General features: G+C 55.5%; 57 protein-coding genes, 2 tRNA genes and 1 other RNA gene (2 of these 60 running past the window's edge). 31 read left to right on the top strand and 29 right to left on the bottom strand.

What is annotated here, in order from left to right:
* On the bottom strand, nucleotides 1–377 hold the 5' portion of the coding sequence (rutA, locus tag MXM41_RS08540) for a pyrimidine utilization protein A (RefSeq protein ID WP_325931203.1). 715 nt of this gene lie to the left of the window's left edge; the window shows 377 of its 1,092 coding nt (coding positions 1–377); its start codon is at nucleotides 375–377; the stop codon falls past the left edge of the window.
* Nucleotides 378–666: 289 nt separating this feature from the next.
* On the opposite strand from rutA, the gene rutR reads away from it, so the two are divergent.
* A complete protein-coding gene (rutR, locus tag MXM41_RS08535) occupies nucleotides 667–1,305 on the top strand; it encodes an HTH-type transcriptional regulator RutR (RefSeq protein ID WP_325931200.1) in 639 nt (212 codons plus the stop codon).
* On the opposite strand, the gene MXM41_RS08530 is transcribed toward rutR, so the two are convergent.
* The gene (locus tag MXM41_RS08530; RefSeq protein ID WP_325931198.1) at nucleotides 1,302–1,697 is read right to left on the bottom strand and encodes a lysozyme inhibitor LprI family protein; all 396 of its coding nucleotides are present in this window, start codon (nucleotides 1,695–1,697) and stop codon (nucleotides 1,302–1,304) included. The genes rutR and MXM41_RS08530 overlap by 4 nt on opposite strands.
* A gap of 111 nt (nucleotides 1,698–1,808) precedes the next feature.
* Nucleotides 1,809–5,771, bottom strand: coding sequence for a trifunctional transcriptional regulator/proline dehydrogenase/L-glutamate gamma-semialdehyde dehydrogenase (gene putA / locus MXM41_RS08525; RefSeq protein ID WP_325931196.1), 3,963 nt, complete (start codon nucleotides 5,769–5,771; stop codon nucleotides 1,809–1,811).
* Nucleotides 5,772–6,191: 420 nt separating this feature from the next.
* On the opposite strand from putA, the gene putP reads away from it, so the two are divergent.
* Together putP and MXM41_RS08515 are read left to right on the top strand one after the other, a co-directional pair.
* Nucleotides 6,192–7,700, top strand: a complete 1,509-nt coding sequence (putP, locus tag MXM41_RS08520) for a sodium/proline symporter PutP (protein WP_325931195.1) — start codon at nucleotides 6,192–6,194, stop codon at nucleotides 7,698–7,700.
* 151 nt (nucleotides 7,701–7,851) lie between these two features.
* Nucleotides 7,852–8,271: a DUF3574 domain-containing protein gene (locus tag MXM41_RS08515; RefSeq protein ID WP_325931194.1), complete on the top strand. Its 420-nt coding sequence runs from the start codon at nucleotides 7,852–7,854 to the stop codon at nucleotides 8,269–8,271.
* Nucleotides 8,272–8,408: 137 nt separating this feature from the next.
* Here the strand turns inward: MXM41_RS08515 and MXM41_RS08510 are convergent, their stop codons facing one another.
* On the bottom strand, nucleotides 8,409–9,593 hold the full coding sequence (locus MXM41_RS08510) for a NupC/NupG family nucleoside CNT transporter (protein ID WP_325931193.1): 1,185 nt from the start codon (nucleotides 9,591–9,593) through the stop codon (nucleotides 8,409–8,411).
* A 250-nt stretch (nucleotides 9,594–9,843) separates the two neighbouring features.
* Here MXM41_RS08510 and efeU point away from each other — a divergent pair, with 250 nt between their 5' ends.
* From efeU to MXM41_RS08485, 5 genes are all read left to right on the top strand, one after another.
* Nucleotides 9,844–10,677 carry an iron uptake transporter permease EfeU gene (gene efeU / locus MXM41_RS08505; protein ID WP_325931192.1) on the top strand — a complete coding sequence of 278 codons (834 nt, stop codon included), beginning with the start codon at nucleotides 9,844–9,846 and terminating at the stop codon, nucleotides 10,675–10,677.
* Nucleotides 10,678–10,720: 43 nt separating this feature from the next.
* Nucleotides 10,721–11,848 carry an iron uptake system protein EfeO gene (efeO, locus tag MXM41_RS08500; protein WP_325931190.1) on the top strand — a complete coding sequence of 376 codons (1,128 nt, stop codon included), beginning with the start codon at nucleotides 10,721–10,723 and terminating at the stop codon, nucleotides 11,846–11,848.
* A 4-nt stretch (nucleotides 11,849–11,852) separates the two neighbouring features.
* The gene (gene efeB, locus MXM41_RS08495; RefSeq protein ID WP_325931187.1) at nucleotides 11,853–13,136 is read left to right on the top strand and encodes an iron uptake transporter deferrochelatase/peroxidase subunit; all 1,284 of its coding nucleotides are present in this window, start codon (nucleotides 11,853–11,855) and stop codon (nucleotides 13,134–13,136) included.
* A gap of 500 nt (nucleotides 13,137–13,636) precedes the next feature.
* Nucleotides 13,637–14,431: a phosphate starvation-inducible protein PhoH gene (gene phoH, locus MXM41_RS08490; RefSeq protein ID WP_250588833.1), complete on the top strand. Its 795-nt coding sequence runs from the start codon at nucleotides 13,637–13,639 to the stop codon at nucleotides 14,429–14,431.
* A gap of 458 nt (nucleotides 14,432–14,889) precedes the next feature.
* Complete coding sequence (locus MXM41_RS08485; RefSeq protein WP_325931185.1) at nucleotides 14,890–16,383, top strand: alanine/glycine:cation symporter family protein; 1,494 nt, start codon at nucleotides 14,890–14,892, stop codon at nucleotides 16,381–16,383.
* A gap of 455 nt (nucleotides 16,384–16,838) precedes the next feature.
* On the opposite strand, the gene MXM41_RS08480 is transcribed toward MXM41_RS08485, so the two are convergent.
* From MXM41_RS08480 to MXM41_RS08470, 3 genes are all read right to left on the bottom strand, one after another.
* Nucleotides 16,839–16,926, bottom strand: a tRNA-Ser gene (locus MXM41_RS08480).
* Between the two features lie 145 nt (nucleotides 16,927–17,071).
* Entirely contained in the window at nucleotides 17,072–17,749 is a 678-nt protein-coding gene (locus tag MXM41_RS08475) for an isochorismatase family protein (protein ID WP_138368607.1), read from the bottom strand.
* Nucleotides 17,750–17,769: 20 nt separating this feature from the next.
* Entirely contained in the window at nucleotides 17,770–18,630 is an 861-nt protein-coding gene (locus MXM41_RS08470; protein WP_325931181.1) for a pirin family protein, read from the bottom strand.
* A gap of 110 nt (nucleotides 18,631–18,740) precedes the next feature.
* Here MXM41_RS08470 and MXM41_RS08465 point away from each other — a divergent pair, with 110 nt between their 5' ends.
* Nucleotides 18,741–19,646: a LysR family transcriptional regulator gene (locus MXM41_RS08465; RefSeq protein ID WP_325931180.1), complete on the top strand. Its 906-nt coding sequence runs from the start codon at nucleotides 18,741–18,743 to the stop codon at nucleotides 19,644–19,646.
* A gap of 198 nt (nucleotides 19,647–19,844) precedes the next feature.
* Here the strand turns inward: MXM41_RS08465 and MXM41_RS08460 are convergent.
* Together MXM41_RS08460 and MXM41_RS08455 are read right to left on the bottom strand one after the other, a co-directional pair.
* Nucleotides 19,845–19,981: non-coding RNA, RtT sRNA (locus MXM41_RS08460), on the bottom strand.
* A 45-nt stretch (nucleotides 19,982–20,026) separates the two neighbouring features.
* Nucleotides 20,027–20,114: transfer RNA gene (locus MXM41_RS08455), tRNA-Ser, on the bottom strand.
* 227 nt (nucleotides 20,115–20,341) lie between these two features.
* Here MXM41_RS08455 and ghrA point away from each other — a divergent pair.
* The 4 genes from ghrA to MXM41_RS08435 all read left to right on the top strand — a co-directional run bounded on the left by ghrA (nucleotide 20,342) and on the right by MXM41_RS08435 (nucleotide 23,255).
* Nucleotides 20,342–21,280 carry a glyoxylate/hydroxypyruvate reductase GhrA gene (gene ghrA, locus MXM41_RS08450; RefSeq protein ID WP_325931179.1) on the top strand — a complete coding sequence of 313 codons (939 nt, stop codon included), beginning with the start codon at nucleotides 20,342–20,344 and terminating at the stop codon, nucleotides 21,278–21,280.
* 83 nt (nucleotides 21,281–21,363) lie between these two features.
* Nucleotides 21,364–22,101: a phosphatase gene (locus MXM41_RS08445; protein ID WP_325931178.1), complete on the top strand. Its 738-nt coding sequence runs from the start codon at nucleotides 21,364–21,366 to the stop codon at nucleotides 22,099–22,101.
* A gap of 20 nt (nucleotides 22,102–22,121) precedes the next feature.
* Entirely contained in the window at nucleotides 22,122–22,676 is a 555-nt protein-coding gene (locus tag MXM41_RS08440; RefSeq protein WP_325931177.1) for a molecular chaperone, read from the top strand.
* Nucleotides 22,677–22,772: 96 nt separating this feature from the next.
* Complete coding sequence (locus tag MXM41_RS08435; protein WP_325931174.1) at nucleotides 22,773–23,255, top strand: DUF1097 domain-containing protein; 483 nt, start codon at nucleotides 22,773–22,775, stop codon at nucleotides 23,253–23,255.
* 42 nt (nucleotides 23,256–23,297) lie between these two features.
* Here MXM41_RS08435 and csgG read toward each other — a convergent pair whose 3' ends face one another.
* The 4 genes from csgG to csgD are packed head-to-tail and all read right to left on the bottom strand — an operon-like array spanning nucleotide 23,298 to nucleotide 25,629.
* Entirely contained in the window at nucleotides 23,298–24,131 is an 834-nt protein-coding gene (gene csgG / locus MXM41_RS08430) for a curli production assembly/transport protein CsgG (protein WP_250588842.1), read from the bottom strand.
* 26 nt (nucleotides 24,132–24,157) lie between these two features.
* Nucleotides 24,158–24,571: a curli production assembly/transport protein CsgF gene (csgF, locus tag MXM41_RS08425; RefSeq protein ID WP_039032324.1), complete on the bottom strand. Its 414-nt coding sequence runs from the start codon at nucleotides 24,569–24,571 to the stop codon at nucleotides 24,158–24,160.
* A gap of 13 nt (nucleotides 24,572–24,584) precedes the next feature.
* Nucleotides 24,585–24,974 carry a curli production assembly/transport protein CsgE gene (csgE, locus tag MXM41_RS08420; protein ID WP_325931164.1) on the bottom strand — a complete coding sequence of 130 codons (390 nt, stop codon included), beginning with the start codon at nucleotides 24,972–24,974 and terminating at the stop codon, nucleotides 24,585–24,587.
* Nucleotides 24,975–24,978: 4 nt separating this feature from the next.
* Nucleotides 24,979–25,629 carry a biofilm master transcriptional regulator CsgD gene (gene csgD / locus MXM41_RS08415; protein WP_325931161.1) on the bottom strand — a complete coding sequence of 217 codons (651 nt, stop codon included), beginning with the start codon at nucleotides 25,627–25,629 and terminating at the stop codon, nucleotides 24,979–24,981.
* Nucleotides 25,630–26,375: 746 nt separating this feature from the next.
* On the opposite strand from csgD, the gene csgB reads away from it, so the two are divergent.
* The 6 genes from csgB to MXM41_RS08385 all read left to right on the top strand — a co-directional run bounded on the left by csgB (nucleotide 26,376) and on the right by MXM41_RS08385 (nucleotide 30,207).
* The gene (gene csgB / locus MXM41_RS08410) at nucleotides 26,376–26,825 is read left to right on the top strand and encodes a curli minor subunit CsgB (protein ID WP_325931159.1); all 450 of its coding nucleotides are present in this window, start codon (nucleotides 26,376–26,378) and stop codon (nucleotides 26,823–26,825) included.
* Between the two features lie 40 nt (nucleotides 26,826–26,865).
* A complete protein-coding gene (csgA, locus tag MXM41_RS08405) occupies nucleotides 26,866–27,315 on the top strand; it encodes a curli major subunit CsgA (protein WP_325931156.1) in 450 nt (149 codons plus the stop codon).
* 60 nt (nucleotides 27,316–27,375) lie between these two features.
* Nucleotides 27,376–27,702, top strand: coding sequence for a curli assembly chaperone CsgC (csgC, locus tag MXM41_RS08400; protein ID WP_325931154.1), 327 nt, complete (start codon nucleotides 27,376–27,378; stop codon nucleotides 27,700–27,702).
* A 158-nt stretch (nucleotides 27,703–27,860) separates the two neighbouring features.
* A complete protein-coding gene (locus MXM41_RS08395) occupies nucleotides 27,861–28,160 on the top strand; it encodes a type 1 fimbrial protein (RefSeq protein ID WP_325931153.1) in 300 nt (99 codons plus the stop codon).
* A gap of 84 nt (nucleotides 28,161–28,244) precedes the next feature.
* Entirely contained in the window at nucleotides 28,245–28,787 is a 543-nt protein-coding gene (gene ymdB, locus MXM41_RS08390) for an O-acetyl-ADP-ribose deacetylase (protein ID WP_325931908.1), read from the top strand.
* A complete protein-coding gene (locus MXM41_RS08385; protein ID WP_325931907.1) occupies nucleotides 28,723–30,207 on the top strand; it encodes a phospholipase D family protein in 1,485 nt (494 codons plus the stop codon). The genes ymdB and MXM41_RS08385 overlap by 65 nt, the downstream gene beginning before the upstream one ends.
* A 34-nt stretch (nucleotides 30,208–30,241) precedes the next feature.
* Here MXM41_RS08385 and mdoC read toward each other — a convergent pair whose 3' ends face one another.
* The gene (mdoC, locus tag MXM41_RS08380) at nucleotides 30,242–31,402 is read right to left on the bottom strand and encodes a glucans biosynthesis protein MdoC (RefSeq protein ID WP_325931151.1); all 1,161 of its coding nucleotides are present in this window, start codon (nucleotides 31,400–31,402) and stop codon (nucleotides 30,242–30,244) included.
* A gap of 255 nt (nucleotides 31,403–31,657) precedes the next feature.
* Between mdoC and mdoG the strand changes: the two genes are divergently transcribed.
* From mdoG to MXM41_RS08365, 3 genes are all read left to right on the top strand, one after another.
* Nucleotides 31,658–33,211 (top strand): glucans biosynthesis protein MdoG, encoded by a 1,554-nt coding sequence (gene mdoG, locus MXM41_RS08375; protein ID WP_325931149.1) that lies wholly within the window; start codon nucleotides 31,658–31,660, stop codon nucleotides 33,209–33,211.
* Complete coding sequence (mdoH, locus tag MXM41_RS08370) at nucleotides 33,204–35,732, top strand: glucans biosynthesis glucosyltransferase MdoH (protein ID WP_325931147.1); 2,529 nt, start codon at nucleotides 33,204–33,206, stop codon at nucleotides 35,730–35,732. Before mdoG ends, mdoH begins: the two co-directional genes overlap by 8 nt.
* Before the next feature lie 117 nt (nucleotides 35,733–35,849).
* Nucleotides 35,850–36,077, top strand: a complete 228-nt coding sequence (locus MXM41_RS08365) for a YceK/YidQ family lipoprotein (RefSeq protein ID WP_325931145.1) — start codon at nucleotides 35,850–35,852, stop codon at nucleotides 36,075–36,077.
* On the opposite strand, the gene MXM41_RS08360 is transcribed toward MXM41_RS08365, so the two are convergent.
* The 3 genes from MXM41_RS08360 to MXM41_RS08350 form a co-directional block, all read right to left on the bottom strand.
* On the bottom strand, nucleotides 36,078–36,452 hold the full coding sequence (locus MXM41_RS08360; RefSeq protein ID WP_039032335.1) for a MysB family protein: 375 nt from the start codon (nucleotides 36,450–36,452) through the stop codon (nucleotides 36,078–36,080).
* A 98-nt stretch (nucleotides 36,453–36,550) separates the two neighbouring features.
* The gene (mdtG, locus tag MXM41_RS08355; protein ID WP_325931140.1) at nucleotides 36,551–37,801 is read right to left on the bottom strand and encodes a multidrug efflux MFS transporter MdtG; all 1,251 of its coding nucleotides are present in this window, start codon (nucleotides 37,799–37,801) and stop codon (nucleotides 36,551–36,553) included.
* A gap of 146 nt (nucleotides 37,802–37,947) precedes the next feature.
* On the bottom strand, nucleotides 37,948–38,874 hold the full coding sequence (locus tag MXM41_RS08350; protein ID WP_325931138.1) for a Kdo(2)-lipid IV(A) acyltransferase: 927 nt from the start codon (nucleotides 38,872–38,874) through the stop codon (nucleotides 37,948–37,950).
* A gap of 220 nt (nucleotides 38,875–39,094) precedes the next feature.
* Between MXM41_RS08350 and MXM41_RS08345 the strand changes: the two genes are divergently transcribed.
* A complete protein-coding gene (locus MXM41_RS08345; protein ID WP_325931136.1) occupies nucleotides 39,095–40,144 on the top strand; it encodes a rhodanese-related sulfurtransferase in 1,050 nt (349 codons plus the stop codon).
* Nucleotides 40,145–40,183: 39 nt separating this feature from the next.
* Here MXM41_RS08345 and MXM41_RS08340 read toward each other — a convergent pair whose 3' ends face one another.
* From MXM41_RS08340 to mdtH, 9 genes are all read right to left on the bottom strand, one after another.
* Nucleotides 40,184–40,759, bottom strand: coding sequence for a YceI family protein (locus MXM41_RS08340; RefSeq protein WP_325931134.1), 576 nt, complete (start codon nucleotides 40,757–40,759; stop codon nucleotides 40,184–40,186).
* A 1-nt stretch (nucleotide 40,760) separates the two neighbouring features.
* The gene (locus MXM41_RS08335) at nucleotides 40,761–41,327 is read right to left on the bottom strand and encodes a cytochrome b (protein WP_325931132.1); all 567 of its coding nucleotides are present in this window, start codon (nucleotides 41,325–41,327) and stop codon (nucleotides 40,761–40,763) included.
* Between the two features lie 260 nt (nucleotides 41,328–41,587).
* Nucleotides 41,588–41,701, bottom strand: a complete 114-nt coding sequence (locus MXM41_RS08330) for a YceO family protein (protein ID WP_325931130.1) — start codon at nucleotides 41,699–41,701, stop codon at nucleotides 41,588–41,590.
* A gap of 56 nt (nucleotides 41,702–41,757) precedes the next feature.
* Nucleotides 41,758–42,876: an N-methyl-L-tryptophan oxidase gene (solA, locus tag MXM41_RS08325; protein ID WP_325931128.1), complete on the bottom strand. Its 1,119-nt coding sequence runs from the start codon at nucleotides 42,874–42,876 to the stop codon at nucleotides 41,758–41,760.
* 116 nt (nucleotides 42,877–42,992) lie between these two features.
* Nucleotides 42,993–43,247 (bottom strand): biofilm formation regulator BssS, encoded by a 255-nt coding sequence (gene bssS, locus MXM41_RS08320; protein ID WP_325931126.1) that lies wholly within the window; start codon nucleotides 43,245–43,247, stop codon nucleotides 42,993–42,995.
* Nucleotides 43,248–43,517: 270 nt separating this feature from the next.
* Complete coding sequence (gene dinI / locus MXM41_RS08315; protein WP_325931124.1) at nucleotides 43,518–43,763, bottom strand: DNA damage-inducible protein I; 246 nt, start codon at nucleotides 43,761–43,763, stop codon at nucleotides 43,518–43,520.
* Between the two features lie 74 nt (nucleotides 43,764–43,837).
* A complete protein-coding gene (gene pyrC, locus MXM41_RS08310) occupies nucleotides 43,838–44,884 on the bottom strand; it encodes a dihydroorotase (protein ID WP_325931121.1) in 1,047 nt (348 codons plus the stop codon).
* 110 nt (nucleotides 44,885–44,994) lie between these two features.
* Nucleotides 44,995–45,555 carry a lipoprotein gene (locus MXM41_RS08305; protein WP_325931119.1) on the bottom strand — a complete coding sequence of 187 codons (561 nt, stop codon included), beginning with the start codon at nucleotides 45,553–45,555 and terminating at the stop codon, nucleotides 44,995–44,997.
* Nucleotides 45,556–45,677: 122 nt separating this feature from the next.
* Nucleotides 45,678–46,886 (bottom strand): multidrug efflux MFS transporter MdtH, encoded by a 1,209-nt coding sequence (gene mdtH / locus MXM41_RS08300; RefSeq protein ID WP_325931117.1) that lies wholly within the window; start codon nucleotides 46,884–46,886, stop codon nucleotides 45,678–45,680.
* Nucleotides 46,887–47,244: 358 nt separating this feature from the next.
* Between mdtH and rimJ the strand changes: the two genes are divergently transcribed.
* From rimJ to murJ, 4 genes are all read left to right on the top strand, one after another.
* Complete coding sequence (gene rimJ, locus MXM41_RS08295) at nucleotides 47,245–47,829, top strand: ribosomal protein S5-alanine N-acetyltransferase (protein WP_103179068.1); 585 nt, start codon at nucleotides 47,245–47,247, stop codon at nucleotides 47,827–47,829.
* Nucleotides 47,830–47,838: 9 nt separating this feature from the next.
* A complete protein-coding gene (locus MXM41_RS08290; RefSeq protein ID WP_325931114.1) occupies nucleotides 47,839–48,492 on the top strand; it encodes a YceH family protein in 654 nt (217 codons plus the stop codon).
* Nucleotides 48,493–48,494: 2 nt separating this feature from the next.
* Nucleotides 48,495–49,418, top strand: a complete 924-nt coding sequence (locus MXM41_RS08285; protein WP_325931112.1) for a Gfo/Idh/MocA family oxidoreductase — start codon at nucleotides 48,495–48,497, stop codon at nucleotides 49,416–49,418.
* 150 nt (nucleotides 49,419–49,568) lie between these two features.
* The gene (gene murJ / locus MXM41_RS08280; protein WP_325931110.1) at nucleotides 49,569–51,104 is read left to right on the top strand and encodes a murein biosynthesis integral membrane protein MurJ; all 1,536 of its coding nucleotides are present in this window, start codon (nucleotides 49,569–49,571) and stop codon (nucleotides 51,102–51,104) included.
* Nucleotides 51,105–51,161: 57 nt separating this feature from the next.
* Here murJ and flgN read toward each other — a convergent pair whose 3' ends face one another.
* From flgN to flgA, 3 genes are all read right to left on the bottom strand, one after another.
* Nucleotides 51,162–51,584, bottom strand: coding sequence for a flagella biosynthesis chaperone FlgN (gene flgN / locus MXM41_RS08275; RefSeq protein ID WP_325931108.1), 423 nt, complete (start codon nucleotides 51,582–51,584; stop codon nucleotides 51,162–51,164).
* A gap of 7 nt (nucleotides 51,585–51,591) precedes the next feature.
* Nucleotides 51,592–51,879, bottom strand: a complete 288-nt coding sequence (gene flgM, locus MXM41_RS08270) for a flagellar biosynthesis anti-sigma factor FlgM (RefSeq protein ID WP_325931106.1) — start codon at nucleotides 51,877–51,879, stop codon at nucleotides 51,592–51,594.
* Between the two features lie 93 nt (nucleotides 51,880–51,972).
* Nucleotides 51,973–52,629 (bottom strand): flagellar basal body P-ring formation chaperone FlgA, encoded by a 657-nt coding sequence (gene flgA, locus MXM41_RS08265; RefSeq protein WP_325931104.1) that lies wholly within the window; start codon nucleotides 52,627–52,629, stop codon nucleotides 51,973–51,975.
* 160 nt (nucleotides 52,630–52,789) lie between these two features.
* Here flgA and flgB point away from each other — a divergent pair, with 160 nt between their 5' ends.
* The 4 genes in view from flgB to flgE are tightly spaced (at most 26 nt apart) and all read left to right on the top strand, a layout consistent with a single transcriptional unit that may run on beyond the window.
* Nucleotides 52,790–53,206, top strand: coding sequence for a flagellar basal body rod protein FlgB (gene flgB, locus MXM41_RS08260; protein ID WP_325931102.1), 417 nt, complete (start codon nucleotides 52,790–52,792; stop codon nucleotides 53,204–53,206).
* Nucleotides 53,207–53,208: 2 nt separating this feature from the next.
* Nucleotides 53,209–53,613, top strand: a complete 405-nt coding sequence (flgC, locus tag MXM41_RS08255; protein ID WP_325931100.1) for a flagellar basal body rod protein FlgC — start codon at nucleotides 53,209–53,211, stop codon at nucleotides 53,611–53,613.
* Between the two features lie 11 nt (nucleotides 53,614–53,624).
* The gene (gene flgD, locus MXM41_RS08250; RefSeq protein WP_325931097.1) at nucleotides 53,625–54,329 is read left to right on the top strand and encodes a flagellar hook assembly protein FlgD; all 705 of its coding nucleotides are present in this window, start codon (nucleotides 53,625–53,627) and stop codon (nucleotides 54,327–54,329) included.
* A gap of 26 nt (nucleotides 54,330–54,355) precedes the next feature.
* Nucleotides 54,356–55,537, top strand: partial view of a flagellar hook protein FlgE gene (gene flgE, locus MXM41_RS08245; RefSeq protein ID WP_325931095.1) — the 5' portion only. The gene runs 99 nt beyond the window's last position; 1,182 of the gene's 1,281 nt are visible here — the first part of the coding sequence; its start codon is at nucleotides 54,356–54,358; the stop codon falls past the right edge of the window.

Below are 55,537 nucleotides of genomic sequence, written 5' to 3'. Positions count from 1 at the left end.
TCATACTCCGGCTTCTGCCAGCCGGTGACGAGGTTAACGCCAAAGCGGCCGCCGGAGATGGTGTCGATGGTGGAGGCCATCCGCGCCACGATCGCCGGGGGCAGGGTCAGGGTGGCGGCGGTGGCGTAGATCTGGATGCGCGAGGTGACCGCCGCCAGCCCCGCCATCAGGGTGAAAGACTCCAGGTTGTGATCCCAGAATTCGGTCTTACCGCCGAAACCGCGCAGCTTGATCATCGACAGGGCAAAGTCGAAGTGATAGTGCTCCGCCTTCTGCACGATGGCTTTGTTCAGCTCAAAGGTCGGCAGATATTGCGGCGCGTGGGTAGAGATAAGCCAGCCGTTGTTGCCAATGGGAACGAATACGCCAATTTTCATCACGAACCTCTCTTCATCTCAGCATGGGGTGAAAGTCAGACGTGGCGCTGCATCCTGCATCTCCTGTTCAGCCGCGTATCGTGGGTTTTGCAAAGGGGATGCCAGTTTTAAAATTGGTAATGTTATTAATGTGTTAACTGATGGTTGATGAAATGCAGGTAATAAAACCGGACTGTCTGGTCAAAATAGTTGCACACAAAGCAGGCAGTCGTGCGCGCTGGCGGTGCAGATTGTCGTGGTTAGCCGGGGGTTTTGCTATGCTGGGGGCCCATCTACAAGGAGTGAGCACATGGCACAAGGCGCAGTGAAAACAGGCGGTAAACGTTCTCAGGCAGTGAGTGCAAAGAAACAGGCGATCCTCTCGGCGGCGCTGGAGACCTTCTCGCAGTTTGGCATCCACGGCACGCGCCTGGAACAGGTAGCCGAGCTGGCCGGGGTGTCGAAAACCAATCTGCTCTACTACTTTCCCTCGAAGGAGGCGCTGTACATTGCCGTCCTGCAACAGATCCTGGATATCTGGCTGGCGCCGCTGAAGGCCTTTCGCGAAGAGCTGGCCCCGCTGGTGGCGATCCAGCAGTATATCCGCCTGAAGCTGGAGGTCTCCCGCGATTATCCCCAGGCCTCCAGGCTGTTCTGTCTGGAGATGCTGCAGGGGGCACCGCTACTGAAGGCGGCGCTGAGTGGCGATCTGAAATCGCTGGTGGATGAGAAGTCGGCGATTATTGCCGGTTGGATCGCCACCGGTAAACTGGCGCCGGTGGACCCGCATCACCTGATCTTTATGATCTGGGCGACTACCCAGCACTACGCCGACTTTTCTGCCCAGGTGGAGGCAGTGACGGGCAAGACGCTCAAAGATGACGACTTTTTCCACAGCACGGTGGAAAACGTTGAGCGAATGATAATCGAAGGGATCCGGGTGCGTTAATTCGCCGGGGGCAGCGGGCAGCTTAAATCACCCTCTTCACACTGCATCAGCGAGGCCAGATACGCCTCGCGTTCGTGAGTTTTATCCGCCAGACACTGGTTGACAATCATCGGCTGAACGGAGCCGCCTTCGGTGCCGGAGCCGATAAAGGCGCAGTCGGCATCGCGCAGGGCGATCCACGCCTGCTGGGCCTTTTTCAGTAGCTCACGCTGGGGGGCGTCGGCACGTTTGATGACCGCCTGGTAAGTCTGGTTCAGGGTTTTATCCGCGGCCTGATAGTGTTGCGCGGTGCAGGTGTTCAGTTCCGTCTGGGTGCCGGCGCTGGCGCATTCGTCCGCCAGGGCGCTGGCGCTGAGCAGCAGTGCTGCGCCTGCGATCAAAACTCGTTTCATTATCCCCTCCATGTAAAAAAGCCGGATGCGCTGCGCTTATCCGGCCTGCAAACATCAGATTATCATTTGTAGCCCCGGTAAGCGTAGCGCTACCGGGGACGGATTGCACGCTTAACCGATGGTCATCAGGCTGGCGTTACCCCCTGCGGCGGCGGTGTTTACGCTGAGCGATCGCTCCACGTACAGACGCTCAAGCTGCAGGTTGGTTTCACCCCGGGCAAAGCCCTGCACCGAGACAATCGCGCCGCTGCGGGCGGCAACCTGCTCGCACAGCTCGCGCAGCTGGTCAGAGTCGCCGTGATAGATCACCGCGTCAAACGGCTGGGTGGTCAGCACATCGGCTTTGGCGAAGCGAATACGTTCGGTCACCGCTTTCGGCAGCTGCTTCGCCAGGTCGCGATGCAGGGCATCTTCCGGCCACAGCACTTCACACCCGGTCGCCAACGCGGCCGCCAGCTGGATCAGTGCATCCTGCTCGTTATCCGCCACGCACAGCACGCGCTCGCGTGGCATCAGCGTCCAGGTATTGCGCTCGCCGGTCGGGCCAGGCAGCACGCGCTGGGTACCGGCCTGCGCCAGCTCGCCATACTCCTGACACAGCTCACGCAGCTCAGGACGTTTTTCCGCCCACGCCTTCAGGGCCTCCAGCGGCTGGGTCAGCACCGTTTTCACCTGGGTGTCGACCGCGTACTGCGCATCCTGACGCGCCAGGGTGATGCCCAGCGCGTGCGCCGGACGGTTGGCCAGCAGGCGGTAAAGGTACATAGGCCCACCGGCTTTCGGACCGGTGCCCGACAGCCCTTCGCCGCCGAACGGCTGCACGCCGACCACGGCACCGACCATGTTGCGGTTGACGTACAGGTTGCCGACGTTGGCGTTGCCGGTCACCTGGGCGATGGTTTCGTCGATACGGGTATGCACCCCGAGAGTCAGACCGTAGCCGGAGGCGTTAATCTGCTCAATTAACTGGTCGAGGTTGTTACGGTTGTAGCGCACCACGTGCAGTACCGGACCGAACACCTCTTTTTTCAGTTCGTCGAAGCTCGCCAGCTCAATCAGGGTTGGCGCCACAAAGGTGCCGCTGGTCCACTCGCGGGCATCTTCGCTGTTCTCACGCACCGCCTGGTACACCGGACGGCCCCTGGCGCGCATCGCCTGAATGTGGTTTTCAATGTTGGTTTTCGCTTCGGCATCGATCACCGGGCCAATGTCGGTAGTGAGACGGCCAGGGTTACCCATCCGGCATTCCGCCATGGCGCCGCGCAGCATTTTCAGGGTGTGGTCGGCCACTTCATCCTGCACGCAGAGCACGCGCAGGGCAGAGCAGCGCTGTCCGGCGCTGTCGAAGGCCGAGGCCACCACGTCCACCACCACCTGCTCGGTGAGGGCGGAGGAGTCCACGATCATCGCATTCATGCCGCCGGTTTCAGCGATCAGCGGCGTCGGACGGCCCTGGGCATCCAGACGGGTGGCAATGTTGCGTTGCAGCAGAGAGGCCACTTCGGTGGAGCCGGTGAACATCACGCCGCGCACGCGATTGTCGGCGGTCAGCTTCGCGCCAACGGTCTCGCCGCGGCCTGGCAGCAGCTGGACCACGCCCGCCGGGACGCCGGCTTCCAGCAGGATGTTGATCCCCTGGGCGGCAATCAGTGGGGTCTGCTCGGCCGGTTTTGCCAGCACGCTGTTACCGGCGGCAAGGGCGGCGGCAATCTGGCCGGTGAAAATCGCCAGCGGGAAGTTCCACGGGCTGATACAGACCACCGGCCCCAGCGGACGGTGGGTTTCGTTATCGAAATCGTCACGTACCTGGCCAGCATAGTAGTGCAGGAAGTCAACGGCCTCGCGCACTTCGGCGATGGCGTTGCTGAAGGTTTTACCCGCTTCACGCACCAGAATGCCAATCAGCTGCTGCATCTGATCTTCCATCAGCACCGCCGCGCGCTCCAGAATCGCCGCACGCTCCTGTGGCGGTGTGGCGAACCAGATCGGGGCGTTGTTCACCGCGCTGTCGAGCGCCAGATCCACTTCCTGTTCGGTGGCTTCACGGGCAAAGCCGACGATGTCTTTCGGCTCGGCCGGGTTGATTACCGGCTGCATTTCGCCGTTGCTCACCGGCTGCTCGAGGATCGGTTTAGCCTGCCATTTTTGCAGGGCGCTGTTGAGCAGCGACGAGGAGAGCGACGCCAGACGGTGTTCGTTCGCCAGGTCGAGGCCTGCGGAGTTGACGCGGCCGTTGCCATACAGCTCGCGCGGCAGGGCAATCTTCGGATGCGGCAGACCGACCTGACTCTCCTGGGCGGCCATTTTCTCCACCGCCTGCACCGGGTCTGCCACCAGCTCGTCCAGCGGCAGAGTGGCATCGGCGATGCGGTTCACGAAGGAGGTGTTGGCCCCGTTCTCCAGCAGACGACGCACCAGGTACGCCAGCAGCGTTTCATGGGTGCCGACCGGGGCGTAGATACGGCACGGACGGTTCAGTTTGCCCTCGGACACTTTACCGGTGACCTGCTCGTACAGGGGTTCACCCATACCGTGCAGACACTGGAACTCGTACTGGCCCGGATAGTAGTTCTGGCCGGCCAGCTGGTAGATGGCCGCCAGAGTATGGGCGTTGTGGGTGGCGAACTGCGGATAGATCAGGTTCGGCACGCTAAGCAGCTTTTTGGCGCAGGCAAGGTAGGAGACGTCGGTATAGACCTTGCGGGTATAGACCGGATAGCCTTCCAGACCGTCCATCTGGGCGCGTTTGATCTCGCTGTCCCAGTAGGCGCCCTTCACCAGACGGATCATTAGGCGGCGACGGCTGCGGTTGGCGAGGTCAATCAGGTAATCAATGACAAACGGGCAACGTTTCTGGTAGGCCTGAATCACAAAGCCAATCCCGTTCCAGCCCGCCAGCTCCGGCTCGAAGCACAGTTTTTCCAGCAGATCGAGGGAGATCTCCAGACGGTCCGCCTCTTCGGCGTCGATGTTGATGCCGATGTCATACTGGCGCGCCAGCAGGGTCAGGGACTTCAGGCGCGGATAGAGCTCTTCCATCACCCGGTCGTACTGGGCGCGGCTGTAGCGCGGATGCAGGGCGGAGAGCTTGATGGAGATCCCCGGACCTTCATAAATACCGCGGCCATTGGAGGCTTTACCGATGGCGTGGATCGCCTGCTGGTACGAGACCAGATAGGCCTGCGCGTCGGCGGCGGTCAGCGCCGCTTCGCCCAGCATGTCATAGGAGTAGCGGAAGCCTTTATCTTCCAGCTTACGGGCATTGGCCAGCGCTTCGGCGATGGTTTCACCGGTGACGAACTGCTCGCCCATCAGGCGCATCGCCATGTCCACGCCTTTACGGATCAGCGGCTCGCCGCTCTTGCCGATAATGCGGTTCAGGGAGCGGGAGAGGCTGGCTTCGTTGTGGGTGGAGACCAGCTTACCGGTAAACAGCAGGCCCCAGGTGGCGGCATTAACGAACAGCGACGGGCTGCGGCCGATGTGCGAATGCCAGTTGCCGTTGCTGATCTTGTCGCGGATCAGCGCATCGCGGGTGGCTTTGTCGGGGATACGCAGCAGCGCTTCCGCCAGACACATCAGGGCCACGCCCTCCTGAGAGGAGAGGGAGAACTCCTGCAGCAGGCTCTGCACCATCCCGGCCCGGCCGGAGGCGGTTTTCTGGTTACGCAGTTTTTCGGCAAGCTGATACGCCAGGCTGTGGGCCTGGGAAGCCATTGGCTCCGGCAGACGCGCCTGCTCCAGCAGCATCGGCACGGCGTCGGTCTCTGCGCGACGGTAAGCGGCGGTAATGGCCGCGCGGCTTACCGACTGGGGCAGGATCTGCTCGGCAAATTCAAGGAACGGCTGGTGGATCTCTTCGCCCGCGTCGGCGCTTTCGTCGCTCTCATTGGCGGCACCGGCCAGCAGGGCAGGCAGCTCTGGCAGGGCGTCGTCGCTCTCCAGCTTTTCCAGATAGTTAAAGATTGCCTGTTTGATTAACCAGTGTGGCGTGCGGTCAATTCGGGTGGCGGCCGATTTAATCCGTTCGCGGGTCGCATCATCCAGCTTAACCCCCATGGTGGTCATGCCCATGCCAAAAACTCCTGTGGTTCAGTAGCGCTAGTGTAGTTAACGTGAAATATCCACTATGTTGCAACTTTGTGCAACCACGTTAAATGTGACCCGGTTTGCAAGCTGGAAAATGAATGGAATGTTACGGGGTGGTTAACCTGAATAAATGTGTGGATTTTGGCGATCAACCCTGGTTTCATGCGGCGCTTAACACTTTTTGCAGGTGCAACCCTAAAAAACGTGAGCGAGTGCAACCTCCAGGAATCTGGTGTGATACCGGGGGTGTAATTCATGTAAATGCAGTGTTAAATCGTTTGTGTCGTGGAGGCGCATACGGCAGGATACGCGCGGCCAACAGAAACACACATCATCACCCCCTCGTTCCGGGGGTGTAATAAAGACGGTCACAAAGGCCGTCGAACATCTTTGCGGAGTATTTAAATGGCAATTAGCACACCGATGCTGGTGACATTTCTTATCTATATTTTTGGCATGATCCTGATAGGGTTCCTTGCATGGCGTTCTACCAAAAACTTTGACGACTACATCCTCGGCGGGCGGAGCCTCGGGCCATTCGTGACCGCGCTCTCTGCGGGAGCGTCGGATATGAGCGGCTGGCTGCTGATGGGGCTGCCTGGCGCAATCTTTATCTCCGGTATTTCAGAAAGCTGGATCGCCATCGGTCTGACCTTGGGGGCGTGGATTAACTGGAAGCTGGTGGCCGGGCGTCTGCGCGTGCACACCGAAGCCAACAATAACGCCCTGACCCTGCCGGACTACTTTACCGGGCGCTTCGAAGATAACAGCCGCATCCTGCGTATTATCTCGGCGCTGGTTATCCTGCTGTTCTTCACCATCTACTGTGCCTCAGGCATCGTGGCGGGCGCGCGTCTGTTCGAAAGCACCTTCGGCATGAGCTATGAAACCGCACTCTGGGCGGGCGCGGCGGCGACCATCCTTTACACCTTCGTGGGCGGGTTCCTGGCCGTAAGCTGGACCGATACCGTGCAGGCCAGCCTGATGATTTTCGCCCTGATCCTGACTCCGGTGATCGTGATCCTCTCGGTGGGCGGTCTGGGTGAATCCCTGGCGGTTATTCAGCAAAAGAGCATCGAAAACGTTGATATGCTGAAAGGGCTGAACTTCGTCGCCATCGTTTCATTAATGGGTTGGGGGCTGGGTTACTTCGGTCAGCCGCACATCCTGGCGCGCTTTATGGCCGCGGATTCTCACCACACCATCGTTCATGCGCGTCGTATCAGTATGGCCTGGATGATCCTCTGCCTGTGCGGTGCCTGTGCGGTGGGCTTCTTCGGTATCGCTTACTTCAACAACAATCCGTCGCTGGCAGGCGCGGTAAATCAGAACGCCGAGCGCGTGTTTATCGAGCTGGCGCAGATCCTGTTCAACCCGTGGATCGCCGGTATTCTGCTCTCTGCTATCCTGGCGGCGGTAATGTCCACCCTGAGCTGTCAGCTGCTGGTCTGCTCCAGTGCCATCACGGAAGATCTGTACAAAGCCTTCCTGCGTAAACATGCCAGCCAGAAAGAGCTGGTGTGGGTGGGGCGCTTTATGGTGCTGGTAGTGGCGCTGGTTGCCATCGCGCTGGCGGCAAACCCGGAAAACCGGGTGCTGGGTCTGGTGAGCTACGCCTGGGCAGGCTTTGGTGCGGCCTTTGGTCCGGTGGTGCTGTTCTCGGTGATGTGGTCGCGCATGACCCGTAACGGCGCGCTGGCGGGGATGATTATCGGTGCGGTTACCGTGATCGTCTGGAAGCAGTTCGCCTGGCTTGGCCTGTACGAAATCATTCCGGGCTTTATCCTCGGCAGCATCGGGATTGTAGTGTTCAGCCTGCTGGGCAAAGCGCCGTCTGCCGCCATGCAGAAACGCTTTGCGGAAGCTGACGCGCAGTATCACACCACCGCGCCGACGAAGTTACAGGCGCAGTAATGTGTTTTCTCCCTCTTCCTGAGGGAGAGGAGGAGGTGAGGGGAAACCATCATCTTCGGAAACTAAGCCGGGCTCGCCCGGCTTTTTTTATTGCTAATTTCCGTGGTTTACGCTGATATCGCAGGGCAAATTACAATGAGGATAGCGAAGAATGACAATTAAAAACGGACTTATGGCGGGAGCGCTTTTACTGCTGGCAGGCTGTAATGCCCCCTCGCACAGCACCGCGGACAACACCTGTAAAGCCGATAACCAGATGCAGCAGACCACGCTCTATTTTGGCCTGAACCGTCCGGCAGGGGAGGCGATCACCGGCCAGGAGTGGCAGCAGTTTGTGGATCGGGACGTGACGCCGCGTTTTCGCGATGGCTTAACGGTGTTTGATGCGCGCGGCCAGTGGCTGGGCAATGACGGCAAAGTGGCGCGAGAGGCGAGCAAGGCGCTGATGCTGATCCACGGCAAAGATGCGCAGAGCGAGAGCAATATTGAGGCGCTGCGCGGGATCTATAAACAGCGCTTTGCCCAGGAGTCGGTGATGCGCGTTGACCAGCCGGTGTGCGTGCAGTTCTGATAAACCCTGCCGGGTAGGGTGCGGCCTGATGCCCTCACCCCGACCCTCTCCCCGTGGGAGAGGGTGAAAATACTCAAAACGGTAACCTGAGTCACCGTTATGCATTTACCTCGCCGCCGGGCGTTTACCTCACCCTGTTAAAGTACTAATCCTGCAAAGCTCGCCGATAACAGGCTCACCAGCGTCGCACCATACACCAGGCGCAGACCGAAGCGTGACACCACGTTGCCCTGCTGCTCATTCAGCCCCTTAATCGCACCGGCCACAATCCCGATCGAGGCGAAGTTCGCGAAGGAGACGAGGAAGACCGACAGAATGCCCAGCCCGCGCGGAGTCATCTCAGCTGCAATTTTTTGCAGCTCGATCATCGCCACAAACTCGTTCGCCACCAGCTTGGTCGCCATAATGCCACCCGCGTGCAGGGCATCGCTCAGCGGAATGCCCACCAGCCACGCCAGCGGATAGAAGACATAGCCTAAAATCTGCTGGAAGCTTAAACCAAACAGGCTGGAGAAGAGGGCGTTGACGGCGCTGATCAGGGCGATAAAGCCAATCAGCATCGCCAGAATAATCATCGCCACTTTAAACCCGGCCAGAATATATTCCCCCAGCATCTCAAAGAAACTCCGGGACTCATGCATCTTCTCCAGCTTAATTTCCGGCTCCGCTTCCGGGCGGGTCGGGTTAATTACCGTGAGGATGATGAAGGTGCTGAACATATTCAGGATCAGCGCCGCCACCACATATTTTGCTTCCAGCATGGTCATATAGGCGCCGACAATGGACAACGACACGGTGGACATCGCCGTGGCCGCCATGGTGAACAGACGACGCGGCGACAGATCCCCCAGCACCCCTTTGTAAGCGATAAAGTTTTCCGACTGGCCCAGCGTCAGCGAGCTGATGGCGTTAAAGGACTCCAGCTTGCCCATGCCGTTTACTTTCGACAGCAGGGTGCCGACAACGCGAATAATCACCGGCAGAATACGCCAGTGCTGAAGAATACCGATCAGCGCGGAAATAAAGATAATCGGGCACAGCACGCCGAGGAAAATAAACGCCAGCCCTTTTTCGCCCATCCCGCCAAATACGAAGTTGGTGCCTTCGGCGGCATATTTCAGCAACGATTCGAAGAAGCCCGAGACGTACTGAATAACAAACAGACCGCTCTCGGCGTGGAGGAAAAAGAACGCCAGCGCAATCTCAATCACGATAAGTTGAATGACGTAGCGGATACGGACATTGCGGCGGTCGAAACTGACCAGCCAGGCCAGCGCGAGAATAACCACCAGCGCCAGCAGGAAGTGCAGAAATTGATACATAGTTGATTTTCAGCAGATTAATGAGGCGCACATTTAGCCACAGCCTGCCGTAACCGTAAATGGGGTATTTCGTTATAGCTTATAAACCTTTTAGTAACCTGGGTGATTATTTTCGCGATACGGGTTTACATCCTGTCATCAAAATGCAGCACATTTCGCTTGTGTTTCTTATTGTCGTAATGATAATCACTATCACAAGAATTTACCTTTCTTTGCATCAGTTGACGGCGAATAACATTTAAGGTGTCGCATGTTTGTTCCATTTCTCATTATGTTACGTGAAGGGCTTGAAGCGGCCTTAATTGTCAGCCTGATCGCCAGCTACCTGAAACGCACGCAGCGAGGCCGCTGGATCGGCGTGATGTGGATTGGCGTTTTCCTTGCTGCCGCCCTTTGTCTGGGGCTGGGCATTGCCATCAACGAAACCACCGGTGAATTCCCGCAAAAAGAGCAGGAGCTGTTTGAAGGGATCGTGGCGCTGATTGCGGTGGTGATCCTCACCTGGATGGTGTTCTGGATGCGCAAAGTGTCGCGTAACGTAAAGGTCCAGCTTGAACAGGCGGTGGACAGCGCCCTGGCGAAGGGGAACAGTCACGGCTGGGCGCTGATCGTGATGGTCTTTTTCGCCGTGGCGCGTGAAGGGCTGGAGTCGGTCTTCTTCCTGCTGGCCGCCTTCCAGCAGGATGTCGGTATCTGGCCACCGCTGGGGGCGGTACTGGGCCTGGCAACCGCCGTGGTGCTCGGTTTTCTGCTCTACTGGGGAGGTATACGTCTCAACCTCGGCGCCTTCTTCAAATGGACCAGCCTGTTTATTCTGCTGGTGGCCGCCGGGCTGGCCGCGGGGGCGATCCGTGCCTTCCATGAGGCGGGTCTTTGGAACCATTTCCAGGCAGTGGCCTTCGACCTCAGTAATGTCCTCTCTACCCATTCGCTGACCGGCACGCTGCTCGAAGGGATCTTCGGCTACCAGGAGACGCCGAGCGTCAGCGAAGTGGCGGTCTGGTTCATCTATCTCATTCCGGCGCTGGCGCTGTTCTTTATGCCGTCGCGCCCTGGCGCGCAACCTTCACGGACTGCGCACTGATCGGTTTGCTTTAGTTACAACATACTTATTAACGGGAAAGGCCATGGCTATTCAACTTCGTCGCACCGCTTTGCAGGCAGGTATTGCCGCGCTGCTCACCTCCGCATGTTATGCCCAGGCGGCCGATGTGCCGCAGGTAAAAGTTACCGTCAATGATAAACAGTGTGAGCCGATGACCATTACGGTCAACAGCGGCAAAACCCAGTTCATCATTCAGAACCACAGCCAGAAAGCGCTGGAGTGGGAGATCCTGAAAGGGGTCATGGTGGTGGAAGAGCGTGAGAACATCGCGCCGGGCTTCAGCCAGAAGATGACCGCCAACCTGCAGCCGGGCGAATATGACATGACCTGCGGCCTGCTGACCAACCCGAAAGGCAAGCTGATTGTTAAAGGCGCCGCCACCGCCGACGCCGCGAAAGGCGAGGCGCTGTTGAGCCTGGGCGATGCCATTACCGCCTATAAAGCGTACGTCACCAAAGAAACGGCGGATCTGGCTGCCGGCACCAAAGCCTTCACCGACGCGGTGATAGCGGGTGACATTGAAAAGGCGAAATCCCTGTATGCCCCAACCCGCCAGCACTACGAGCGCATTGAGCCGATTGCCGAGCTGTTCTCTGACCTCGACGGCAGCATCGACGCCCGTGAAGATGATTACGAGCAGAAAGCTGCCGATCCGAAATTCACCGGCTTCCACCGTCTGGAGAAAGCGCTGTTTGGCGACAATTCGACGAAAGGGATGGCGCAGTATGCAGAGCAGCTGAACAGCGACGTGCTGGAGCTGCAAAAACGCATCAGCGAGCTGGCCTTCCCGCCGTCAAAAGTGGTGGGCGGTGCGGCAGGATTGATTGAAGAAGTGGCCGCCAGCAAGATCAGCGGAGAAGAAGACCGCTACAGCCACACCGACCTGTGGGATTTCCAGGCCAACGTTGAAGGGGCTCAGAAAATTGTCGATCTGCTGCGTCCGCAGCTGCAAAAAGAGAACAGCGCCCTGCTGGAGAAAGTGGATGCCAACTTCAAAAAAGTGAACACCATTCTGGCGAAATACCGCACTAAAGACGGCTTTGAAACCTACGACAAGCTGACCGATGCCGACCGCAACGCCCTGAAAGGGCCGATTACCGCGCTGGCAGAAGATCTGGCCCAGCTGCGCGGCGTACTGGGTCTGGACTGATTCGATGAGCAAGCATGATGAGTACGATGTCGCTGAACCTTCACGACGTCGGTTGTTAAAAGGGGTAGGGGCGCTTGGCGGCGCCCTTGCCCTGGCGGGCGGCTGCCCGGTGGCCCATGCGGCAAAACCGCAGAGCGCGCCGGGCACGCTCTCCCCGGATGCCCGGATGGAGACGCAGCCATTTTATGGCCCGCATCAGGCGGGGATCTTAACCCCGCAGCAGGCGTCGATGATGCTGGTGGCTTTTGACGTGCTCGCCAGCGACAGGAACGAGCTGGAACGTCTGTTCCGCCTGCTGACCCGGCGCATCACCTTTCTGACCAGCGGTGGCCCTGCGCCCGATACGCCGAATCCGCGTCTGCCGCCGATGGATTCCGGGATCCTGGGCGCCTTTATTGCCCCGGATAACCTGACCATGACGGTGTCGCTGGGAGCCTCGCTGTTTGACGATCGCTTTGGCCTGGCGGCGCAGAAACCGAAATCGTTGCAGAAGATGGTGCGCTTCCCGAACGATTCGCTGGATGCGGCGCTGTGTCACGGCGATCTGCTGATCCAGATTTGCGCCAACACTCAGGACACGGTGATCCACGCTCTGCGGGATCTCATCAAGCACACCCCGGATCTGTTGAGCGTGCGCTGGAAGCGGGAAGGGTTTATCTCTGACCACGCCGCGCGCAGCAAAGGCAAAGAGACGCCGGTGAATCTGCTTGGCTTTAAGGATGGCACCGCCAACCCTGACAGCCAGGATGCGCCGTTAATGGACCGCGTGGTCTGGGTGACCGCCGATCAGGGCGAGCCGGCCTGGGCGGTAGGTGGCAGCTACCAGGCGGTGCGTATTATCCAGTTCCACGTCGAGTTCTGGGACCGCACGCCACTGAAAGAGCAGCAGACCATTTTTGGCCGCGACAAGCACAGCGGGGCGCCGCTGGGCATGAAGAACGAGCACGACGTGCCGGATTACGCCGGCGATCCGGAGGGCAACGTCATCGCCCTCGACAGCCATATTCGCCTCGCCAACCCACGCACCACAGAGACCGAGCCGAACCTGATGATGCGTCGGGGTTACAGCTACTCATTAGGGGTGACCAACGCCGGCCAGCTGGATATGGGGCTGCTGTTTGTCTGCTTCCAGCACGATCTGGAGAAGGGTTTTTTGACCGTCCAGAAGCGTTTAAACGGCGAGGCGCTGGAGGAGTACGTGAAGCCGGTAGGTGGGGGCTACTTCTTTGCGCTACCGGGGGTGCAGGATAAAAACGGCTGGCTTGCTCAGGGGCTGCTCGACGCCTGATTCGCGTCCCGCTTACCCCTTAAGCGGGATAAACTTTTTTCGTCTCGCTATCTTCTTGTTATAATTCTGTAATATTTCCATTGCAGATTAAATGCAGCTGTAAGGCGAATCTTAAAGGTTGCATTCAGGTAAAAATAATGTTGCATTCATGCTAAATCCTGTTGTACTTACTTTAAGAAAGCGGTAAACCTTGCAGTGATCATGAATCACTTTGGAGATCGCGAATGGTTGGGTCCTCTACTGGACAAGGCAAACGAAACAACCGCAGCACCCGGCGCGGAGGCTCACACTCCGGCAGCGATTTCTTCACCGAAAAATTCTCCCCCTCCACAGCAAATCCTGATTTTTCCGACCCGTCGAATGGTGAGCATAGCGATCCGGCGGTGTCATTTTACCAAGCAAGCTATGGCTTAGAAGGAAGCCAACCCTCAGATGTTTGTTCGCCTAATCGCACTGATTCTGGTGCGAGTGATGAATACCAACAACTCAAGGTGCTATCCATGGGAAGACAAAAAGCAGTGATCAAAGCTCGTCGTGAAGCAAAACGTGTGCTGAGACGGGATTCACGTAGTCATAAACAGCGTGAAGAAGAATCGGTCACCTCGCTTGTGCAGATGAGTGGCGTTGAAGCAATTGGCATGGCGCGGGACTGCCGTGATACGACCCCAATTGCGGCGCGCAATGACGCTCAGGCGCAGTACCTGAATGCTATTGAGAGTAAGTCGCTTATCTTCGCCACCGGCGAAGCCGGGTGCGGGAAGACGTGGATAAGTGCAGCCAAAGCGGCGGAGGCTCTGATTCATAAGGACGTCGACAAGATCATTGTCACCCGTCCGGTATTACAAGCTGATGAAGATCTCGGCTTCTTGCCCGGGGATATTTCGGAGAAGTTTGCTCCCTACTTCCGGCCCGTTTATGACGTGCTGGTAAAGCGTCTGGGCGCATCTTTTATGCAGTACTGCCTGCGGCCCGAAATTGGTAAAGTAGAAATTGCGCCGTTCGCCTATATGCGCGGACGTACATTTGAAAATGCAGTTGTGATTCTCGACGAGGCTCAGAACGTAACTGCTGCGCAAATGAAGATGTTCTTAACGCGCCTCGGGGAAAACGTGACGGTGATCGTGAACGGGGATATCACCCAGTGCGATCTGCCGACCGGCGTCAAATCGGGTCTGAGCGATGCGCTGGCACGTTTCGAGGAAGATGAGATGGTGGGCATTGTGCGTTTTGATAAAGACGACTGCGTGCGCTCGGCGCTGTGCCAGCGAACGCTGCAGGTCTATTCCCGGTCATAGCATAACCTTCTCGTTTTACTTGCTTCTTGTAATCCCTTCCCGGCGCAATGCCGGGAAGCTGCGTCTGTCGCTTCGGTTGAAACACCTTTATGTTGGCTTATCTTTAACAGATATCATTATGATAATGACATATTTATTTCGTATAGAAAATGCCGGGTATTGTCCGGCGTTTTGCTGTATCTATAAATCTGATTGTTAATCTACTGGTCTCTTTAATAAAAATGGCAGAAGTGTGATATTAATTCATAATACCCACAAGATATGTATGAAAATCATGATCAGGCTAATTATAAATAATCAATTAAACGTGAATGTTGTCACAGTTCATTACTCCAGGGTGAATATTAAGTTGGTGTCTTTCGGGCTATTATCTATGTTTCGTAGTTATTCAAACACAACTCTATAAAGAAACTCCCAGAGAATCTGTTTTCTCTGAAACATCACGCTGAGGGCCATACATGAACGAACTGGTTGGTGCAATTAATGGTGTTATCTGGAGCCCGGCGTTAATATTTTTATGCCTGGGTGTCGGCCTCTATTTCTCACTGCGTAGTCGCTTTTTGCAATTACGCCATGTTAAGCATATGGTTACCCTGATGTTTCAGGGACGTGCCACCGATGCGGGGGTGTCGTCGTTTCAGGCACTGACGATGACGCTGGCGGGACGCGTGGGCACCGGGAATATCGCTGGCGTGGCTACTGCAATCACCTTTGGTGGGCCAGGCGCGTTATTCTGGATGTGGATGGTAGCCTTTTTGGGTGCCAGCTCTGCTTTTGTGGAATCCACCCTGGGTCAGGTTTATAAGGAAAAAATTAACGGTGAATATCGTGGCGGTCCTGCCTTTTATATTGAAAAAGGGTTGGGCGTAAAATGGTATGCATGGTTATTCGCGATAGTGACTATTTTCTCCTGTGGGTTATTACTTCCAGGTGTGCAGGCAAACTCGATTGGCGCCAGCCTCGATATTGCCTTTGGGCTTGATCCGAATGTTACCGCCGCACTGTTGGCCATATTGTTAAGTTTCATTATTTTCGGTGGTGTGAAAAGGATTGCCAGCTTTAGCAGCATGGTCGTTCCTTTTATGGCGCTCGGTTATATTATTGTCGCCTGCGTTATTATCGCCATTAATATTGATCAACTCCCTTCCGTTATTCTGCTGATCTGGAAAAGCGCTTTTGGCCTTGAGGCGGGCTTTGGTGCCGTTCTGGGACAGGCAATAATGTGGGGCGTTAAGCGCGGCGTTTATTCTAACGAGGCGGCGCAGGGTACAGGGCCACATGCTTCCTCAGCGGCCGAAGTGAGTCATCCAGCAAAACAGGGGCTGGTGCAGGCATTCTCAGTCTATATCGACACGCTGTTCGTCTGCTCCGCGACCGGGTTTATGCTGTTGATTACCGGGCTGTATAACGTTCAGGGCGTCGACGGCGCGGCAATCTACACGGGCATTGCAGGGGTAGCGGCAGGTCCCGGGTATGTGCAGACCGCGATGGAAAGTATGATGCCTGGTTTTGGTAATTACTTTGTCGCCATTGCGCTCTTCTTCTTTGCCTTTACCACCATTATTGCCTACTACTATATTGCTGAAACGAATATCGCCTATATCAACCGCAAAATTCACCGTCCATGGCTGACCTTCTTGCTGAAAATATTTCTGTTAACGTCCACGGTATATGGCACCGTGCGTACAGCAGATCTGGCATGGGGGCTGGGCGATATTGGCGTCGGATTGATGGCGTGGCTTAACATTATTGCAATTGTTCTTTTACATAAAAAAGCCTTTGCCAGCCTTAAAGATTATGAAACACAGCAGGCTCAAGGTATCGATCCGCAATTTGACCCAATCCGACTTGGGATTAAAAATGCCGATTACTGGGTTAAGGAACGTAAAGAAGAAAAGGGTGTGAGCACGGGTCAGACAACTTCTCTGCCGGGGAACGGTCAGGTAAGTTGAGTGTGTGAAAAAGAGCCCGTACGAAAGTACGGGCTCTTTTTTAATATGGCGGTGAGAAGGTGTGACTCGCTGCGCTCTCAGTCTGTCCAACTGGCTGCGCCAGTTGTCGAACCCCGGTCGGGGATTCTCATCCCCCCCACAGGCGTGCAATATGCGAAAAAAAAGCCCGCATTTTCATGCGAGCTCTTCTTTAAATATGGCGGTGAGGGGGGGATTGACTCGCTGCGCTCACCGTTACTCGGCCCATCCATGGGCCTCGCCCCTTCGGGGCCAACGCAAGCGTTGTTCAAAAACGCTCCCGGCGTTTTTGTGCGGGCAGCCTGTTCGCTGCGCTCTCAGTCTGTCCAACTGGCTGCGCCAGTTGTCGAACCCCGGTCGGGGGTTCTCATCCCCCCCGCAGGCATGCAATATGCGAAAAAAAAGCCCGCATTTTCATGCGCGCTCTTCTTTAAATATGGCGGTGAGGGGGGGATTCGAACCCCCGATACGTTGCCGTATACACACTTTCCAGGCGTGCTCCTTCAGCCACTCGGACACCTCACCATATTGTTTGCTGCCTTTCCTCTCGGGGGCAACGGGGCGCTACTATAGGGAGTCAGGCTAAAACGGTCAAGCAGATTTTCTGCTTTACTGCGCGTTCGGTTAAGCAATAAGCAGCTCCACGGTTTTCAGGCCGTGGAGCAGGGGATTAGCGCTGCGAATCGAGCGCTTCACCGTTCTTCACCACCTCTTGCGCCTTGCCGTAGCTTTCAATCAGCAGCTGATAAGCCGGGAAAATATGGGTGTAGACCTCTGCCCACTGCGCTGCATCTTCACGATTCCAGGTGCGCTGGATCTCTGAAGCGACGGCGGCGGTATCCATCGGCACCACGCCTGCCTGCACCACCCGCGCCAGGGTGATCTCCTGCGCCATTTTGCTGTAGGTGCCCGACGCGTCAATCACCGCAAACACCTTATAGCCATCGGCCACCGCGCTTATTGAGGGGAAAGCCATGCAGACGCTGGTGATGGTACCGGCGATAATCAGCGTCTTGCGCCCGGTCGCCTTCACGGCGGCTACGAATTCCGGGTTATCCCAGGCGTTGATCTCGCCTTTACGCGCCACGTATTGCGCATGGGGCGCGTTGGCGTGGATCTCAGGGATCAGCGGTCCGTTTGGCCCCTGCGGTACTGATGCGGTGGTGATCACCGGAATATTCGCCAGGCTGGCGATTTTCGCCAGGGCCGCGGCGCGGGCGCGCAGCTCCGGCATCGGCATATCACCAACGGTCTGGAACAGGCCGCTCTGGTGATCGATAAGCAGCATGACCGCATCATTGACATCAATTGCCGGACGGGCGCCGTTAAAGTTAGCTGGGGTAGACATCATTCTCTCCTTTATTACATTCAGATCTGGCCGAAGCGGCCGGAATTGAAATCGCGAATGGCTTCGGCGATTTCGGTTTTACTGTTCATCACAAACGGGCCATAGCCCACGATCGGCTCATTCAGCGGTTCTCCGGCCATTAGCAGTACTTTGGCGTCGCTGCTGGCTTCCAGATGCAGCTTCTCGCCTTCCTGACTCAGGACAACAAGCTGAGCTTCACCCGCCCGGGCGGAACCGTTCACCGTCACGCTGCCTTCCAGTACCACCAGCGCCGTGCTCCAGCCTTCTGGCTGAGCAAGCGTGAGATGGTTGCCCTGACGCAGAGCGATGTCCCAGACGTTCAGCGGCGAGTAAGTGTGTGCCGGGCCGGTAGTCTCCCCGTAGCGCCCGGCGATCACCCGCAGCGATCCGCTGTTGTCCGGCAGCGTTACCACCGGAATCTGACTTTGTGTGATGCTCTGATAGCCCGGAGTGGCCATCTTGTCTTTCGCAGGCAGATTGACCCATAGCTGCATCATTTTTAGTTCGCCGCCTTTGCGCGCAAAGGTGCCGGAGTGAAACTCCTCATGCAGAATGCCGGAGCCTGCCGTCATCCACTGCACGTCGCCCGGGCCAATCACACCCCCTTTACCCGTCGAGTCGCGATGTTCGACTTCCCCGGAATAGACGATAGTGACTGTTTCAAAGCCGCGGTGGGGATGCTGGCCCACGCCGCGTTTCGCGCCATCCGCCGGGAAGGTATAGGGCCCGGCGTAATCCAGCAGTAAAAAGGGGCTCAGCGGCTCACCCTGGGTCTGGTAAGAAAACATGGAACGCACCGGGAAACCGTCGCCAACCCAGTGCTGACGAGGTGCGGTAAAAATGCCTGTTACGTTTTTCATCGTTTTCTCCTGATGTTCTGTTGATGTAATTAGCTTATATTCAGGTTTAATAACCCGGTAGATGGTGAAAACGATATTCACTGTTCTGTTTATGGAACGACGAGGGCGTTATGCAGGATCTCAATGATTTCGTGTGGTTTGTCAAAGTGGTGGATCACGGTGGCTTTGCGGCGGCGGGCCGGGCGCTCGATCTGCCCAAGTCCCGGCTCAGCCGACGGATTGCTCAGCTGGAGGCGCGGCTCGGTGTGCGCCTGATCCAACGGACAACGCGGCAGTTTACGGTCACCGAGGTGGGGCATACCTTCTACCAGCACTGTAAGGCGATGCTGGTAGAAGCCGAGGCGGCGGAAGAGGCGGTAGCGGCGTTGCAGGCTGAACCGCGCGGTATGGTCAGGATCACCTGTCCGGTCACGCTGCTGCACGTTCACGTCGGGCCGATGCTTGCCAGATTCATGACGCGTTATCCCGGCATCAATCTGCAGCTTGAGGCGACTAACCGGCGGGTGGATCTGGTGGCTGAGGGGATTGATATTGCCATTCGCGTGCGGCCTCGCCCGTTTGATGACAGCGACCTGGTGCTGCGGGTGCTGGCTGACAGAGGGCACTGCCTGGTGGCGGCCCCAGAGTTGATCCAGCGTCTGGGCAAACCGACTACGCCATCGGAGCTGAGTGCCTGGCCCGGTTTAAGCATGGGGGAGGGGAAACAGATCCACCGGTGGGCGCTGAGCGGGCCGGAAGGGGCGAAGGCGGAGATTCATTTTCAGCCGCGCCTGATTACCACCGACATGCTGGCGCTGCGGGAGGCGGCTATGGCGGGTGTGGGACTGGTACAGCTACCCATTTTGATGGTGAAAGATCAGCTGGCATCCGGGGCATTAATAAAAGTGCTCAAAGCGTGGGAGCCACGTCGGGAAGTGATCCACGCGGTCTATCCCTCCCGACGTGGGCTGTTGCCGTCAGTCAGGACGCTGGTGGATTTTTTGACCGAGGAGTATGCAAGGATGGTGGAGGAATAATACCTGATGGCGCTGCGCTCATCCGGCCTGCGGGATCGATGCTGGCTTTGGGTTTCGTAGGTCGGGTAAGCGTAGCAACACCCGACGTGTGTTGGCTGTCGCCAGTTGTCGAACCCCGGTCGGGGGTTCTCATCCCCCCGCAGGCATGCAATATGCGAAAAAAAAGCCCGCATTTTCATGCGAGCTCTTCTTTAAATATGGCGGTGAGGGGGGGATTGACTCGCTGCGCTCGCCCTACGGGCAGCCTGTTCGCTGCGCTCTCAGTCTGTCCAACTGGCTGCGCCAGTTGTCGAACCCCGGTCGGGGGTTCTCATCCCCCCGCAGGCATGCAATATGCGAAAAAAAAAGCCCGCATTTTCATGCGAGCTCTTCTTTAAATATGGCGGTGAGGGGGGGATTCGAACCCCCGATACGTTGCCGTATACACACTTTCCAGGCGTGCTCCTTCAGCCACTCGGACACCTCACCATATTGTCATCCCGTTGTTGACGGGACGGGCGCTAATGTATGTAAAAGCCTGACTGACGTCAATCAACTTTTTCAGTAAATTGCGCGTTCAGACAAACTTCAACCAACATGATTTCTAATTGCGCTGAAAGTGCTTTTTTTATCAGCAACGACCCCGCCTGCAAATTTTGTTATGCTGCAATGCAGTTGAAAATGAACATAAAACGGCGCAACTAAAGGCAATCGCAATGGACATTATTTTTTATCATCCGACATTTGATAACGCTTACTGGCTAAAAACACTGTCAGCGGCGCTGCCAGGCGCACGGGTTCGGGAGTGGAGGCGCGGTGATAACGAACCGGCAGATTATGCCCTGGTATGGCATCCCCCGGTTGAAATGCTGCAGGGGCGAAACCTGAAGGCAGTATTTGCTCTTGGAGCCGGAGTGGATTCCATTCTCAGCAAGCTCAAGGCGCACCCGGAAATGCTGGCGGAGTCGATCCCTCTGTTTCGCCTGGAAGACACCGGCATGGGCCAACAAATGCAGGAGTACGCGGTCAGTCAGGTTCTGCACTGGTTCCGCCGGTTTGATGACTACCAGGCGTTAAAACTGCAGGCTCGCTGGGAGCCGCTGTCCGACTATCAGCGCGAAGATTTTACTGTCGGTATCCTCGGGGCTGGCGTATTAGGTTCGAAAGTGGCTGAAGCGCTGGCGCCGTGGGGCTTCCCGCTGCGCTGCTGGAGCCGTACCCGTAAGTGCTACCCTGGCGTCACCAGTTTTGCAGGGAAAGAGGAGCTGCCGCAGTTTTTACAGGGCACGCGGGTGCTGATTAACCTTCTGCCAAATACGGCCGAAACTGTCGGCATTATTAATAAGACGCTCATCAACCAGCTGGCGGATAACAGCTATCTGATGAACCTGGCGCGCGGTGTACATCTGGTGGAAGCCGATCTGCTGGCGGCACTGGAGGGCGGCAAACTCAAAGCGGCCATGCTGGATGTCTACAGTAAGGAGCCGTTACCGGCGGATAATCCCCTGTGGGCGCACCCGCGCGTAGCCATGACGCCGCACGTTGCGGCGGTAACGCGACCGGCAGAGGCCATCGACTATATCGCCCGTACCATCTCGCAGCTGGAAAAAGGCGAGCCGGTTACCGGGCAGGTCGACAGGCAGCGCGGTTACTGAGTTAAACCCGGCATTAGCCGGGTTTTTGCTGATAAACGACATTGATAACTGCTATCCTTTGGGAAACACGAGAGGAGAGAACGATGTATCCCGTTGACCTGCATATGCACACCGTCGCCAGTACCCACGCCTACAGCAACCTTCATGACTACATCGGCCAGGCAAAGCATAAGAACATTAAGCTCTTTGCGATCACCGATCATGGCCCGGATATGGCAGATGCTCCGCACTACTGGCACTTTGTGAATATGCGTATCTGGCCGCGCGTGGTGGATGGCGTGGGGATCCTGCGCGGCATTGAGGCCAACATCAAAAACACTCAGGGTGAAATCGACTGTACCGGTCCGATGCTCACCTCTCTGGATCTGATCCTCGCCGGTTTTCACGAGCCGGTTTTCGCCCCTCAGGATCAAGCCACTAACACCGAGGCCATGATTGCCACTATCGCCAGCGGTAACGTGCATATCATCAGCCATCCGGGTAACCCAAAATACCCGATCGATATTCAGGCCGTCGCGCAGGCGGCGGCGAAGCATCGCGTAGCGCTGGAGATCAATAACTCCTCCTTTATTCACTCCCGTAAAGGCAGTGAAGCGAACTGCCGGGCAGTGGCGGCAGCGGTAAAGGAGGCTGGCGGCTACGTGGCGCTGGGCTCAGATTCCCATACCGCCTTTACGCTCGGTGATTTTAGCGAATGCCGCAAAATCCTCGACGAAGTGGACTTCCCGGAAGATCGCATTCTGAACGTCACGCCGCGCCGGTTACTGGATTTTCTGGAGTCGCGCGGTATGGCGCCCATCAGCGAATTTGCCGAATTTTAACTGTGTAATGGACTAAATAAATGAACGAGTTTTCCATCCTCTGTCGCGTACTGGGTTCCCTCTATTATCGCCAGCCGCAGGATCCGCTGCTGGTGCCGCTGTTTACCTTGATTCGCGAAGGCAAGCTGGCTCAGAACTGGCCGCTTGAACAGGATGTACTGTTGCAGCGTCTGCAAAACAGCTGCGATATGCAGCAGGTCGCTGCCGATTACAATGCGCTGTTTGTCGGCGAAGAGTGCCGCGTGTCGCCGTATCGCTCCGCCTGGGAAGAGGGGGCAACAGAGGCCGAAGTGCGCGCGTTTCTCTCTGAACGCGGGATGCCGCTGACCGATACCCCAGCCGATCACCTCGGCACGCTGCTGCTGGCGGCCTCGTGGATTGAAGATCACGCGGCGGAAGATGAAAACGACGCGCTGGAAACCCTCTTCGGGGAGTATATCCTGCCCTGGTGCGGGACGTTTCTCGGTAAAATTGAAGCCCATGCCACCTCGCCATTCTGGCGCACCATGGCGCCCCTGACCCGCGAGGCGATTGCCGCCATGTGGGATGAGCTGCAGGAAGAGAATGAAGAGTGATGCAGATCACTTTATTAATGTAACGACAATATTCATTTTGCATATTATGTGTTCTTGATCGCATTTATGGGCCGCGTATCTGTTAAGATGCGCGCCATGAACATACTCCTCTCAATCGCAATCACGACAGGTATCCTCTCCGGTATATGGGGGTGGGTTGCCGTCTCCCTCGGGCTCCTCAGCTGGGCGGGCTTTCTTGGCTGCACGGCCTATTTTGCCTGCCCGCAGGGTGGCGTGAAGGGGCTGTTTATCTCAGCCTCTACGCTGATGAGCGGCGTGGCGTGGGCGATGATTATCATCCACGGCAGCGCGCTGGCGCCCCATCTGGAAATCATTGGCTACGTCATGACCGGCGTGGTGGCATTTTTGATGTGTATCCAGGCAAAGCATCTGCTGCTCTCATTTGTACCCGGCACCTTTATGGGCGCCTGCGCGACCTTTGCAGGGCAGGGCGACTGGCGGCTGGTGGTGCCTTCGCTGGCGCTGGGGCTGGTATTTGGCTACGCGATGAAAAACAGCGGACTGTGGCTGGCAGCACGCAAAGAAAAGACGCGAAACGTTACGGCGTTGAGCGAATAAAAAAGGCGAGACCCCGGTCTCGCCTTTTTAATGCGCTTTCTGTCAGGATTCTGGCGGTGATGACATCTCGCGGTATTTCACCAGAACATCGTTTTTCACTTCGTTTTTGTTTTGCAGGTCCCATAATCCGCGATCGATACCGTCGTTAATCAGGAAGATCACCCCGGTTTCGATTGCCGACATCAGACAGAGCATGACCGGCTCGTTAGAGGTATAACCGATTTCACCTTCCAGCAGACGCTGATAATCGATGAAACGGAACACCCCGGCCTGCACTTCATAGGAGAGAATGGTTTTGCTGGTAGTCACGGAAGACAGGATCTCGCCGGTACTGACGTTGACCACACGCAGGTTCACCGCAATCTGGTCAAGCTGGTACTGCGTGTCGCCGCCGATACCGAAGTAACGAGCCCCCACACCACCCGATTTCACGTTACTTTCGTAGCCGATAATCGAGCCTTCTACCATCACGTTCGCCGCCGTGAGCGAATGCAACGGAATGCGGTTGTTCATCGCCACGGTGCCGTTATCCTGCGCCGCACGAATGATCTTACGTTCGTTAAGCAGGTTTTGCAGCCCCTGACGTTCCAGAGGAATAAACCAGCGAGAATCTTTTAAAGCGGTGACCAGCATCGCGGTGGCGCTTTGCGGTACAGCCGTTGAGAAGTTACTTGCCGGATACGGTTTAAATTGCCCGGTTTCATCCTGAATATTATAAACCGACACGTAGATCTTACCCGTTGGCAATGGCAATTTGGTCAAATCACGATAGCTCTGGGCGCGAGGCATTAATGTCGGTTTCGCCGCTTCTTTCGGAGGAGCAGTTAAACAACCGCTCAATAAGCACACTGCAACAAGGAGGAGAAAGCGCTGCATGATTATTGTCCTTATCTCGACATTATTTAAAAGTCGGTAGAATTGTTTTGCAAGCCAGCAACCTGAATGGTGGATGTTTTCCCCGTTTTCCGGTCTGTCACGTTCAACTGCATTTGTCCGTCCGCATTGGCGATGTCGACAATAAAGTCGCTGGTTACCATACGGCCGGGTGTGCCGGTATTAATATTGGTCAGGAGTCCGCCCAGAACCTGGGCCTGGATTGCCTGGGTAAAGTTATCCAGTGCGCTCGGGGTTTCAATACCGAAATCATCAGAGCTTGGGTCCGTATAGGAGTTCTGCGCCTGAGCCGAGTTTAAAAGAAATGAGCCGTTATTAGGGTTTCCACCAAAGTTCGGGTTGCGGAACTGGAAGGTCATATTTCCGGCCCAACTCAGAGATGGAATAAGCATTAAAGCTACAACTGCATGGACAACACGCATGAATGCCTCCGAATTAAAATTCGTCTTGCGCTAAATCGCCGGTACTCAGCAGAGCTTTATCGATCTGCAGACGATTTAATGCCTCTTCGGTTTGAACCAGAGCAAAGGCCACGTTTTTATCGAGGTCAGTTTTCGAGGGGAATAAAAAGGTCTGGAAAATAACGTCCTGATTCACCGTTATTGTGATCCAGCTTCCCCAACGTGCACTGGGCCGTTCATTGATGGTTAAGTTACCGGGATAGTCACTTTCCCATTTGTCACTGAAGCCGCGATAAAAAGCGTGCCCGACAGCCGAGACGGTGTGGTCAGTTAACAATCCCGGGATCTCCACTTCAATTGCATGAAGATTCCCGGCAGCAAGCCATAGGCCTGCTGCGGTAATCCAACTCACTGTGCGTTTCATACTGTTAACGCCTGAGGTTATCATTCGCCCATGAAACCGCCTGAGTCCGGTTTTTAACAGCTATCTTCTTGAAAAGATTATAAAGATGAGTCTTAACCGTATTTTCGCTGATAAATAACGAACGGGCGATTTCAATATTTGAAGCACCTATACGTAATTTATTCAGAATCTCTTTTTCGCGATGGGTCAGCAAAGCGGACTCTGAACTGTTATAGCGATAATTTCCGGAGTGCGTTATGAGGTAGCTGGCAAGTTTCTGCGAAAAATAGCATTCCCCACGCAGAACGCCCTGCAGGCCATCAACCACGCGGGTCTCGTCCTCGTGGACATAAAAGACACCGTTGATATGTGGCCAACTTTCAATATCCCTGAAGGGGTATTCTTCGGGCGTATTTAACAACAATACACGGATGTTGTTGTTTTTTCTGCTTAAAATATCTTGCCAGTATTGGATAAGTTTTTTATCCGCTTCCATCATATCGAAAAGAATAATGCTGCCAGGCGCAATGTCGTCGAAAGAGCGTTGAATACTATGCAATTTCCCGCTCAATGTTAAACTATGCTTTAAATGCTGTAGTAAAGCTGTCGCTTGTAAAGAAGGTTTGGTGACTAACAATAAAGTCTGACCATGCAAGCTTTGGACTTCATTAAACATGATGAAACCCCTTTTATGAAACATCTGTCAGTTGCCCCCAATATATTATTGGGGGCACCAGAAGTACTGACTGATGTTGCACTGCTGTGTGTAGAAGAAAGACCATATCCCTTAGAAGGAAGGGAAAATAAATTAATAATGCCGAACTTCTGTTTTCAATCTAGCTATTACGATTTTTAAAGCAAGTGTTAAACGTGTAACAGAATGTAAAAATCAATATTACTTTGTAAAAAATGAGTTCATGAATTGATTAGGAATCATTAAAAAGTTGTACATTAAGATATTGATGCACACATTTTAAAAATCATACAAATTACGGTAACTCATTGATTTTATTGATTAAGGTAATTTAAATGTTAATAGTGATAAGGTATGAGCCTGGTCAAAACGCTAAGCCTATTTTTACAATGTGTAAACGTCTTAAGAAATCACGGACTTTGTCACGCAATCATGGATATATCCCGTTCACCCTCCCGTAGACCAGACGAAACGGCAACTCTGTAGTTTTAACGCTTTCCATTTCTGCAAGCTGAAAATGGCGCTTCTTGAGCACCTTTAAAATCGTTGTAAAGCCACGATATTTAATTTTATTTAATACTTTGGGGTGAACGGAAGAATAAAAATACAACTGGCGGGTGAGATATTAAAATTGTTTCGGCAGACATACTCTTCATCGTAACGCCGGGTTAACAAAATATTGGCTCTTGTTAACACAGTTATTATACCACCAGGTCCAGGGTGATAACATGAAGAACAAGTTGTTATTGATGTTGACATTACTGGGTGCACCTGGATTTGTTTTCGCAGCGACTGATCTGGCAGCGTCAGAATATAATTTCGCGGTTAATGAGCTGAGTAAATCCTCATATAACCAGGCAGCTATCATTGGGCAAGTTGGTGTAAATAACAACGCCAACGTTCAACAGCATGGCCAGAAATTATTAGCTGCCGTTTCTCAGGAGGGCGGAAATAATCGAGCGAACATTGATCAATCAGGCAGTTACAACCTTGCCTATATTGATCAAAAAGGGAACTCGAACAATGCGAGTATTAATCAAGGTGCATATGGTAATACCGCAGTGATTATTCAGAAAGGTTCTGGTAATAAAGCGAATATTACGCAGTACGGTACGCAAAAAACGGCAGTTGTAGTGCAGAGACAGTCGCAGATGGCAATTCGCGTTATTCAACGCTAGCTATTGAGCGATAATTAATCAATCCGATGGGGGCTTTACAATGAAACTTTTAAAAGTGGCAGTAATTGCAGCAATCGTGGTTTCTGGCAGTGCTATGGCTGGTTCTATCCCACAATGGGGTAATAACCATGGTGGTAACGGCAATAATAACGTCAGCCCAGAATCGCTGACCGTTTATCAGTATGGTGGCCGTAACAATGTGGACGCTTTGCAAAGCGATGCACGTGGTTCTGAAATCACCGTTAGACAGAATGGCTTCGGTAACGACGCCGACCTGTCTCAGGGTGCTGACAGCAGCGAAATCAGCCTGACCCAGCGTGGCCAGGGTAACGAAGCGACCATCAGCCAGTGGAGCGGTCGTGACCTCTCTGCAACTGTTAGCCAGTCTGGTGGCCGTAACGAAGTCGATCTTCGTCAAACTATGAACGGCGCTTCTGCTAACATCACTCAGGTTGGCTTCGGCAACACCGTGACTGCTGGTCAGTACTAATACTGCCGCCGTACGTCAAAAAAACAGGGCTGAGGCCCTGTTTTTTTTTGGGAGATGATCATGAATACACTTTTATTGCTTGCTGCGCTGAGCAGTCAGATTACCTTTCAGACCTCCACCGAGGGTGAGATGGTGACCATTATTCCCCAGGTGACCGTTACGGAGCCCTGTTTATGCCAGGTGCAGATCCTCACCTCGCGCAGTGGTCCTGGCGGGCAGAGCACCTCGCGTCAGCAAAATACCGTCTCGTTACCGGCAAATAAAACGGTCAATCTTTCCCGCATGACCCTCAATTCCGGACCTCATGACAAAATTAACGTCATCGTGACGGTGTCGGATGGCAAATCGCTGCATTTATCGCAACAGTGGCCCTCTTCCAAAGCATGACGCGCAAAACATTCATAAAATCAATATATTGAATGTCGTAGCATGGATGTTATTTCATTGTTATTCTGATGTTGCTGGCATCGCCGATGCCAGTCGACAGCTCTGCATGAGGCGTGTCGTTTAAGGGTCAAGGACGATTGTCATTGAGGAGTGCACTGATGGTTTCGTCCCGAATTACCCTGGCTGCAGCCTGTATTGCTGCGGTTACGCTTACCCCGGCTTATGCTGGCCATGTCATTCATATCTCCGGACAGATTGTCGAAGATCCTTGTAACATCACGCCTGATGCGTACAGACTGTCTGTTACCTGTCCGCAGAACAATAAAATGTCCACCCAACTGGTAAGCTATAAGGATGCGCTCAACGGCAATGTTCCCGCCGCAGACCGGGCGACCATCAGCATGAACTACATTAACCCTGAAAAATCCCTCGCTGTTGTTCAGGTTGACTACCGCTGAGGCGGGGCGTTTTCTGTCAACCGGGCTGCCACAACCCAACCTCTGCGGTACACTTAAGAAAAAAGCGGTATGCAGAGGTTGATTATGTTCTCCCGAATTGAAGTCTTTCACGGTGATATCACCACGCTGCATGTTGATGTAGTGGTTAACGCAGCCAATCCTTCCTTAATAGGCGGTGGCGGCGTGGATGGCGCCATACACCGGGCGGCGGGGCCCGCCTTGCTGGAGGCCTGCCGACTGGTGCGTCAGCAGCAAGGCGAGTGCGCGCCGGGGCATGCAGTGATTACGCTTGCCGGCGACCTGCCCGCCAAAGCGGTGATCCACACCGTCGGCCCTGTCTGGCATGGTGGAGAGCATCATGAAGCGCGGATCCTGGAAGAGGCCTACCGCAACAGCCTGAATCTGGCAGCGGCCAATGGTTATCACACCCTCGCATTCCCGGCAATCAGTACCGGAGTCTATGGTTACCCACGCGCGGCCGCTGCGGAAATCGCCGTTAACACGGTTTCGGATTATCTCACCCGCAAGCCTCTGCCGGAGCGGGTATACTTTGTCTGCTATGATGAAGAAAATGCCCGGCTATACAAGCGACTGCTTACCCAACGAGGACAGGAAACCGACGCATAACACGCGACTGGGACGCGCGATTGCGCCGGTCAGTTCTGCTCACCCTGGGCTCTGCGGCCTTCTTCCCCTTGATAACAGTCTGGACGCCTTCGCCTGCCGGTACCGGCTGGCGGAGATGGCGGAAAAGACGCTGGATGTGCAGTACTACATCTGGGAAGACGATATGTCAGGACGCCTGCTGTTTTCCGTCTTGTTGTCTGCCGCCATGCGCGGTGTCCGCGTGCGCCTGTTGCTGGATGACAACAATACCCAGGGGCTGGACAGCATTTTGCGTCTGCTGGATGCTCACCCCAACTTCTCTGTCCGGCTGTTTAACCCCTTCTCGTTCCGCTCTCTGCGCGCGCTGGGGTATCTCACCGATTTCGCCCGCCTCAACCGCCGGATGCACAACAAAAGTTTTACCGTGGACGGCGAGGTCACCATTATTGGTGGGCGAAACGTCGGCGATGCCTATTTTGGTGCAGGCGAAGAGCCGCTGTTTTCCGATCTGGATGTGATGGCGACAGGGCCAGTGGTGCAGGACGTGGCCGAAGACTTTGAGCGATACTGGAACTGCGCATCGGTCTCGACACTCCAGCAGGTGCTGGAACTTTCCGAGGCGGAAATCGAAGACAAAATTCATCCCCCTGAAGCCTGGTATCGGGACGATATTACTCGTCGCTATCTGGATAAATTACAGTCCAGTGATTTTATCACCAACCTTGAGGCCGGGAATTTACCGTTGATCTGGGCGAAAACCCGGCTGCTCAGTGACGATCCGCGTAAAGGGCAGGGGAGAGCCAAACGGCACTCTCTGCTGCCGCAGCGCTTACTGGACGTGATGGGCTCACCGGTTGAGCAAATCACGATTATTTCAGCCTATTTTGTTCCCACCCGGGCCGGGGTAGCGCTGCTGCTGCAGATGGTACGCAAAGGGGTTAAGGTTGCCATCATGACCAATTCGCTGGCAGCCAACGATGTCTCAGTGGTTCATGCCGGTTACGCCCGCTGGCGTAAAAAATTGTTGCGCCACGGCATCGAGCTCTATGAACTCAAGCCGACTCAGGATGGCGTCCCGCCGGCGCACGATCGAGGGATTACCGGGAACTCTGGCTCCAGCCTGCATGCCAAGACCTTCAGCGTTGACGGCGAGAAAGTGTTTATTGGTTCGCTCAATTTTGATCCCCGTTCAACCATGCTCAATACCGAGATGGGTTTTGTCATCGAAAGTGAGAGGCTGGCGCGGCTCATACACACCCGGTTTGTGCGCAGCCAGCGCCACGAAGCCTGGCAGCTCCGGCTGGATAAGCTGGGGCGTCTGAACTGGATTGAGCGCAAGGACGGGCAGGAGATCGTGCATAAAAAGGAGCCCAAAACCCGCTTCTGGCAGCGGGTTTTGGTGCGTATGGTCTACTGGCTGCCGGTGGAGTGGCTGCTGTAAAAGGGCGCCGGTTCAGCGACCGGCGCAGAACGGCTTAGCTGGTGGCCTGTGGTGTGTTTTCCGCTTTAACAGCCGGTTTGCCGGAAAACAGAAAACGCAGCAGCGGAATACGCAGATGGATTTCATACAGCACAATCGCGATCCCCACCACAAACACCAGCCCGCAAATAAAACCGAGCAGGTTGGAACGGATATGCGGCGTGATGTACGCGCCAAAGAACAGCGTTAACGGATGGTGCACCAGATAAATGAACAGCGAGGCGTTGACGAAATAGGTGACGCGCGCGGATTTAAAGTTCAGCAGGCGGTGGCCCAGGGCAAAGACCACATTGACCATCCACAGCCCCAGCAGCATGGTGATCACGCTTTCAGTTTCATACATCCACGCATCGCCGCTGCCATAACGCTGATTGAGCAGATAGGCGATAAACGCCAGCACTGCCCCGAGTGTGCAGCCGCGCGACGGGGTGGTGAACAGGGCTTTGAGCTTTGGATGAACAAAAGCCAGCGCACCAATTAAAAAGAATGGCAGGTAGAACAATGTCTGCATTACTACAAAATTAAACAGGCCATCGCTCAGGATCGGTGAAAAGACAATGAATAGCGTGCGGCGCAGCGCGGCATAAGCGATGCCCAGCAGTAAAAACAGGACCGACAGTTTGCCCCAGGTGATATCCGCAAAAAATGCGTCCGACCGGGCGCTAAGGTGGTGACGCATACGGCTGAACAGCCACAGGCTGACCGTGGTCATCACTACCAGCACCAGCAGGAACCACAGGTGCGAGATCAGTTCCCAGGCGAGGGTATTGTATTTTTCGTACAGCGACAGGGTGTGCCAGGTGTCCGCTTTGCCTTTGACATATTGCAGCATGATAAATTGCGGCAGCGTCAGCAGAGGAATGGCGGTGAGCATTGGAATACCGACGCGCTCCACGCGCACTTTCCACCAGCGCTTAAGCGGATAGCGCAAAAAAAGCATGTAGGAAAAGTAGCCTGAGATAACGAAAAAAACCTGCATCCGGAAGGCGTGGATAAAGTCGTTAAACAGCGTCAGCCACCACGACGACTCCGCGCTGTTGACGTGCCAGACGTGGCTCGAATAAATCAAGGAAATATGAAACGGGATCCCCAGCAGCATGAGCCATGCCCGGATAGAATCAAGGAAATATTCGCGTTGTGCGGGTACGGTGCTCATATTACGTTGCGCATTCTCAGACTTTTCGTCTTATCCCTAAGACCAATAGTGTTTACATTCGGTGCCAACCCTACACGAAGTCTGACACACTGTCTCCAGGATAAGCACGCAAAGTGAAAACGGGTTACTTTCACTTGCTTAATCCATGAGCCAGCACGCTGAACAAAGCGGTGATTATGTTGTCGGAATGCCTGATTTTCCATTAAAATGGATCGGATCGATATAAGCACACAAAGGGGGAAGTGCTTACTTATTATGAAACATAAACCACAATTGATGAAAATGCGTTGGTTAGGAGCGGCAGTCCTGTTGTCTCTGTATACCTCATCGGCCCTGGCCTTTACCATCGACGACGTCGCAAAACAGGCAAAATCGATGGCCAGTAAAGGGTACGAAGCGCCAAAAAGTAACTTACCCTCCGTTTTCCGCGACATGAAATATGCGGACTATCAGCAGATCCAGTTTAATCACGATAAAGCATACTGGAATAAAATTAAGACCCCGTTCAAGCTCGAGTTTTATCATCAGGGGATGTACTTCGACACGCCTGTCACCATCAATGAAGTGACATCAACCGCGGTACGTAAAATCAAATACAGCCCGGACTACTTTAATTTCGGCAATGTGCAACACGACAAAGACACCGTGAAAGATCTTGGCTTCGCGGGCTTTAAAGTGCTTTACCCCATCAACAGTAAAGATAAAAACGACGAAATTGTCAGCATGCTGGGGGCAAGCTATTTCCGTGTGATTGGCGGCGGCCAGGTTTACGGCCTCTCTGCGCGTGGTCTGGCGATCGATACCGCTCTGCCTTCCGGGGAAGAGTTCCCGCGTTTTCGCGAGTTCTGGATCGAACGTCCAAAACCGACTGACAAACGCCTGACCATCTATGCGCTGCTGGACTCTCCGCGTGCAACGGGTGCCTATCGCTTTGTCATTATTCCTGGCCGCGACACCGTGGTCGACGTGCAGTCTAAAGTCTATCTGCGCGATAAAGTCGGCAAACTGGGCGTTGCGCCGCTGACCAGTATGTTCCTGTTCGGGCCAAACCAGCCTTCTCCGACCACTAACTTCCGCCCGGAACTGCACGACTCCAATGGTCTGTCGATTCTGGCCGGAAACGGCGAGTGGATCTGGCGCCCGCTGAACAACCCGAAACATCTGGCGGTAAGCAGCTTCAGCATGGAAAACCCGCAGGGGTTTGGTCTGCTGCAACGCGGTCGTCAGTTCTCCCGCTTTGAAGATCTGGACGATCGTTACGATCTGCGCCCTAGCGCCTGGATCACGCCGAAAGGCGAGTGGGGCAAAGGCAAAGTTGAGCTGGTAGAGATCCCGACCAACGACGAAACCAATGACAACATCGTCGCGTACTGGACGCCGGACCAGCTGCCGGAAGCCGGTAAAGAGATGAACTTCAACTACAGCATCACCATGAGCCGCGATGAAGACAAGCTGCACGCGCCGGAAAGCGCGTATGTGCTGCAGACCCGTCGTTCTACAGGGGATGTGAAACAGTCCAACCTGATCCGTCAGCCTGATGGCACCATCGCGTTTGTAGTCGATTTTACTGGCCAGGATATGAAAAAGCTGGCACCAGAAACCCCGGTCACCGCTCAGGCGAGCATCGGTGACAACGGTGAAATCGTTGAGAACAGCGTGCGTTATAACCCGGTCACCAAAGGCTGGCGTTTAACCCTGCGCGTGAAAGTGAAAGACGCGAAACAGCCGACTGAGATGCGCGCCGCCCTGGTGAATGCAGACCAGCCGTTGAGTGAAACCTGGAGCTATCAGCTACCTGCCAATGAATAAGATAACTGAGTATATCGATGCCATGCCGCTGACCGATATCGAGAAGGCGGCACTGCCGAAGGGTGACATCAGCGCGGTTCACACCGCGCTGGATGCCGATCATCATCCGTTTACCCGTGAAGATGATACCCCGCTGGGCTCGGTTAAAAGCCGTCTCGAGCAGGCCTGGCCCGATTCACTGGCCGATGGCCAGCTGATCCGAGATGACGAAGGACGTACCCAGCTTGAGGCCATGCCGAAAGCGACGCGCTCCTCGATGTTCCCCGATCCCTGGCGCACCAACCCGGTGGGCCGTTTCTGGGATCGCCTGCGTGGCCGCGATACCACCCCGCGCTATCTCTCCCGCCTGACCAAAGAGCAGCAGGTCAGCGAGGAAAAATGGCGTACCGTCGGCAGTATTCGCCGCTACATCCTGCTGCTGCTGACCATCGCCCAGACCGTCGTCGCCACCTGGTATATGAAGACCATTCTGCCTTACCAGGGCTGGGCGCTGATCAATCCGGCCGATATGCTGGACCAGGATCTGCTGGTCTCGTTTATGCAGCTGCTGCCTTACATTCTGCAAAGCGGCATTCTGCTGCTGTTCGCTATTCTCTTCTGCTGGGTTTCGGCCGGTTTCTGGACCGCGCTGATGGGCTTTTTGCAGCTGTTGATAGGCCGGGACAAGTACAGCATTTCGCACTCTACGGTAGGGAATGAACCCCTCAATCCCGAACACCGTACCGCACTGATTATGCCGATCTGTAACGAGGACGTGGATCGCGTTTTCGCTGGCTTGCGCGCCACCTGGGAGTCGGTGAAGGCCACCGGTAACGCCGAACATTTCGATGTTTACATCCTGAGTGACAGCTACAACCCAGATATTTGCGTAGCAGAGCAGAAAGCCTGGATGGAGCTCATCGCCGAAGTGCAGGGCGAAGGGCAGATCTTCTACCGCCGTCGCCGTCGCCGCGTGAAGCGTAAAAGCGGTAACATCGATGACTTCTGCCGTCGCTGGGGTAATCAGTACAGCTATATGGTGGTGCTGGATGCCGACTCGGTCATGACAGGTGAGTGTCTGACCGGCCTTGTGCGCCTGATGGAAGCCAATCCAAATGCCGGTATCATTCAGTCCTCGCCGAAAGCGTCAGGAATGGACACGCTGTATGCGCGTTGCCAGCAGTTTGCTACCCGGGTGTACGGGCCGCTGTTTACCGCTGGTCTGCACTTCTGGCAGCTGGGTGAATCCCACTACTGGGGGCATAACGCCATTATCCGCGTGAAGCCGTTCATCGAGCATTGTGCGCTGGCACCGTTGCCGGGTGAAGGCTCGTTTGCGGGCTCGATCCTGTCTCACGACTTTGTTGAAGCCGCGCTGATGCGCCGTGCCGGTTGGGGGGTGTGGATTGCGTATGACCTGCCGGGTTCCTATGAAGAGCTGCCGCCGAACCTGCTGGATGAACTGAAGCGTGACCGCCGCTGGTGTCACGGCAACCTGATGAACTTCCGCCTGTTCCTCGTGAAAGGGATGCACCCGGTACACCGTGCGGTGTTCCTGACAGGTGTAATGTCCTACCTCTCTGCGCCGCTGTGGTTTATGTTCCTGGCCCTGTCGACCGCGTTGCAGGTAGTTCATGCCCTGACCGAGCCGCAGTACTTCCTGCAGCCGCGCCAGCTGTTCCCGGTGTGGCCGCAGTGGCGTCCTGAGCTGGCGATTGCCCTCTTTGCCTCGACGATGGTGCTGCTGTTCCTGCCGAAGCTGCTGAGTATCGTGCTTATCTGGTGCAAGGGCTCGAAGGAGTACGGTGGTTTCTTCCGCGTGACGCTCTCCCTGCTGCTGGAGGTGCTGTTCTCGGTTCTGCTGGCGCCGGTGCGTATGCTGTTCCATACCGTTTTTGTGGTCAGCGCCTTCCTCGGCTGGGAAGTGGTCTGGAATTCGCCACAGCGTGACGATGACTCCACCCCGTGGAGTGAAGCCTTCATGCGTCACGGCTCGCAGATGCTGCTCGGTCTGGTCTGGGCGGTGGGCATGGCGTGGCTGGATCTGCGCTTCCTGTTCTGGCTGGCACCGATTGTCTTCTCGCTGATCCTGTCGCCGTTTGTATCGGTGATCTCCAGCCGCTCAACGGTGGGCCTGCGCACCAAACGCTGGAAGCTGTTCCTGATCCCGGAAGAGTATTCCCCGCCGCAGGTGCTGGTGGATACGGACCGCTACCTGGAACTCAATCGCAGCCGTTCGCTGGAAGATGGTTTTATGCACGCGGTGTTTAACCCGTCGTTCAACGCCCTGGCCATCGCTATGGCGACCGCCCGTCACCGTGCCAGCCAGGTGCTGGAGATCGCCCGCGATCGTCACGTTGAGCAGGCGCTGAACGAGACACCAGAGAAGCTGAATCGCGACCGTCGTCTGGTGCTGCTGAGCGACCCTGTGACAATGGCGCGGATGCATCATCGTGTATGGACCGCCCCGGAGAAATACTCTTCGTGGGTGAATCATTACCAGACGCTCAAGCTGAATCCGCAGGCGTTGAAAGGGAAGTGATGCGCCGGGTGGCGCTGCGCTAACCTGGCCTGCAAAACTGTAGGCCCGTGCAGCGCAGCGCCGCCGGGCAAATAAATACCGGCTCCAGGGCCGGTATTTTTTTATCAGAGGTACTGGATGAGACTTTTCATCGTCATTACGATGGCGCTCCTGCTGAGCGGCTGCGGCAGTATTATCAGCCGGACAATCCCGGGGCAAGGACACGGCAATCAATATTATCCGGGTGTGCAATGGGATGTCCGCGACTCCGCATGGCGCTACCTGACGGTACTGGATCTGCCGTTCTCGCTGGTCTTTGATACCTTGCTGCTGCCCATCGACGCTCAGCACGGGCCCTATGAATAATTAACGCTCGTCCCACTCATCCGCTGCGGTTTGTCCCTCTTCGGTATCCAGCGGTGGTTCGAGCTGAAACTCACCCTCATCCCATTCATGCAGGGTGTTTTCTTCCAGCCACTCCTGACGCAACTCGATTTCGTCGTAATCGCCATCAAACACCGCCTGAGCCGCTTCGCCGCTCAGTACGGGCAGGCATTCGCCGTCTTCACCATCATCGGCAAAAAATTCGGCCTGCCACATAATGTCCCCATCCTGCATGACATACTTCTGGATATTGAGCTGCTCAATATTCGCGTCATCTTCCTCGATGCCTGGATTATCGGCGAGAAACTCTTCGCGCGCGGCATCAATCGCTTCCTCTAAAGTGGCAAACATAGTCATCGGCGTCTCCCTGTGAATTGACGTGGTATTCAGGGAAAGAATAGCTGATTCTCCATAATTGCAAGTATGAAAGCGGCAAAAGCCTTCACGCAGTTGTCTTAATCTGACGCTGAGAGCTTATCTGACTCCGGAGTCGCTCTGGGCTGACGCACCGCACGGGACAAACTGAACCATGAGTAAATCGCGTTAAACAGCACCACGCAGGCGGTGACAATAAATACCGCGCGAAAACCGTAGCTGGCGGCAATACCGGCCCCGAGAAGAGGCCCGGTAACGTTGCCGATATCGCGAAACGACTGGTTATAGCTGAAGATGCGTCCGGCAATCTGATTGGTGGAGTTATAAACCAGCAAAGTCTGTACCGCAGGCAGCAGAGCGCCATCGGCCGCCCCCAGTAAAAAGCGCAGAACGCCAAGCTGCCACGGCGATTGCACAAATGACATCGGAATGAGGAGCAGAACGGAGATCACCAGCGCGACAATCAGGATCCTTTCAGGGCCAATGCGATCGCCCAGTTTCCCCAGTCGCGGGGCGCTAATCAGGGCGGCGACGCCGGGTACCGAGGCAATCATACCGCTGATAAAAGCGATATTACCGACGTGTCCGGCCAGATCGCGTACGTACAGCGTCAGGATCGGCGCGATAGAACCGGTGGCGACCTGAATAATCATAGTGGTGACAAACAGGCTGATGACCAGCCGGGGATTTTTAAGCGAGGCGAAGACCTGGCGGGCATGCAGCATCTCCTTTTTCGGCACCGGGATGAAATTTTCCCGGATACAGAACAGGGTCACCAGGAAGCAGGCAAACAGCACCCCTGCGGTAATAAAGAATACCGGCCGCAGGCCGTAGCTGTCCGCCAGCAGTCCGCCGGCCAGCGGGCCAAGCAGGGCACCGCTCACCGCGCCGGTGGAGAGCGTTCCCAGCGCCCAGCCGCTTTTATGGCGGGGAATTTGCGTGGCGATAAGCGCGTTGGCATTGGGCACAAAGCCGCCCAGCAGCCCCAGCAACGCGCGTAAAATCAGAAACTGCCAGATGTTTTGCGCCAGTCCCATCAGCAGCATGATGATGGCCATGCCCAGCGCAGAGCGCAGCAGCATAATTTTGCGCCCTTTGCGGTCGGCCAGCCCGCCCCAGAACGGCGACGCGATAGCGGAGAAAAGAAAGGTGATGCTGAACACCAGCCCGGACCACATGTTGAGCGCGCTGTGGCCGTTGACCCCTAATTGTTCAACATAGAGCGGCAGAAAGGGCATCACCAGACTGAAGGCGGCACCCGTAAGAAAGCAGCCCAGCCAGGCAACCGTGAGGTTCCGCTTCCAGTTTATTGGTATTTCTGAGGGAGACATAGCTATCCGCATTATGATGCGCAGCGGCATCATTATAAAAGAAGGTAATAAGCCTGCTAATTATGCGCCTGGGTGATGATTGCTGCAACGACGGAGAGCACTATAAGCTCATAGGGAAGCATGCGGCCGGGAAGGCCGCAGGGAGATTAATAGCGGGAAGGCACCCCTTCCGGGCGGGTTTTAAAGCGGCGATGCAGCCACATATACTGTTCCGGGGCCAGCAGAATACAATTTTCCACGACCTTGTTCATCCACGCGGCGGTGGTGGTGGCATCCTCCAGCGGCGGGGAACGCTCAGGTTCCAGCATCATCAGCTCATAGCCTTTGCCGTTGGCTTTACGGCGCGGCACAAATGGCACAATCGCCGCGCCGGACAGACGGGCCAGGGTCCAGGTACCGGTGGTGGTTGCCGCCTCATCAACCGCAAAGAAGGGTACGAAGACGCTGGCGGTTGGGCCGTAGTCGTGATCCGGCGCATACCAGATTACCTCGCCGGATTTCAGCGCACGGATCATGCCCTTGAGATCTTTACGATCGATCATGCTTTTATTCGAGCGCATCCGGCCCCAGGTTTGCAGCCAGTCGAGCACCGGGTTGTCGTTCGGACGATAGACCCCGATGCCGGGCGCCTGCATGCCAAACATTCGCGCGCCGATCTCAAGGGTAAGGAAATGGACACCGATCAGCAGTACGCCAGTTTTCTGCGCCTGCAACTGGTGCACCGGATCCATACCGGTACCGGTCACTTCCGTCCAGCGCGCCATGCGCTTATCGGACCAGAACCAGGCCATCCCGGTCTCCATCAACCCCATGCCAACGGATTCAAAATTTTTCACCACCATGTTGTCACGCTCTTGCTCGCTCATCTCCGGGAAACAGAGTTCCAGATTACGGCGGGCAATGCGGGCGCGGCGGGACATAAAGCGCATCGCCAGTCGACCCAGGCCGCAGCCAAGACGGTAGATCACCGGGTAGGGCAGATGCACCAGCAACCATAATAACCCGATGCCAGCCCAGGTCAGCCAGTAACGCGGATGCAGTAGCGCAATGGAAAATTTAGGTAATTGAGTCATGTCGTTCCTGTTTTAAATACGTCCTGTTGGCAGATTGTCGCATTTTTTGAATCATATCCAAAATGGATGGCAACGGAATGTTTATGAAAACAGCAAATGTTATTGCCCGGAATTTTAATGTGAGAAATGTAGCGCAAAATGAAGGGATGTAAATTCTCATTGTTTGCTATATGATGCCGCCCGATTTTCATTCTTATTACGATTGCAGGAACCGTACACCATGCCAGTGTTACACAACCTCATTTCGAACGAAGAGCTGAAAGCGCGCATGTTGGCTGAAACCGAGCCGCGCACGACGATCTCGTTCTATAAATATTTCACCATCGTTAACCCGCAGGCGACCCGCGATGCGCTCTATCAAGCGTTAACCGCGATGAACGTCTTTGGCCGTATCTATCTGGCCCACGAGGGCATCAACGCCCAGATCAGCGTGCCGGAAAGCAAAGTCGATGTCCTGCGCACCTTCCTTTATGCCTTCGATCCGGCGCTGGACGGCCTGCGCTTGAACATCGCGCTGGACGATGATGGCAAATCTTTCTGGGTGCTGCGTCTGAAAGTGCGCGAGCGCATTGTGGCGGACGGTATTAATGACCCGAGCTTTGATGCCACCGACGTAGGCGATTACCTGAAAGCGGCGGAAGTCAACGCCATGCTGGACGATCCCGACGCCGTGTTTATCGATATGCGCAACCACTATGAATATGAAGTGGGCCATTTTGAAAACGCGCTTGAGATCCCGGCGGACACCTTCCGTGAACAACTGCCGAAAGCCGTCGAGATGATGCAGGAGCACAAGGACAAGAAAATTGTCATGTACTGCACCGGGGGGATCCGCTGCGAAAAAGCCAGCGCGTTTATGAAGCACAACGGCTTCAACAAGGTCTGGCATATCGAAGGCGGGATCATTGAGTATGCCCGTCGCGCGCGTGAGCAGGGGCTGCCGGTGCGCTTTATCGGCAAGAACTTCGTCTTTGACGAGCGCATGGGCGAGCGCATTTCTGATGACGTGATTGCCCATTGCCACCAGTGCGGCACCGCCTGCGACACTCATACCAACTGCAAAAATGACGGTTGCCATCTGCTGTTTATTCAGTGTCCGGCCTGTGCTGAGAAGTTTAACGGCTGCTGCAGTGAGCTGTGCAGCGAAGAGAGCGTGTTGCCTGAAGAGGAGCAGCGCCGCCGCCGTGCCGGGCGCGAGAATGGTAATAAGATCTTCAATAAGTCGCGTGGCCGTCTCAACACCCGTCTCGGCATTCCTGACCCGGAATGATCCTGAAACCTTGCCCGGTCGTGTGACCGGGCGAGGGCATTACTTCTGCTGAACCCCTTCCACCGAAATGATCAGCTCAACGTCCTGCGACGCCGGGCCCAGATCGGTCGTAATGTTGAAGTCTTTCAGGTGAATTTTACCTGCTGCCTCGAACCCTGCGCGTTTGCCGCCCCACGGATCGTCACCCTGACCAATCAGTTTTGCATCCAGCTTAACGGGCTTCGTCACGCCGTTCAGGGTCAGGTTGCCGGTGATATCCAGCCCGTCGCCATCCTTTTTCACCTCGGTTGAGGTGAAGGTCGCCTGTGGGTACTTCGCGACGTTGAGGAAGTCCGCGCTGCGCAGATGCTTGTCGCGTTCTGCATGGTTAGTATCGAGGCTGTTGGTGTTCAGGGTCACATTGACCTTATCATTCGCCGGATTGCTCTCATCAAAGGTAAAGGAGCCGTCAAAATCCTTGAAGGTGCCGTACAGCCAGCTGTAACCCAGATGCTGAATACGGAAGTTCACAAAGGCGTGCTGGCCTTGTTTATCAATTTTGTAGTCCGCTGCCACGGCGGCACCGGTGGTGAACAGCAGAGACGCTAAGGTTAATCCCAGCAGGCTTTTCTTCATTTTACGCTCCAGAGTCAGGTGACGCTTTGCCCAACATTCGTGTCAGGGTGGCGTCTTTGTCGATAAAGTGATGTTTTAAGGCGGCAAGGCCATGCAGGACGGAGAGAATGACCACGCCCCATGCCAGCCACAGATGGACGGTTCCGGCCAGATCGGCCTGCGTGCCGGCATCTGCCAGCAGGGCAGGCACGTCAAACAGACCAAAGACGCTGATGGGCTTCCCGTCGGCGGTGGAGATCAAATAGCCGCTGATCAGGATGGCGAAGAGCAGCCCGTACAGCGCGAAGTGCGCAGCGGCAGCGCTAATACGCGTGAAGCGCGTCTGGCTTTTCAGCGCCGGGGGAACCGGGGAAAAATGACGCCATAACAGTCGCACCACCAGCGCCAGCATCAGCATAAACCCGATGCTTTTGTGCAGCTCCGGTGCCTGGTGATACCAGCCATCGTAATAGCTGAGGGTCACCATCCAGAGGCCAAGGCCAAACATGGCGTAAACCGCAATAGCCATCAGCCAGTGTAAACTTATGGAGACAACGCCGTAGCGTGTCGGGGTATTACGCACCTGCATAGTGTGTACCGTTATTCATTTGTAAGCGCTAAAAATGGCGTGCGATAAACATTAATGCAAATGATATTTACAGATATTCATTATCAATATTATTTGTTCAATTAATTTGAAATAAAGTTAAGAATTATGGTCAACAGGACTGTTAATGGTTTGTGATTTTGGCTGGATCCGGCGGGTTATGACGCTTTGATGATGTTCAAATAATTTATTGTGAAATTATAGTTATTTTAAGAAATGTCAGTTTTTGTCAGTAATTCTCATCAGAAAAATACAATGTACAGAATATCGAGGATTGCCAGTAACGACCACAGCAAAATATAGAGCATCAGGTGTTCGCGAATATTATTAATCAGGTAATTGACGATACGACGCATGGGAATACCGGTAAGAGATGAAATGAAAGGCTTCGGACACCCGAAGCCTGACAACATTATCGGCTAAAGCGCGACAGGGAGAATGGCGTGAGATCAAACGGCGGGGCGATCTGCTGAGAGAATTGCGCGGCAATCTCGCCCAGCACGCTGGCAAATTTAAATCCGTGTCCACTCAGGCCGGTGATCAGCAGCGTATTGTCATGGCCCGGCAGGGTGTCGATGATGAAATCTTCGTCCGGGGTGTTGTCATAGGTGCAGGCTGCGCCGTGTAACAGGCCGCCAATACCGGGCAGTACGTTGCGCAGGAACTTAAAGGCTTCAGATCCGTCGCCAGGATAAGCGCCAAACGGCTTACGCTCTTCGGGTGAGTTGATGATCTGCCCACCGTTATGTTTACCGATCTTCAGCGCATCTTTCTCGGAGGGGAAGCCGTAAAACTGGTCGCCGTCAGGCAACTCGCCGGTAAAGGCCGGGAAGCGGTTCTGATGGCTGTAACGGCCATCGGCCTGGAACCAGGAGAAGACTTTACGCACCGGCTGCACCGGCAGGCCCGGCACCAGATGTGAGACCCAGGTGCCCGCGCTCACCAGCAGGCGATTTGCGCTATACGGGCCCTCGGGCGTCTCGACGGTGACGCCATCATCCTGGTGGGTAATGGCGGTCACCGGACAGTTAAACAGCTGGGCGCAACCGGCCTCTTTCGCCAGCGCAATCCAGGTTTTAATCGCCAGTTCGCTGCGCAGTACGCCAGACTCGGCTTCATACAGGCCAATATAATCCGCCGGAACGTTGATTTCAGGCCAGCGCTTCATGATTGCCGCTGCGTCCAGTCGTTCGAGATTGAGGCTGAACTGACGGGCACTCTGTTCAACCGTTGCCAGAAACGTCGAGTCGGATGGCCCAAGATTGACCACGCCCGTACGTTCAAAGACCGGTTCACCGCTGATTTGCGCCAGTTCATCCCATAGTGCCTGCGCCCGTAACACCAGCGGTACGTAGCGTTCTCCTTCCCCGTACGCGTGGCGCATCAGGCGGGTATCGCCATGGTGGCTTCCTTCCGTATGGGGCGGCATATGGGCGTCAATCATCAGCACATTCTGGCCGGCTCGCGTTGCGTAATAACCTGCCGCCGCTCCGACAGATCCGCTGCCAATAATAATAAGATCGTATTTCATGAGGCTCTCTTTACGCGTTTCGTTGGTTAGCAGGGTAATTAAGAAGGCAGGCTTATACAAGGGAGAAATAAATGAGGCACCGTGAGGTGCCTGGTAGGTGAAAAAATGACATAGCGCTAATGTCGCCGGTATTCATTTTCCTGGTAGTCACTGGATTCTATTTTTGCAATGCCGGCTTCTAAAATAGAAATAAACTGGCGTGCGACATCTGTGGTTAACCACAGCGTCTGCCCAACTTCCGCTTCGTCGGTGTCAGCGTGATCCGGGATCTGGTAATGTAAACGCAGCATCAGCGCGTCGTAGCTATCTACAGTACTAATATCCCAGCCAACAAGCGGATGGGTCTGGATGACTTCATTATTCTTTTCCATCATAACCCCCTGAATACGTGTTAAAAGACAACGACTGTGAGGTTCAATGCGTGTTTTTCTGAAGCAATTTCAGTATATCAATAAATAAGGCTTCCGAAGGGAAAAAGAAACAGGGAGGGCCACATTTTTATATGTTTTAGGATTGTTTGAACATAAAAACATCATCTTGCTGATGATTTTTGACGGAGTCAGTCAGATTATTCGGGCTTTCGTAAAAAGTTCAAAAAAAGCCGGGGCGACCCGGCAAAAAAACACAATGAAGGAGAAAAATTAATCGGTAATAAACCAGTCGTCAGCGCTCTCCCAGGTTTCTTGTAAAATTTCGCTGACGCGATCTTTATCTTCTTTTGCGCCGCCAATGACCGACAGATTATTTGACCCCGCATAGCGCACGGTGACAGCGCCTTCGCGTTCGGGGAAGGAGTGATTTATACGGCGGGATAATTCACCCGCCAGCGCGTCCAGCGCACCGGCAGGCAAAGCAGTTGTTCTGGCAATGGTGACTTCAATACGCATAGTTGCCCCCTGTGTAATATACTGTTTATTTATACAGTTATATTGATGAACTTACAACAGGGGACAAACAATTTTTAGCGTTTCACCGTCCACTGAACGGTTTCACCCGCCAGGAACGGGATCAGGGTGTCGTCGGTCAGCGCGATAGACTCCATTACGCTGCTCTCTTCGCGTACCAGCTCAACAAAGGTTTCATTCACTGGCAGACCGTAGAAGCGCGGCCCGTTCAGGGAGCAGAACGCCTCGAAGTGCTGCAGGGCATTCATTTCGTCAAATACCTGGGCGTAGCTGGCAAGGGCCGTCGGAGCGTTAAAGCAGCCAGCACAGCCACAGCTGGCCTCTTTGCGGTGACGGGCATGCGGCGCGGAGTCGGTGCCGAGGAATGCGCGCTCAAAGCCGCTGGCAACTAGCTCACGCAGCGCCTGCTGGTGGATATTGCGTTTGAGGATCGGCAGACAGTACAGGTGAGGGCGCACGCCGCCGACCAGCATGTGGTTGCGGTTAAACATCAGGTGCTGCGGGGTGATGGTGGCAGCCAGAAGCTCATTGCCATCACGCACGTACTCTGCGGCGTCTTTGGTGGTGATATGTTCAAACACCACTTTTAGCCCCGGGAGGCGTTTGCGTAGCGGCTCCATCACGGTGTCGATAAAACGCGCTTCACGGTCGAAAATGTCGATTTCCGCATGGGTCACTTCACCGTGCACCAGCAGAGGCATCCCCAGTTTCTCCATACGCTCCAGCACCGGCATAATCGCGTCAATGCTGGTCACACCGTGGCTTGAGTTGGTGGTGGCATTGGCCGGGTAGAGCTTGGCGGCGGTAAAAACCCCCTCATTAAAACCGCGCTCAATCTCGTTGGGGTCGAGCGTATCGGTCAGATAACAGGTCATCAGCGGGGTAAAAGTGTGCCCGGCAGGGACGGCATCCAGAATACGCTGGCGATAGGCGATCGCCGCGTCGACCGTGGTAACGGGCGGCACCAGGTTTGGCATGACAATCGCGCGGCCATAAATTTCACTGGTATACGGCACGACGGTTTTCAGCATATCGCCATCGCGAAGATGGATATGCCAGTCGTCTGGGCGGCGGATTTTCAAAACCTGGGATTGTACAGTCATGGATAGGCTCCGGCTGAGTGAGATGATTTTTGCCGGACACAAAGGATAGGGGGAAACGTTTTCGTTTGCACTCTTTTCCGTAAAAAAAAGGCGCCGAAGCGCCTCAGAGGTTAATCGACGAAGGGGATAACAATCTCACCCGGCTTCACCTCGATCCCTTTTGCGTATTTTTTCGCCAGCGCTTCGCCCTGGCTGTTGTCTTCGCTCAGGATGTAGGCTGGCTGATGATTGAAGTAGTTTTGCAGCGACTGGTTCAGATAGGGCATCAGCGTCTGCAGAACCGGTTTCATCTTGTCCGGTGATACCACGGCGTCGGTGATCTCCATCTGCTGCAGATAGATAGCGCCCTGATCTTTATTGAAGACCGGCAGCGCCTTTAACTTCAGCTTGATATTGGCTTTCTGGCTGCCGAATAGCGAGTTCATGTCCAGGCTGGCATCGCCGGAGAGCATCACTTTGTTCGGCTCTTCACGGCCAATCTGGCTGGCAAGATTGCTGAGGACGATATGCGCATCGGCCACACCCGGCACGCCAATATCTTTCGCAAAGTTATTGCGCTTCTGCAGCGCCTGGTTGATCTCCTGTTCACTAACGGTGTACTGGGTGAGCTGATTACAACCAACCAGCAGACCGCTGATGATCAACGCAGTGGCAATAACAATCTTTTTCATGGCTTTCCTCGACATAATGTCAGCGCTTCAATCCTGACGCGCCAGTATGTCAGGGGACCGTCACTCAGACCAGCAGAAAAAACTGATAACGACGAAGAACAGGAATTGTGCCTGAGGCGCAATCAGGCGCCGGGCTCCAGCATTCCGGGGGCGCTGCGCTTGTGGCTGAACTGCCAGCCCAGCGCGAAGAAGGTGCTCACCCCAATCAGGGCCAGCATCGCCCACGGAAGCTCTGGCTGGTTGAACGCTTTTCCGGCATCGAATAACCAACCGCCCCCGGCATACCCCAGCGCGCCGCCAATCGCCAGCCCCAGCCGGCTGAAGCCCATATAGCTCCCCCGGGCACGGGCGTCCGCCAGCTGTGCGCTCAGCGTTTCACGGGCAGGCTCCGCGATGATAGAGCCGATATAAAACGTGCAGATCAGGATAAACAATTGCTGCAGCGAGCTCACCATCCCGATGGGCAGCATGCTCAGGGACATCAGCAGCAGCCCCGCCATCAGGCGATGCTCAAGGCGAAAGCGTTTTTCGCTCCAGCGAGCAATTGGGTAGAGCAGGGTGAGGGAGAAGCAGGCCTCAATGGCGTACATCCACTTTACCGCTGCCGGAGAGCCGGCAATATCGTTGACCATGATGGGCAGCATCAGCATCACCTGCACAGCCAGCATGTAATAACCTGCCAGGGTCAAAACGTAGGTAATAAAGCGTTTGTCGCGCCAGACCCGATCGAGCCCTTCCCGCACCGGCGCTTTAACGGTGGAGAGCTTCCAGGCGGGCAGCAGCCAGGCATTGAAGGCCGCGCACAAAATAAACAGCACCGCGCCGGTGGCGCAAACCAGCCGAAAATCATACTGCAGCAGCCAGCTTCCCAGCAACGCGCCCACCACTGCGCCCGCACTGTCCTGCATCATCAGCAGCGAGAAAAAACGCCCGCGATACTGGGGGCGGATCAGTTTGACCACTAAAGCCGTGCGCGGCGGGTCGAACAGGGTGCCGCCAAGCCCGGAGACAATACAGGAAACCCAAAGCACCCAGGGCTCGTGGGCAATCGCCATGGTGCCAAACCCCGCCGCTCGCAGCAGCATGCCGGTGACAATCATCGGTTTGGCGCCGAACCTGTCGGCAATCGCGCCGCCAAACACCCCCAGCCCCTGCTGGACAAACTGGCGCAGCCCCAGCGCAATGCCGACCATTAATGCTGCCCAGCCCATCTGATCGACAAAGCGAATAGAGATGAGGGGAAAAACGACAAAAAAGCCGAGTACAACCAGCATGTTATCGACAAGCAGGAAGTATTTACCCAGGTTCCGGGCCTGTGAGATATGGGACATTTCCCCTCCAGGGAAATATACCCGTCATACTTCAAGTTGCCGGTGCGTTGGCCTCCTCGCTCACCCCTATCACTTACCGGAGTAAGCTCCAGGGGATTCGCTGCGTCGCCGCCTTCCTGCAACTCGAATTATTTAGGGTATCAAGATAGTGAGCGCGCTAATATTCTGCGGTGTCGGCAGGTTTTTTCCCACAGCGCGGGCGACAATATTTTTTTATCAAAAAGGGACTTTGATTGAGGCTTTTCATCGAAAAATGTGAAAAGCCTTCAAAATGGTATGTCGCTGTTTTCCCAGACGGCGGCGGCACAGGTATAGTAAAGCTAACGGGTCAAGGTTGTAACATGAAGGAGTTGTATCCATGTTTGGCTATCGCAGTAATGTGCCGAAAGTGCGCCTGACGACCGACCGGCTGGTGGTTCGTCTGGTGCATGAGCGTGATGCCTGGCGTCTGGCGGACTACTACGCTGAGAATCGTCAGTTTTTAAAACCCTGGGAACCCGTACGGGACGAGAGCCACTGCTATCCTTCCGGCTGGCAGGCCCGGCTGAGCATGATTGCCGAGTTCCATAAACAGGGCTCGGCATTCTATTTTGCCCTGCTGGATCCTGATGAAAAAGAGATCATCGGTATCGCCAACTTTTCCAACGTGGTGCGGGGCTCGTTTCACGCCTGCTATCTGGGATACTCCATCGGGCAAAAATGGCAGGGGCAGGGGCTGATGTTTGAGGCGCTGACCTCGGCGATCCGCTATATGCAACGTACCCAGCATATGCACCGCATCATGGCCAACTACATGCCGCACAATCAGCGCAGCGGGGGGCTGCTGGCGCGCCTCGGATTCGAAAAAGAGGGCTACGCCAAAGATTACCTGCTGATTGACGGTGAATGGCGCGATCATGTCCTGACGGCGCTGACAACAAAAGAGTGGAGCGCGGGGCGCTAAGGAACAGAGATGAAATACCAGTTAACCGCGACAGAAGCGCGCGTCATCGGCTGCCTGCTGGAGAAGCAGGTCACAACACCGGAACAGTATCCCCTTTCGGTCAATGCGGTTACCCTGGCCTGTAACCAAAAAACCAACCGTGAACCTGTGATGAATCTTGGCGAGCATGAGGTTCAGGATCTGCTGGATGCGCTGGTCAAGCGCCACTATCTGCGCACCGTCAGCGGCTTTGGCAATCGGGTAACCAAATATGAACAGCGCTTTTGCAACTCGGAATTTGGCGCCCTGAAGCTCAATTCTGCCGAAGTGGCGCTGATTGCCACTCTGCTGTTACGGGGCGCGCAGACGCCGGGCGAGCTGCGCAGTCGTGCCGCGCGCATGCATGAGTTCGCCGACATGCAGGAAGTGGAGCAGACCCTTGAAGGCCTGGCGGCCCGGGAAGATGGTCCGTTTGTTCTGCGACTGGCGCGCGAGCCCGGCAAGCGTGAAAGCCGCTATATGCACCTCTTCAGCGGTGAGGTTGAAACCGAGGTCGCAGCGGCAGAGATCGTGGCTCCGGCGGCGGCGGACGAAACCTTGCTGGCCCGCGTTGAATCGCTGGAAAATGAAGTCGAAGAACTCAAGCAGCGCCTCGATTCGCTGCTGGCACATCTGGGGGATTAACGGTGACAAAATTACGTGTAGGCGTGGTAGGGCTGGGTGGCATCGCCCAGAAAGCCTGGCTGCCGGTGCTTAGCGCCGCGACAGACTGGACGTTGCAGGGAGCCTGGTCGCCGTCGCGGGATAAGGCGCTCAGGATCTGCACCTCGTTGCGCATGCCTTACTATGAGTCGTTGCAGGATCTGGCTCGCGCCTGTGATGCGGTATTTGTTCATACTTCCACCGCCACCCATTATCAGGTGGTCAGCGAACTGTTGCATGCCGGGGTGCACGTCTCTGTCGATAAACCGCTGGCGGAAAATCTGGCCGACGCCGAGCGCCTGATCGACCTCGCGGCACAGAAGAAACGTACCCTGATGGTCGGTTTTAATCGCCGTTTCGCGCCCCTTTACCGGCAACTGAAAGCCGGGCTCGAGGGGGCGGCATCGCTGCGAATGGATAAGCATCGCACCGACAGCGTCGGCCCCAACGATCTGCGTTTTACCCTGCTCGATGATTATCTGCACGTGGTGGATACCGCACTGTGGCTGGCGGGGGAGAACGCGCACTTAACCGGCGGGACGCTGCAGACCAATGAGCAGGGGGAGATGATCTATGCTGAACACCATTTCAGCGCGGGGAATCTGCAGGTGACCACCTCCATGCACCGTCGGGCGGGCAGCCAGCGGGAGTGGATCCAGGCGGTGACGGACGGCGCACTGCTGGACATTACCGATATGCGCGAGTGGCGCGAGGAGCGGGGGGCGGGCGTTGTCACACCGGCTATTCCGGGCTGGCAAAGCACCCTGGAGCAGCGCGGTTTTGCTGGCTGCGCGCGCCACTTTATTGAATGCGTGCAAAATCAGACGGTTCCTGAAACCTCGGGTGAACAGGCGATCCGCGCCCAGCGCATCGTGGAGAAGCTCTGGCGCGACGCCATGAGCGAATAACCCGCTGTAACATCTGCCCATAGCAATTCCTGTTTTTACGAGTAGACTAGGCGCGTTTTGCGTTTTCCAGGCCGGGTAAGCATAGCGCTACCCGGCGAAATTACGCCTGCTTTGCAGGCGTTTTGTTTCAGGTAGTGGAAGCTCACGTTAATGAACCTATTAAAATCGCTGGCCGCCGTCAGCTCGATGACCATGTTCTCGCGCGTGTTGGGTTTTGCGCGCGATGCCATTGTGGCGCGGGTCTTTGGTGCAGGGATGGCGACTGACGCCTTTTTTGTTGCTTTTAAACTGCCCAACCTGCTGCGTCGTATCTTTGCCGAAGGCGCTTTCTCCCAGGCCTTCGTTCCTATTCTTGCGGAATACAAAAGCAAGCAGGGTGAAGACGCCACCAGGGTCTTTGTCGCCTATGTATCGGGTCTGCTGACCCTTGCCCTGGCGATCGTTACGGTAATTGGCATGCTGGCGGCCCCCTGGGTGATCATGGTGACTGCGCCAGGCTTTGCCGATACCGCTGATAAATTTGCCCTGACCACCCAGCTGCTGCGCATCACCTTTCCTTACATTTTGCTGATCTCGCTGGCGTCGCTGGTCGGCGCCATCCTCAACACCTGGAACCGCTTCTCGGTGCCGGCCTTTGCCCCGACGTTCCTTAACGTCAGCATGATCGGGTTCGCGCTGTTTGCCGCGCCGCACTTCAACCCCCCGGTGCTGGCGCTGGCCTGGGCAGTGACCGTAGGCGGTATACTACAGCTGGCGTACCAACTGCCACATCTGAAGAAGATCGGTATGCTGGTGCTGCCGCGCATCAACCTGCGCGATGCCGGGGCGATGCGGGTGGTTAAGCAGATGGGACCGGCTATTCTTGGCGTCTCGGTGAGCCAGATTTCGCTGATCATCAACACCATCTTCGCCTCATTCCTCGTTTCCGGGTCGGTCTCCTGGATGTATTACGCCGACCGCCTGATGGAGTTCCCGTCCGGGGTACTGGGCGTGGCGCTGGGTACCATTTTGCTGCCTTCACTCTCCCGCAGTTTTGCCAGCGGCAATCATGATGAGTACTGCCGCCTGATGGACTGGGGCTTACGCCTCTGCTTCCTGCTGGCGCTGCCGAGCGCAGTGGCGCTGGGGATCCTCGCGAAACCGCTAACCGTCTCTCTGTTCCAGTACGGGAAGTTTACCGCCTTTGATGCCGCCATGACCCAGCGGGCGCTGATCGCCTATTCAGTGGGGCTGATGGGGCTTATCGTGGTGAAAGTACTGGCGCCGGGCTTCTATTCACGTCAGGACATCAAGACCCCGGTGAAGATTGCCATCGTCACGCTGATTATGACCCAGGTGATGAACCTGGCGTTTATCGGCCCGCTGAAGCATGCCGGTTTGTCGCTGTCCATCGGTCTGGCGGCCTGTCTCAACGCCGGGCTGCTTTACTGGCAGCTGCGTAAGCAGCAAATCTTCACCCCGCAGCCGGGCTGGTCGAGCTTCCTGTTGCGTCTGGTCATTGCGGTGCTGGTGATGGCCGCGGCGCTGGTGGGGATGCTGTACGTAATGCCTGACTGGTCGCTGGGTACCATGCCTTATCGTCTGCTGCGCCTGATGGCGGTTGTGCTGGTGGGCGTGGTGGCGTACTTCGCCACGCTCGCGGTGCTGGGCTTTAAGGTCAAAGAGTTCGCCCGCCGCACGGCGTAACGCAAAAAAGGGGAGCGCCTGTCGGTGCTCCCCGTTCTGTGTCTGGCTATCGCCTGATTAAATCGAAAATTTCTTCCCGCCGCTGCGTGAGCTGGCTGTCTGGCCATCGGCGCCATACAGTCCCGTCTCCTGATGCGGCTTAAGTACCTCAAGCGCCTGTTGATTACGAAGGATTTGCCCCTCCAGTAACCACCCGTTGTGCTGATTCAGATCGCGCAGATGCTGCGTTTTTTCAGTAATAGTTTGCCAGCGATCGACGACATCATCATTTGCACCGTGGCGTGAGGCTTGCTCGCTGCGCCGCTGCTGTTCAAGGTAGTCCAGCGTGGCCAGCAGTGAGCTTTTGTCTTCTGTAATGCGCTGCAGCGCGCTGCCGTGAACATTGCCGGCAGAGAGCTGCTGTTGTTCGGCGTCCATCACCGTTTTCAGGTCGTTCAGCACGACCGTCATTTGATCCATTATTTCCGTCAGACGACTCATACGGTGATTACTCTAAGAAACTTTGCGCATCCTGGATCAGCGCATCAGCGATTTTACTGGTATCCATTTTCAGCTCGCCATTACGAATGGCAGTTTTCAGCGCTTCGACACGTTCCATGTTGATGTCGTTGCTACCAGGCTGCATCAGTTTCGCCTGGGCATCGCTCAGCGTGACGCTGGTGCTGTTGGCGGTCGCCGATTTTTGCGGGCGAGTCATTGCAGCGGCAGTGTCATTCATTTCGCGCGGTTGTACTGGGCTAACCGGCTTCAGGGGCGATGTACGATCAATGCTCATTATGTTGTCCTCATCGAGGGTTCGCGGCGTGGGCGCCTGACATCATCAGTTGTTACTTATTTATCGGCAGCCGCCGCAGAATCTTTAAAAAGATTACAGGTTAATCAGAATATTCCCATCAGAATCGACCGTACCGCTCACCACCTGGCCCGATGACATTCTGACCCGTGCATTTTGCGCGACCGCCGCATTGTTCAGCGCCTGTCCTTCACCGTTGACGCTAAAGCCGTCGCCGCTGGCGATAACCATCACCCGCTGTCCGGCTTTAATGCGCCATGACTGACGCAGCATCGACAGCTGCAGAGGCTGTCCTGGCACCAGATCGCGCAGGCTGACGGCATTCTGCACCTGGTTAATATCCAGGATTGCCCGCGGCGGAAGCTGATCCAGTCTGCCGCGTTTCAGCGTGACGCTTCCCGGCTGCAGGGCGGAACCCCGAGGGATACTCCGGGACGCGACAACATAATCGCCCGTCGCCTGAACTGCAACCTGTATAAACCGTTTTTCGTTGCCACATCGTGCGGTAACGCTGAGGTTGCCCCACAGCTTCGTGTTGCCGAGGACGCTGAATGCAGGCGTCTCGCAGGAGGGGCGCATGCTGTCTGGCGTACGGACCTTCACCGAAACCTCATCGCTGAATCCCGCCAGCCGCTGGGCAAAAAACGCCGTTAGCTGGGCATCAAGATCCTGCGCCTGTGAGAGAGTGCTCCACAGGAGCAAGGTTGCGGTCAAACCCCGTTTAAGTGCCATATCGCCTGTTACCGTCGGTTTAATGATGAGCAGAATTCTACCCGTAGCGGTTTGGCATCAACGCAATAAATAGCGACGCATTTTGTGCTTATTCCGTCGATGAAGGACATGGGTTGAGATTTAAGCTATCCACTGAAATTTTGCCATCAGCGGAGGAGACATGCTCGATAAACTCGACGCCGCGCTACGTTTTCAGCAGGAAGCGCTCAACTTACGCGCCCAGCGTCAGGAGATTCTGGCCGCCAATATCGCGAACGCCGATACCCCCGGGTTTCAGGCGCGTGATATCGATTTTTCCAGTGAATTAAAAAAAGTGATGGAGCGCGGTCGGGCCGAAAATAGCGGTGTCGCCCTTGCGCTGACCTCTGCACGCCATATTCCCGCAGAAACCGTGACTACCCCGAATATCGATTTACTTTATCGCATTCCCGATCAGCCATCCCTGGACGGTAACACCGTTGATATGGACCGGGAGCGTACGCAGTTCGCCGATAACAGCCTGAAGTACCAGATGGGGCTGACCGTTCTCGGCGGGCAGATTAAAGGCATGATGAATGTTCTGCAGGGAGGCAACTAATAATGGCCTTACTCAATATCTTTGATATCGCGGGCTCAGCGCTGACCGCGCAATCCCAACGTCTGAACGTCGCCGCCAGTAATCTGGCGAACGCCGACAGCGTGGCGGGCCCGGACGGGCAACCGTACCGCGCTAAACAGGTGGTGTTTCAGGTCGATGCTGCACCGGGTGCCGCAACCGGCGGGGTCAAAGTGGCCAACGTGATTGAGAGCCAGGCACCGGACAAACTGGTGTACGAGCCAGGCAACCCGCTGGCGGACGCCAATGGCTACGTCAAAATGCCGAACGTGGACGTGGTGGGTGAGATGGTGAACACCATGTCAGCCTCCCGTAGCTATCAGGCCAACGTCGAAGTACTGAACACCGTGAAGAGCATGATGCTTAAAACCCTCACTCTGGGCCAGTAAAGGAGAGATCAATGTCCATTGCCGTTAATGTAAATGACAGATCGACTGCCACTGGCGTCGGCAGCGCCACCGGCAGCAGCTCGCTGACCGGAAGTAACGCGTCCGATCTGCAGGGTAGCTTTCTGACGCTGCTGGTCGCGCAGCTGAAAAACCAGGATCCGACCAACCCGATGCAGAACAACGAACTGACGACGCAGCTTGCGCAGATCAGTACGGTGAGCGGCATCGAGAAACTTAACACCACCCTGGGTTCTATCTCCGGGCAGATCGACAGCAGCCAGTCGATGCAGGCCAGTACGTTGATCGGCCATGGCGTAATGATCCCGGGTTCCACCATTCTGGCGGGCAGCAGCACCACCGACGGCACCAGCACCACCTCCACCACGCCGTTTGGTGTTGAGCTGCAGCAGAGCGCCGACAAAGTGACCGCCACTATCACCGATAAAAACGGCGCGGTGGTTCGCACCATTGATATCGGCGAACTGAAAGCAGGCGTTCACACCTTTTCCTGGGACGGCACGATGACCGATGGCAGCAGTGCGCCAAACGGCTCTTATAACGTGGCGATTTCCGCCAGCAGCGGCAGCACGCAGCTGGTGGCACAGCCGCTGCAGTTTGCAATGGTGCAGGGCGTGATCCGCAGCAGCAACGGTAACACGCTGGATCTGGGGACTTACGGTACAACTACGCTCGACGAAGTTCGGCAGATTATTTAAGCCTTAACATTTATCAGGAGTAACAAATGGCCTTTTCACAAGCGGTCAGCGGCCTGAATGCTGCAGCCACTAACCTCGACGTCATTGGTAACAACATTGCCAACTCCGCGACCTATGGCTTTAAGTCCGGTAGCGCGTCGTTCGCAGATATGTTCGCCGGTTCCAAAGTGGGTCTGGGGGTAAAAGTTGCTGGCATTACCCAGGACTTCGCCGACGGTACCACCACCAACACCGGTCGCGGTCTGGATGTGGCGATTAGCCAGAACGGTTTCTTCCGTATGCTCGACAGCAACGGTTCCGTCTATTACAGCCGTAACGGCCAGTTCAGCCTGGACGAGAACCGCAATCTGGTGAACATGCAGGGTCTGCAGGTCACCGGCTATCCGGTAGGAGGCACGCCGCCAACGGTACAGACCGGTGCGAACCCGCAGCCGATCACCATTCCGAACAACCTGATGGCGGCAAAAGCGACCACCACCGCCGCGCAGCAGATCAACCTGAACTCCACGGACAGCGTGCCGACCATTGCGTTTGATACGACTAACGTCAACCCGGATTCAGACAGCTACAACAAGAAAGGTACCATCACCGTTTATGATAACCAGGGTAACGCCCACAACATGTATGTCTACTACGTGAAAACGGCAGACAACAAGTGGGATCTGTATACCCAGGATGGCAGCGTCGCCAACGGTAAGATCACCAAATCCGCACAGATGAACTTCGACAGCAACGGTAATCTGGACGGGATTTATGACTACACCGCCATGGGCACCACACCAGAAACCTGGACCCTGAGCACCGACAAAAATGATAACCCGGCCATTGAGGTGACCACCGATCCGCTGAGCGGCGCGCTGCCGGTGACCTTCTCCCTGAGCTTCCTCAACTCCATGCAGCAGAACACCGGGGCGAACAACATCGTGGCCACCAACCAGAACGGCTACAAGCCGGGCGATCTGGTGAGCTATCAGATTAATGATGACGGTACCGTGGTAGGTAACTACTCCAACGAACAAAACCAGGTGCTGGGCCAGATCGTGCTGGCAAACTTTGCCAACAACGAAGGGCTGCAGTCCGAAGGGAATAACGTCTGGTCTGCGACCCAGTCCTCAGGCGTGGCGCTGCTGGGCACCGCCGGCACCGGTAACTTCGGTACCCTGACTAACGGCGCGCTGGAAGCGTCTAACGTCGATCTGAGTAAAGAA

This window comes from Leclercia adecarboxylata, from assembly GCF_035787115.1.
In the GTDB taxonomy this organism is placed as follows: Bacteria; Pseudomonadota; Gammaproteobacteria; order Enterobacterales; family Enterobacteriaceae; genus Enterobacter; species Enterobacter adecarboxylatus_E.
The sequence above is the reverse complement of the archived record's forward strand: the minus strand, read 5'-3'. Positions and strand labels throughout refer to the sequence as shown.

Bases quoted from the DNA above. Each gene is read 5' to 3' on its own strand.
- rutR (WP_325931200.1), top strand. From the start codon at position 667: ATGGCACAAGGCGCAGTGAAAACAGGCGGTAAACGTTCTCAGGCAGTG.
- MXM41_RS08530 (WP_325931198.1), bottom strand. From the start codon at position 1,697: ATGAAACGAGTTTTGATCGCAGGCGCAGCACTGCTGCTCAGCGCCAGC.
- putA (WP_325931196.1), bottom strand. From the start codon at position 5,771: ATGGGCATGACCACCATGGGGGTTAAGCTGGATGATGCGACCCGCGAA.
- putP (WP_325931195.1), top strand. From the start codon at position 6,192: ATGGCAATTAGCACACCGATGCTGGTGACATTTCTTATCTATATTTTT.
- MXM41_RS08515 (WP_325931194.1), top strand. From the start codon at position 7,852: ATGACAATTAAAAACGGACTTATGGCGGGAGCGCTTTTACTGCTGGCA.
- MXM41_RS08510 (WP_325931193.1), bottom strand. From the start codon at position 9,593: ATGTATCAATTTCTGCACTTCCTGCTGGCGCTGGTGGTTATTCTCGCG.
- efeU (WP_325931192.1), top strand. From the start codon at position 9,844: ATGTTTGTTCCATTTCTCATTATGTTACGTGAAGGGCTTGAAGCGGCC.
- efeO (WP_325931190.1), top strand. From the start codon at position 10,721: ATGGCTATTCAACTTCGTCGCACCGCTTTGCAGGCAGGTATTGCCGCG.
- efeB (WP_325931187.1), top strand. From the start codon at position 11,853: ATGAGCAAGCATGATGAGTACGATGTCGCTGAACCTTCACGACGTCGG.
- phoH (WP_250588833.1), top strand. From the start codon at position 13,637: ATGGGAAGACAAAAAGCAGTGATCAAAGCTCGTCGTGAAGCAAAACGT.
- MXM41_RS08485 (WP_325931185.1), top strand. From the start codon at position 14,890: ATGAACGAACTGGTTGGTGCAATTAATGGTGTTATCTGGAGCCCGGCG.
- MXM41_RS08475 (WP_138368607.1), bottom strand. From the start codon at position 17,749: ATGTCTACCCCAGCTAACTTTAACGGCGCCCGTCCGGCAATTGATGTC.
- MXM41_RS08470 (WP_325931181.1), bottom strand. From the start codon at position 18,630: ATGAAAAACGTAACAGGCATTTTTACCGCACCTCGTCAGCACTGGGTT.
- MXM41_RS08465 (WP_325931180.1), top strand. From the start codon at position 18,741: ATGCAGGATCTCAATGATTTCGTGTGGTTTGTCAAAGTGGTGGATCAC.
- ghrA (WP_325931179.1), top strand. From the start codon at position 20,342: ATGGACATTATTTTTTATCATCCGACATTTGATAACGCTTACTGGCTA.
- MXM41_RS08445 (WP_325931178.1), top strand. From the start codon at position 21,364: ATGTATCCCGTTGACCTGCATATGCACACCGTCGCCAGTACCCACGCC.
- MXM41_RS08440 (WP_325931177.1), top strand. From the start codon at position 22,122: ATGAACGAGTTTTCCATCCTCTGTCGCGTACTGGGTTCCCTCTATTAT.
- MXM41_RS08435 (WP_325931174.1), top strand. From the start codon at position 22,773: ATGAACATACTCCTCTCAATCGCAATCACGACAGGTATCCTCTCCGGT.
- csgG (WP_250588842.1), bottom strand. From the start codon at position 24,131: ATGCAGCGCTTTCTCCTCCTTGTTGCAGTGTGCTTATTGAGCGGTTGT.
- csgF (WP_039032324.1), bottom strand. From the start codon at position 24,571: ATGCGTGTTGTCCATGCAGTTGTAGCTTTAATGCTTATTCCATCTCTG.
- csgE (WP_325931164.1), bottom strand. From the start codon at position 24,974: ATGAAACGCACAGTGAGTTGGATTACCGCAGCAGGCCTATGGCTTGCT.
- csgD (WP_325931161.1), bottom strand. From the start codon at position 25,629: ATGTTTAATGAAGTCCAAAGCTTGCATGGTCAGACTTTATTGTTAGTC.
- csgB (WP_325931159.1), top strand. From the start codon at position 26,376: ATGAAGAACAAGTTGTTATTGATGTTGACATTACTGGGTGCACCTGGA.
- csgA (WP_325931156.1), top strand. From the start codon at position 26,866: ATGAAACTTTTAAAAGTGGCAGTAATTGCAGCAATCGTGGTTTCTGGC.
- csgC (WP_325931154.1), top strand. From the start codon at position 27,376: ATGAATACACTTTTATTGCTTGCTGCGCTGAGCAGTCAGATTACCTTT.
- MXM41_RS08395 (WP_325931153.1), top strand. From the start codon at position 27,861: ATGGTTTCGTCCCGAATTACCCTGGCTGCAGCCTGTATTGCTGCGGTT.
- ymdB (WP_325931908.1), top strand. From the start codon at position 28,245: ATGTTCTCCCGAATTGAAGTCTTTCACGGTGATATCACCACGCTGCAT.
- MXM41_RS08385 (WP_325931907.1), top strand. From the start codon at position 28,723: ATGAAGAAAATGCCCGGCTATACAAGCGACTGCTTACCCAACGAGGAC.
- mdoC (WP_325931151.1), bottom strand. From the start codon at position 31,402: ATGAGCACCGTACCCGCACAACGCGAATATTTCCTTGATTCTATCCGG.
- mdoG (WP_325931149.1), top strand. From the start codon at position 31,658: ATGAAACATAAACCACAATTGATGAAAATGCGTTGGTTAGGAGCGGCA.
- mdoH (WP_325931147.1), top strand. From the start codon at position 33,204: ATGAATAAGATAACTGAGTATATCGATGCCATGCCGCTGACCGATATC.
- MXM41_RS08365 (WP_325931145.1), top strand. From the start codon at position 35,850: ATGAGACTTTTCATCGTCATTACGATGGCGCTCCTGCTGAGCGGCTGC.
- MXM41_RS08360 (WP_039032335.1), bottom strand. From the start codon at position 36,452: ATGACTATGTTTGCCACTTTAGAGGAAGCGATTGATGCCGCGCGCGAA.
- mdtG (WP_325931140.1), bottom strand. From the start codon at position 37,801: ATGTCTCCCTCAGAAATACCAATAAACTGGAAGCGGAACCTCACGGTT.
- MXM41_RS08350 (WP_325931138.1), bottom strand. From the start codon at position 38,874: ATGACTCAATTACCTAAATTTTCCATTGCGCTACTGCATCCGCGTTAC.
- MXM41_RS08345 (WP_325931136.1), top strand. From the start codon at position 39,095: ATGCCAGTGTTACACAACCTCATTTCGAACGAAGAGCTGAAAGCGCGC.
- MXM41_RS08340 (WP_325931134.1), bottom strand. From the start codon at position 40,759: ATGAAGAAAAGCCTGCTGGGATTAACCTTAGCGTCTCTGCTGTTCACC.
- MXM41_RS08335 (WP_325931132.1), bottom strand. From the start codon at position 41,327: ATGCAGGTGCGTAATACCCCGACACGCTACGGCGTTGTCTCCATAAGT.
- MXM41_RS08330 (WP_325931130.1), bottom strand. From the start codon at position 41,701: ATGCGTCGTATCGTCAATTACCTGATTAATAATATTCGCGAACACCTG.
- solA (WP_325931128.1), bottom strand. From the start codon at position 42,876: ATGAAATACGATCTTATTATTATTGGCAGCGGATCTGTCGGAGCGGCG.
- bssS (WP_325931126.1), bottom strand. From the start codon at position 43,247: ATGGAAAAGAATAATGAAGTCATCCAGACCCATCCGCTTGTTGGCTGG.
- dinI (WP_325931124.1), bottom strand. From the start codon at position 43,763: ATGCGTATTGAAGTCACCATTGCCAGAACAACTGCTTTGCCTGCCGGT.
- pyrC (WP_325931121.1), bottom strand. From the start codon at position 44,884: ATGACTGTACAATCCCAGGTTTTGAAAATCCGCCGCCCAGACGACTGG.
- MXM41_RS08305 (WP_325931119.1), bottom strand. From the start codon at position 45,555: ATGAAAAAGATTGTTATTGCCACTGCGTTGATCATCAGCGGTCTGCTG.
- mdtH (WP_325931117.1), bottom strand. From the start codon at position 46,886: ATGTCCCATATCTCACAGGCCCGGAACCTGGGTAAATACTTCCTGCTT.
- rimJ (WP_103179068.1), top strand. From the start codon at position 47,245: ATGTTTGGCTATCGCAGTAATGTGCCGAAAGTGCGCCTGACGACCGAC.
- MXM41_RS08290 (WP_325931114.1), top strand. From the start codon at position 47,839: ATGAAATACCAGTTAACCGCGACAGAAGCGCGCGTCATCGGCTGCCTG.
- murJ (WP_325931110.1), top strand. From the start codon at position 49,569: ATGAACCTATTAAAATCGCTGGCCGCCGTCAGCTCGATGACCATGTTC.
- flgN (WP_325931108.1), bottom strand. From the start codon at position 51,584: ATGAGTCGTCTGACGGAAATAATGGATCAAATGACGGTCGTGCTGAAC.
- flgM (WP_325931106.1), bottom strand. From the start codon at position 51,879: ATGAGCATTGATCGTACATCGCCCCTGAAGCCGGTTAGCCCAGTACAA.
- flgA (WP_325931104.1), bottom strand. From the start codon at position 52,629: ATGGCACTTAAACGGGGTTTGACCGCAACCTTGCTCCTGTGGAGCACT.
- flgB (WP_325931102.1), top strand. From the start codon at position 52,790: ATGCTCGATAAACTCGACGCCGCGCTACGTTTTCAGCAGGAAGCGCTC.
- flgC (WP_325931100.1), top strand. From the start codon at position 53,209: ATGGCCTTACTCAATATCTTTGATATCGCGGGCTCAGCGCTGACCGCG.
- flgD (WP_325931097.1), top strand. From the start codon at position 53,625: ATGTCCATTGCCGTTAATGTAAATGACAGATCGACTGCCACTGGCGTC.